This window comes from Enterococcus sp. DIV1444a, assembly GCF_051712125.1.
GTDB classification, from domain to species: Bacteria; Bacillota; Bacilli; order Lactobacillales; family Enterococcaceae; genus Enterococcus; species Enterococcus faecalis.
This window is the reverse complement of sequence record NZ_JBIOOG010000001.1, coordinates 2,638,187-2,695,857: the sequence shown is the minus strand read 5'-3', so window position 1 is coordinate 2,695,857 and position 57,671 is coordinate 2,638,187. Positions and strand designations below refer to the sequence as shown.

Annotated in this window: 58 protein-coding genes (2 of these 58 running past the window's edge); 40 read left to right on the top strand and 18 right to left on the bottom strand. The window is 39.3% G+C overall.

Annotation, left to right across the window (positions count from 1 at the left end):
* The 5 genes from IGI87_RS12990 to IGI87_RS12970 all read right to left on the bottom strand — a co-directional run.
* Positions 1-553 carry the beginning of a sigma 54-interacting transcriptional regulator gene (locus IGI87_RS12990; RefSeq protein ID WP_438737306.1) on the bottom strand. The gene continues 1,967 nt to the left of window position 1, outside the view, so 553 of the gene's 2,520 nt are visible here — the first part of the coding sequence; it begins with the start codon at positions 551-553; its stop codon lies beyond the left edge, outside the window.
* A gap of 147 nt (positions 554-700) precedes the next feature.
* A complete protein-coding gene (locus IGI87_RS12985) occupies positions 701-1,528 on the bottom strand; it encodes a PTS system mannose/fructose/sorbose family transporter subunit IID (protein WP_002360964.1) in 828 nt (275 codons plus the stop codon).
* Positions 1,525-2,340: a PTS mannose/fructose/sorbose/N-acetylgalactosamine transporter subunit IIC gene (locus IGI87_RS12980; protein ID WP_002365419.1), complete on the bottom strand. Its 816-nt coding sequence runs from the start codon at positions 2,338-2,340 to the stop codon at positions 1,525-1,527. The genes IGI87_RS12985 and IGI87_RS12980 overlap by 4 nt, the downstream gene beginning before the upstream one ends.
* A 16-nt stretch (positions 2,341-2,356) precedes the next feature.
* Entirely contained in the window at positions 2,357-2,848 is a 492-nt protein-coding gene (locus IGI87_RS12975) for a PTS system mannose/fructose/N-acetylgalactosamine-transporter subunit IIB (protein ID WP_002354800.1), read from the bottom strand.
* 12 nt (positions 2,849-2,860) lie between these two features.
* Entirely contained in the window at positions 2,861-3,280 is a 420-nt protein-coding gene (locus IGI87_RS12970) for a PTS sugar transporter subunit IIA (RefSeq protein ID WP_002354802.1), read from the bottom strand.
* 257 nt (positions 3,281-3,537) lie between these two features.
* Between IGI87_RS12970 and IGI87_RS12965 the strand changes: the two genes are divergently transcribed.
* The 3 genes from IGI87_RS12965 to IGI87_RS12955 all read left to right on the top strand — a co-directional run bounded on the left by IGI87_RS12965 (position 3,538) and on the right by IGI87_RS12955 (position 6,402).
* Positions 3,538-4,473, top strand: a complete 936-nt coding sequence (locus IGI87_RS12965; RefSeq protein ID WP_002354809.1) for an ABC transporter ATP-binding protein — start codon at positions 3,538-3,540, stop codon at positions 4,471-4,473.
* A complete protein-coding gene (locus IGI87_RS12960) occupies positions 4,466-5,236 on the top strand; it encodes an ABC transporter permease (protein WP_421503209.1) in 771 nt (256 codons plus the stop codon). The genes IGI87_RS12965 and IGI87_RS12960 overlap by 8 nt, the downstream gene beginning before the upstream one ends.
* Positions 5,237-5,427: 191 nt before the next feature.
* Complete coding sequence (locus tag IGI87_RS12955; RefSeq protein ID WP_010710860.1) at positions 5,428-6,402, top strand: tRNA dihydrouridine synthase; 975 nt, start codon at positions 5,428-5,430, stop codon at positions 6,400-6,402.
* 55 nt (positions 6,403-6,457) lie between these two features.
* Here IGI87_RS12955 and IGI87_RS12950 read toward each other — a convergent pair whose 3' ends face one another.
* From IGI87_RS12950 to rpsN, 5 genes are all read right to left on the bottom strand, one after another.
* Complete coding sequence (locus tag IGI87_RS12950; RefSeq protein ID WP_368553020.1) at positions 6,458-7,993, bottom strand: metal ABC transporter solute-binding protein, Zn/Mn family; 1,536 nt, start codon at positions 7,991-7,993, stop codon at positions 6,458-6,460.
* A gap of 20 nt (positions 7,994-8,013) precedes the next feature.
* Entirely contained in the window at positions 8,014-8,136 is a 123-nt protein-coding gene (locus IGI87_RS12945; protein ID WP_002383181.1) for a putative metal homeostasis protein, read from the bottom strand.
* Between the two features lie 34 nt (positions 8,137-8,170).
* The gene (locus tag IGI87_RS12940) at positions 8,171-9,145 is read right to left on the bottom strand and encodes a CobW family GTP-binding protein (protein ID WP_252671890.1); all 975 of its coding nucleotides are present in this window, start codon (positions 9,143-9,145) and stop codon (positions 8,171-8,173) included.
* 15 nt (positions 9,146-9,160) lie between these two features.
* The gene (gene rpmG / locus IGI87_RS12935; RefSeq protein WP_002354818.1) at positions 9,161-9,310 is read right to left on the bottom strand and encodes a 50S ribosomal protein L33; all 150 of its coding nucleotides are present in this window, start codon (positions 9,308-9,310) and stop codon (positions 9,161-9,163) included.
* A gap of 110 nt (positions 9,311-9,420) precedes the next feature.
* Positions 9,421-9,690, bottom strand: a complete 270-nt coding sequence (gene rpsN, locus IGI87_RS12930) for a 30S ribosomal protein S14 (protein ID WP_002354822.1) — start codon at positions 9,688-9,690, stop codon at positions 9,421-9,423.
* Positions 9,691-9,889: 199 nt separating this feature from the next.
* Here rpsN and IGI87_RS12925 point away from each other — a divergent pair, with 199 nt between their 5' ends.
* From IGI87_RS12925 to lrgB, 8 genes are all read left to right on the top strand, one after another.
* Positions 9,890-10,288, top strand: a complete 399-nt coding sequence (locus IGI87_RS12925; protein ID WP_431448597.1) for an OsmC family protein — start codon at positions 9,890-9,892, stop codon at positions 10,286-10,288.
* A 361-nt stretch (positions 10,289-10,649) separates the two neighbouring features.
* Positions 10,650-11,372 (top strand): ATP-binding cassette domain-containing protein, encoded by a 723-nt coding sequence (locus IGI87_RS12920; protein WP_438737302.1) that lies wholly within the window; start codon positions 10,650-10,652, stop codon positions 11,370-11,372.
* On the top strand, positions 11,369-12,040 hold the full coding sequence (locus tag IGI87_RS12915) for a methionine ABC transporter permease (RefSeq protein ID WP_002368484.1): 672 nt from the start codon (positions 11,369-11,371) through the stop codon (positions 12,038-12,040). The genes IGI87_RS12920 and IGI87_RS12915 overlap by 4 nt, the downstream gene beginning before the upstream one ends.
* Positions 12,041-12,052: 12 nt before the next feature.
* Complete coding sequence (locus tag IGI87_RS12910; RefSeq protein WP_431448600.1) at positions 12,053-12,871, top strand: MetQ/NlpA family ABC transporter substrate-binding protein; 819 nt, start codon at positions 12,053-12,055, stop codon at positions 12,869-12,871.
* Between the two features lie 91 nt (positions 12,872-12,962).
* Complete coding sequence (locus tag IGI87_RS12905; RefSeq protein WP_438737300.1) at positions 12,963-14,732, top strand: LytS/YhcK type 5TM receptor domain-containing protein; 1,770 nt, start codon at positions 12,963-12,965, stop codon at positions 14,730-14,732.
* A complete protein-coding gene (locus tag IGI87_RS12900) occupies positions 14,713-15,441 on the top strand; it encodes a LytR/AlgR family response regulator transcription factor (protein ID WP_002367483.1) in 729 nt (242 codons plus the stop codon). Before IGI87_RS12905 ends, IGI87_RS12900 begins: the two co-directional genes overlap by 20 nt.
* Before the next feature lie 151 nt (positions 15,442-15,592).
* On the top strand, positions 15,593-16,012 hold the full coding sequence (gene lrgA / locus IGI87_RS12895) for an antiholin-like murein hydrolase modulator LrgA (RefSeq protein ID WP_002354829.1): 420 nt from the start codon (positions 15,593-15,595) through the stop codon (positions 16,010-16,012).
* A complete protein-coding gene (gene lrgB / locus IGI87_RS12890) occupies positions 16,009-16,692 on the top strand; it encodes an antiholin-like protein LrgB (protein ID WP_002354830.1) in 684 nt (227 codons plus the stop codon). Before lrgA ends, lrgB begins: the two co-directional genes overlap by 4 nt.
* A 211-nt stretch (positions 16,693-16,903) precedes the next feature.
* Here lrgB and IGI87_RS12885 read toward each other — a convergent pair whose 3' ends face one another.
* Positions 16,904-17,449 (bottom strand): cysteine hydrolase family protein, encoded by a 546-nt coding sequence (locus IGI87_RS12885; RefSeq protein ID WP_438737298.1) that lies wholly within the window; start codon positions 17,447-17,449, stop codon positions 16,904-16,906.
* A gap of 165 nt (positions 17,450-17,614) precedes the next feature.
* Between IGI87_RS12885 and IGI87_RS12880 the strand changes: the two genes are divergently transcribed.
* From IGI87_RS12880 to IGI87_RS12825, 12 genes are all read left to right on the top strand, one after another.
* Positions 17,615-18,628, top strand: a complete 1,014-nt coding sequence (locus tag IGI87_RS12880) for an alpha/beta hydrolase (RefSeq protein ID WP_113794688.1) — start codon at positions 17,615-17,617, stop codon at positions 18,626-18,628.
* Positions 18,629-18,994: 366 nt separating this feature from the next.
* Complete coding sequence (locus tag IGI87_RS12875) at positions 18,995-23,854, top strand: hypothetical protein (protein WP_438737295.1); 4,860 nt, start codon at positions 18,995-18,997, stop codon at positions 23,852-23,854.
* Positions 23,855-23,873: 19 nt separating this feature from the next.
* Positions 23,874-24,263, top strand: a complete 390-nt coding sequence (locus IGI87_RS12870) for an LPXTG cell wall anchor domain-containing protein (protein ID WP_104854393.1) — start codon at positions 23,874-23,876, stop codon at positions 24,261-24,263.
* Entirely contained in the window at positions 24,220-24,954 is a 735-nt protein-coding gene (locus IGI87_RS12865) for a WxL domain-containing protein (RefSeq protein ID WP_438737293.1), read from the top strand. The genes IGI87_RS12870 and IGI87_RS12865 overlap by 44 nt, the downstream gene beginning before the upstream one ends.
* Positions 24,955-24,958: 4 nt before the next feature.
* On the top strand, positions 24,959-25,759 hold the full coding sequence (locus tag IGI87_RS12860; protein ID WP_438737291.1) for a WxL domain-containing protein: 801 nt from the start codon (positions 24,959-24,961) through the stop codon (positions 25,757-25,759).
* The gene (locus tag IGI87_RS12855; RefSeq protein ID WP_002383195.1) at positions 25,760-26,518 is read left to right on the top strand and encodes a WxL domain-containing protein; all 759 of its coding nucleotides are present in this window, start codon (positions 25,760-25,762) and stop codon (positions 26,516-26,518) included.
* Positions 26,519-26,624: 106 nt separating this feature from the next.
* A complete protein-coding gene (locus IGI87_RS12850; protein WP_164982931.1) occupies positions 26,625-27,707 on the top strand; it encodes a DUF916 and DUF3324 domain-containing protein in 1,083 nt (360 codons plus the stop codon).
* A 101-nt stretch (positions 27,708-27,808) separates the two neighbouring features.
* Positions 27,809-28,294 (top strand): hypothetical protein, encoded by a 486-nt coding sequence (locus IGI87_RS12845; RefSeq protein WP_438737289.1) that lies wholly within the window; start codon positions 27,809-27,811, stop codon positions 28,292-28,294.
* A complete protein-coding gene (locus tag IGI87_RS12840) occupies positions 28,269-29,729 on the top strand; it encodes a helix-turn-helix domain-containing protein (protein ID WP_438737286.1) in 1,461 nt (486 codons plus the stop codon). The genes IGI87_RS12845 and IGI87_RS12840 overlap by 26 nt, the downstream gene beginning before the upstream one ends.
* A gap of 120 nt (positions 29,730-29,849) precedes the next feature.
* Positions 29,850-30,347, top strand: a complete 498-nt coding sequence (locus IGI87_RS12835; RefSeq protein ID WP_104854398.1) for an RNA polymerase sigma factor — start codon at positions 29,850-29,852, stop codon at positions 30,345-30,347.
* A gap of 24 nt (positions 30,348-30,371) precedes the next feature.
* Positions 30,372-31,256, top strand: coding sequence for an RsiV family protein (locus IGI87_RS12830; RefSeq protein ID WP_104858167.1), 885 nt, complete (start codon positions 30,372-30,374; stop codon positions 31,254-31,256).
* Positions 31,257-31,385: 129 nt separating this feature from the next.
* Positions 31,386-32,522, top strand: coding sequence for an ArgE/DapE family deacylase (locus IGI87_RS12825; protein ID WP_104854475.1), 1,137 nt, complete (start codon positions 31,386-31,388; stop codon positions 32,520-32,522).
* Between the two features lie 54 nt (positions 32,523-32,576).
* On the opposite strand, the gene IGI87_RS12820 is transcribed toward IGI87_RS12825, so the two are convergent.
* Complete coding sequence (locus tag IGI87_RS12820; RefSeq protein WP_002367471.1) at positions 32,577-33,368, bottom strand: hypothetical protein; 792 nt, start codon at positions 33,366-33,368, stop codon at positions 32,577-32,579.
* Between the two features lie 163 nt (positions 33,369-33,531).
* Here IGI87_RS12820 and IGI87_RS12815 point away from each other — a divergent pair, with 163 nt between their 5' ends.
* From IGI87_RS12815 to IGI87_RS12805, 3 genes are all read left to right on the top strand, one after another.
* Entirely contained in the window at positions 33,532-33,915 is a 384-nt protein-coding gene (locus IGI87_RS12815) for a YccF domain-containing protein (protein WP_438737284.1), read from the top strand.
* 88 nt (positions 33,916-34,003) lie between these two features.
* Complete coding sequence (locus tag IGI87_RS12810) at positions 34,004-34,429, top strand: Rrf2 family transcriptional regulator (protein WP_002383201.1); 426 nt, start codon at positions 34,004-34,006, stop codon at positions 34,427-34,429.
* A 58-nt stretch (positions 34,430-34,487) separates the two neighbouring features.
* Complete coding sequence (locus IGI87_RS12805) at positions 34,488-35,117, top strand: NAD(P)-dependent oxidoreductase (RefSeq protein ID WP_317095753.1); 630 nt, start codon at positions 34,488-34,490, stop codon at positions 35,115-35,117.
* Positions 35,118-35,196: 79 nt separating this feature from the next.
* Here the strand turns inward: IGI87_RS12805 and IGI87_RS12800 are convergent, their stop codons facing one another.
* Positions 35,197-36,402 carry a sunset domain-containing protein gene (locus tag IGI87_RS12800; protein ID WP_438737282.1) on the bottom strand — a complete coding sequence of 402 codons (1,206 nt, stop codon included), beginning with the start codon at positions 36,400-36,402 and terminating at the stop codon, positions 35,197-35,199.
* A 190-nt stretch (positions 36,403-36,592) separates the two neighbouring features.
* Here IGI87_RS12800 and IGI87_RS12795 point away from each other — a divergent pair, with 190 nt between their 5' ends.
* The 10 genes from IGI87_RS12795 to IGI87_RS12750 all read left to right on the top strand — a co-directional run bounded on the left by IGI87_RS12795 (position 36,593) and on the right by IGI87_RS12750 (position 49,403).
* Positions 36,593-37,837, top strand: coding sequence for a competence/damage-inducible protein A (locus tag IGI87_RS12795; RefSeq protein WP_104854403.1), 1,245 nt, complete (start codon positions 36,593-36,595; stop codon positions 37,835-37,837).
* A 113-nt stretch (positions 37,838-37,950) separates the two neighbouring features.
* Entirely contained in the window at positions 37,951-38,997 is a 1,047-nt protein-coding gene (gene recA, locus IGI87_RS12790; RefSeq protein WP_104854404.1) for a recombinase RecA, read from the top strand.
* Between the two features lie 396 nt (positions 38,998-39,393).
* Positions 39,394-40,950 (top strand): ribonuclease Y, encoded by a 1,557-nt coding sequence (gene rny, locus IGI87_RS12785; RefSeq protein WP_002354863.1) that lies wholly within the window; start codon positions 39,394-39,396, stop codon positions 40,948-40,950.
* 159 nt (positions 40,951-41,109) lie between these two features.
* Positions 41,110-41,907 carry a TIGR00282 family metallophosphoesterase gene (locus IGI87_RS12780; protein WP_104854406.1) on the top strand — a complete coding sequence of 266 codons (798 nt, stop codon included), beginning with the start codon at positions 41,110-41,112 and terminating at the stop codon, positions 41,905-41,907.
* 73 nt (positions 41,908-41,980) lie between these two features.
* A complete protein-coding gene (locus tag IGI87_RS12775; protein ID WP_002359008.1) occupies positions 41,981-42,367 on the top strand; it encodes a RicAFT regulatory complex protein RicA family protein in 387 nt (128 codons plus the stop codon).
* A complete protein-coding gene (gene mutS / locus IGI87_RS12770; protein ID WP_113794678.1) occupies positions 42,368-44,944 on the top strand; it encodes a DNA mismatch repair protein MutS in 2,577 nt (858 codons plus the stop codon).
* Positions 44,945-44,975: 31 nt separating this feature from the next.
* On the top strand, positions 44,976-47,108 hold the full coding sequence (gene mutL, locus IGI87_RS12765) for a DNA mismatch repair endonuclease MutL (RefSeq protein ID WP_113794677.1): 2,133 nt from the start codon (positions 44,976-44,978) through the stop codon (positions 47,106-47,108).
* Positions 47,109-47,132: 24 nt separating this feature from the next.
* Positions 47,133-47,687: a Maf family protein gene (locus tag IGI87_RS12760; RefSeq protein ID WP_002378827.1), complete on the top strand. Its 555-nt coding sequence runs from the start codon at positions 47,133-47,135 to the stop codon at positions 47,685-47,687.
* A 132-nt stretch (positions 47,688-47,819) separates the two neighbouring features.
* Positions 47,820-48,257: a peptide-methionine (R)-S-oxide reductase MsrB gene (gene msrB / locus IGI87_RS12755; RefSeq protein WP_438737279.1), complete on the top strand. Its 438-nt coding sequence runs from the start codon at positions 47,820-47,822 to the stop codon at positions 48,255-48,257.
* A 174-nt stretch (positions 48,258-48,431) separates the two neighbouring features.
* Complete coding sequence (locus tag IGI87_RS12750; RefSeq protein WP_002381060.1) at positions 48,432-49,403, top strand: ribose-phosphate diphosphokinase; 972 nt, start codon at positions 48,432-48,434, stop codon at positions 49,401-49,403.
* Between the two features lie 51 nt (positions 49,404-49,454).
* On the opposite strand, the gene IGI87_RS12745 is transcribed toward IGI87_RS12750, so the two are convergent.
* The 3 genes from IGI87_RS12745 to IGI87_RS12735 form a co-directional block, all read right to left on the bottom strand.
* Positions 49,455-50,081 (bottom strand): CPBP family intramembrane glutamic endopeptidase, encoded by a 627-nt coding sequence (locus IGI87_RS12745; RefSeq protein WP_240185133.1) that lies wholly within the window; start codon positions 50,079-50,081, stop codon positions 49,455-49,457.
* A 165-nt stretch (positions 50,082-50,246) separates the two neighbouring features.
* Positions 50,247-50,390, bottom strand: a complete 144-nt coding sequence (locus IGI87_RS12740) for a bacteriocin (RefSeq protein ID WP_162782554.1) — start codon at positions 50,388-50,390, stop codon at positions 50,247-50,249.
* 38 nt (positions 50,391-50,428) lie between these two features.
* Positions 50,429-50,584, bottom strand: a complete 156-nt coding sequence (locus IGI87_RS12735) for a hypothetical protein (RefSeq protein ID WP_162782553.1) — start codon at positions 50,582-50,584, stop codon at positions 50,429-50,431.
* A 192-nt stretch (positions 50,585-50,776) separates the two neighbouring features.
* Between IGI87_RS12735 and IGI87_RS12730 the strand changes: the two genes are divergently transcribed.
* From IGI87_RS12730 to IGI87_RS12715, 4 genes are all read left to right on the top strand, one after another.
* On the top strand, positions 50,777-52,927 hold the full coding sequence (locus IGI87_RS12730; RefSeq protein WP_113794674.1) for a peptide cleavage/export ABC transporter: 2,151 nt from the start codon (positions 50,777-50,779) through the stop codon (positions 52,925-52,927).
* Between the two features lie 18 nt (positions 52,928-52,945).
* Positions 52,946-53,218: a hypothetical protein gene (locus IGI87_RS12725; RefSeq protein WP_438737276.1), complete on the top strand. Its 273-nt coding sequence runs from the start codon at positions 52,946-52,948 to the stop codon at positions 53,216-53,218.
* Complete coding sequence (locus IGI87_RS12720; RefSeq protein ID WP_438737274.1) at positions 53,205-54,314, top strand: bacteriocin secretion accessory protein; 1,110 nt, start codon at positions 53,205-53,207, stop codon at positions 54,312-54,314. Before IGI87_RS12725 ends, IGI87_RS12720 begins: the two co-directional genes overlap by 14 nt.
* 136 nt (positions 54,315-54,450) lie before the next feature.
* Positions 54,451-54,576 (top strand): hypothetical protein, encoded by a 126-nt coding sequence (locus tag IGI87_RS12715; protein WP_002383214.1) that lies wholly within the window; start codon positions 54,451-54,453, stop codon positions 54,574-54,576.
* 283 nt (positions 54,577-54,859) lie between these two features.
* Here the strand turns inward: IGI87_RS12715 and pgmB are convergent, their stop codons facing one another.
* Complete coding sequence (gene pgmB / locus IGI87_RS12710; protein WP_113794672.1) at positions 54,860-55,510, bottom strand: beta-phosphoglucomutase; 651 nt, start codon at positions 55,508-55,510, stop codon at positions 54,860-54,862.
* 14 nt (positions 55,511-55,524) lie between these two features.
* On the bottom strand, positions 55,525-57,671 hold the 3' portion of the coding sequence (locus IGI87_RS12705; protein WP_113794671.1) for a glycoside hydrolase family 65 protein. The gene runs 598 nt beyond the window's last position; only the last 2,147 of its 2,745 coding nucleotides appear in the window; its start codon lies off the right edge, out of view — the gene reads right to left on this strand; its stop codon occupies positions 55,525-55,527.

Sequence of the window (57,671 nt, the reverse complement as noted above, 5' to 3'; positions counted from 1 at the left end):
CTTCATCTAAAAAGAGTACGGAATTATTAGCTTGGGCTAAGAGTCCTTGCTTTTCTGATTCAGCCCCAGTAAATGCGCCTTTGGTATGGCCGAAGAGAATGGATGACAGTAATTCGGGATTGTTGGCATAATCGGCACAGTTAAAGGTGTAGAATTTTTCCAGGCCAATGATTTGTTCATTTTTCAGATACTCATAAATCAGTTTTGCCAAAAAGCTTTTGCCGACGCCACTGGCTCCATGGATTAATAAAGGCATACCCAATGGGGGATACAACATAGCGGCTTTGCATTGTTCGATGGCTTTTTTGGCGCTGCCTTGGCTACCGATGTATTGTCGAAACACATCGGTCGTGGGGGTTGTTGCACGGGTTAATTGCCAATAAACGGGTTTTTTTCCCGTTTGTTGGACTTCACCTTTTTCCAATAATTTATTTAAGTATAAGCTGGTTACCGAGCGGCTTAATTGAATTTTTGTGGCAATTTCTTGTGTGCTCATCGGGGTGTTGCTGGTTTCTAAAATATCAACTAAGTGTTGGTAGGTCTCCAAGCGCATGATTCATCGTCCTTCCAAAAGAGAGGTCGGGACAGGGGTTGCTTCTGTTCCCGCCGTTTATCAGCTTTTAAGCCTGAGATAAAAATCACTTTGGATTTTTGTCTCAGGCTCTAAGTGTTTAATAATTAAATGTTTATTGTTTCAATTTTAACAGATGCCTAGTAATCCTAGCAAGATGCCTAAGAACATGATACCAAACATCACCACGTTAACATTGACTTTTTTGCGTAATAGCCAGAAAGCAAGTAACGTCACGGCTAATGGTACGATACCGACGAATAGTTGATCCAAATAGTCTTGGATTTTAACTACGTCTTCGCTTCCTTTAACGGAAACTTCAAGAATCGTTTTGAATTTTACATTCGAAGCAGTCATACTGCCCATCATCATTAAGCCTAGCATACTTGATACTTTTGTGAGTATCTTCATTCCGCCTGATTCGTACATTTTTTGGATAAAACTTTCACCGATTGAGTAGCCGCTATACAACGCATAATAGTGAATCAGGAACGCAGGAACGTTGTATAAAAGTAAGAAGACAATCGCCCCTAATGGCGAACCAGTGCTGGCTAATGAAATCCCAATACCAGCAGCAATAACACGTAAGATGCCCCAGAAGAAGGAGTCACCGATACCTGAAAGCGGCCCCATTAGTGAGGCTTTAACCGCTGTAATAGAGCTAGCATCAAAGTTTTCGTCTTCACTGTTTTGTTTTTCCATCGAAGCAACGAGCCCCATGATGAAGTTATTGATATGCATGGTTGCATTGAACCAAGTGGTGTGACGCACCAATGCCTCGGCCCGTTCTTCCTTGGTTTTATAAAAACGATTGATAACTGGGAGTAAAGTGTACATGACACCCACTGCGTGGTATTGTGTAGCTCCTGTCCGGCTAGCGTTCATCGTCCAAGAACGCCAGAAAACAGAACGCATCATTTTTTTCTCTTCTTTAGATAAATTCTCTTTTAACTTCATGCGAAAAAGTCCTCCTCTTCGATTTCTTTCGCGCTGCCTTCAACCGCAGAAGACGCCGCAGGTTTTCTTTTTAGAATGTCGCGAAATTCTACATCCCGTTGGGCACTCACGACACAAATTACTGTCCCGATGACCGCTACCGCAACGGCTGGTAATTGTAGGTACGCGGTTAAAACAAAGCCTAAAATGTAAAAGACGGCTAATTTATTATCCCATAACAGTTTCATTAACATAGCAAACCCAACGGCAGGTAAAAGTCCGCCAGCTGCGCTTAAGCCGTTCATCAAATTTTGTGGAATACTTTCAACAAACAGATTTACTGGCCCACTTCCTGCTAAAATTCCGATAAATGAAATCGAAGCGATGATTAAATAATAAATGATCCACGTTCCGTAATGCAGTGTTACAACCATTTTTTGGTTGCCTTCACGTGCTGCTTTGTCAAGAGAAGGAGCAAAGATATTCATAAAGACATTTTTTAAAAACATCACCACGAAAGCGGCTAACATCCCAATTGGTACGGCTAACGTCATGGCGGCTTTTTGTTCGACATTTGAAATAATTGCAAACGTTGTGGCTAAAGTAGTCGCAGTTACAGGTTCCGCTGCGATAACACCACCGATATTAACATTTCCTAAGAAAATTGCTTCTAAAGAGGCCCCCATTAAGACCCCTGTTTTCATGTCGCCCATTAAAATTCCTGTGACTAATCCAACGACTAAGGGACGTTCCATCATACTTTGACCAGTTAAATAATTCCCAGCAAAACAGATAAATACAGCTAAGGCTGCCATTGTTGCATGCATAAGCATTGTTCATTTCCTCCTTTTAATTGACGGCTTGTTTTAGACTTAATTTTGAGTTGGTTGGCAGTACTTGGTTATAGCTTTCCACGTGAGTCAAACTGGCTAATTCTTTGGCAGCTTCTAACTCTTCAGGGTTTAATTGGACACTTGGGAAAACCATTGTTTTGGTGGCTGGATCTGATTTATCAAAGCGGCCAGCGTTGGCAACATTCACACTTTCAATATCTGTCACGTTTTTCGCAATTTTAGTAGCATCCGCTACACTGTTAACAATTACGAAAATTCGTTTGTCTTTACCACGAGGATCATTAAAGACATCAATCGCATCATCAACTGAGCGAATTAATAGTTTCATGCCATTGGGGACAGCCATTTTTAACGTCATTTGCATTACTTCGTTTTTGGCTGCTTCATCATTCGCTACAACTAATAAGGGGGCATTCAATTCTTTGGTCCAAACTACGGCTACTTGGCCGTGAATTAATCTGTCGTCTACTCGTACTTGTGTAATCATTTTAATTTCCTCCTAAAAAAAGTTTTCTTCTTCATTTGATGGGTTTAATTCAACGAATTGAATTTGTGCTTCAGCAATTGCTGCTTGAATATCTTCTTTGGTTAGCTTTTCGCCTTCTTTTAAGAAAATCAGCGACAAGGCAATGGCTAAGTTGGCATTGGAAATGATAAAAACATTGTCTGGTTTTGTCGTCATGACTTCTTGAACAATTTTTTGATTGACACTACCACCATATAAATCTGTTAAAATAATAGCTTGTTCTTCTGCGCCTAGGGACTGAAGAAACGTTTGAATAATTGGCGTGTAGTCCTCAGGAGTCACATAGGCATTGATGACCGCTAGCTCTTTTCCTTTGTCTGCGAGAATATCCAAGGAACTTTGGAAGCCTTTCGCTAAGTTTCCATGACTAGCAATTAAAAATTTTCTTTTCATTCTTTTCACCTCACTTTTATATAAAGCAAGTTCTGTGCCAAAAAAAGAGAACTCTAAATCCTTGATTTGAAAAGGTTTTGACGCTCTCGAAACTGTTTAAACAGTTTCGGGTCAAAATAAACACGTTAATCGTTGGCTAGTTTGTTGTTGAAAAATAGCTAAGCAAAACTGTGAAAATTGATCAAAATAACCCCCGTTTTTATCGAGAAGTGTTACAATAATACTCATGAATATTTATACATTAAGGAGAGTTACGAATGACTGATGCTCTTGTGATACAAGATTTACGCAAAGTGTACGCTTCAGGTGTTGAAGCGTTGCGGGGGATTGATTTAACAGTCGAAGAAGGCGATTTTTATGCTCTTTTGGGACCGAATGGCGCAGGAAAATCAACGACGATTGGGATTGTGACCTCGTTAGTTAATAAGACTTCGGGGAAAGTCAAAATTTTTGGGTATGATTTAGATACGGAGATGGTGCGGGCGAAGCAACAGATTGGGTTAGTGCCGCAGGAGTTTAACTTCAATCCGTTTGAAACGGTCCAGCAGATTGTGGTCAATCAAGCGGGCTATTATGGGGTGTCTCGTAAAGAAGCCATGAAACGGAGTGAAAAGTATTTAAAACAATCCAATTTATGGGAAAAACGGAACGAACGGGCTCGAATGCTTTCTGGCGGAATGAAACGTCGTTTAATGATTGCTCGCGCGCTGATGCATGAGCCGAAGTTATTGATTTTAGATGAACCAACTGCAGGTGTCGATATTGAATTGCGCCGTGAAATGTGGGCCTTTTTACAAGAGTTAAATGCGCAGGGAACCACGATTATTTTGACGACCCATTACTTAGAAGAAGCTGAGATGTTGTGTCGCAACATTGGGATTATTCAGTCTGGTGAATTGATTGAAAACACCAGCATGAAGCACTTGTTAGCAAAATTACAATTTGAAACGTTTATTTTTGATTTAGCACCTTATACGCAGGCGCCAGTTATTGAAGGCTATCAAAGCGTATTTGAGGACGAGTTAACGTTAGCGGTGGAAGTGGAACGAAACCAAGGAGTCAATCACTTGTTTGAACAGCTAAGTCAACAAGGAATCAAAGTATTGTCAATGCGGAATAAGTCCAACCGTTTGGAAGAGCTCTTCTTGAAGATTACCGAGGATACGTACCAAAGGGAGGATCAACATGTTTAATCTGTATTTTACTGCTTTAAAAAGTTTAGCTGTGAAGGAAACCAACCGTTATTTACGGATTTGGGTCCAAACACTGGTACCGCCAGTGATTACGACGTCCTTATATTTTGTGATTTTTGGGAAAATGATTGGCGGGCGAATTGGCGACATGGGCGGTTTTTCTTATATGGAATTTATCGTGCCAGGTTTAATTATGATGTCAGCCATTACAAGCTCGTACGCCAATGTTTCATCTTCCTTTTTCTCACAAAAATTCCAGAAAAATATCGAAGAAATTCTCGTGGCGCCAGTTCCAACTCATGTGATTATTTGGGGATTTGTGATTGGTGGCGTTGGTCGTAGTATTTTGGTCGGTGCGTTAGTCACCATCATTTCTCTATTTTTTGTCCCATTGCACGTTGTTTCTTGGCTGATGGTCATCATGACTTTATTGATGACAGCGATTCTTTTTTCTTTAGCTGGTTTGTTAAATGGTATTTTTGCGCAATCCTATGATGATGTATCGATTGTGCCGACCTTTGTATTACAGCCTTTAACCTATTTAGGTGGGGTTTTCTATGCCATTTCCATGTTGCCGCCATTTTGGCAAGCTGTCTCAAAAGTTAATCCTATTGTTTACATGATTTCTGGGTTCCGCTACGGTTTCCTAGGGGTTCAAGATGTGCCAATTGGTATTTCTATGACTATTTTAATCTTATTTATTGTCGTTTTATATGGCATTTGTTGGTACCTTGTAGAAACAGGGCGTGGCTTACGTAGTTAAACCTTGCGTAAAAAGATTAAACTGTCTGAATCACTCATTCTAGCGAGCAGATTCAGACAGTTTTCTTGTTTCTAAGTATGCCTTTTTTGATTCTTCGTGCATTTCCCTGTATAATAGCAATGTTTCGCACCAGAATATGTCGACAATTGTCATTGAAAATAAAGAAAAAATCAGAAACGGAGTATATGAAGATGAGCAAGAATTTTTGGGCAACATTGCCAAAGCCCTTTTTTGTTTTAGCACCGATGGAAGATGTCACTGATGTGGTCTTTCGTCATGTCGTGAAAGAAGCTGGAGCACCAGATGTGTTTTTTACAGAGTTTACTAATTCAGATAGTTATTGTCATCCTGAAGGGAAAGACAGTGTGCGCGGGCGCCTCGTTTTTACAGAAGATGAACAGCCGATGGTGGCACATATTTGGGGGGATAAACCGGAATTTTTCCGTGAAATGAGTATCGGCGTAGCGGAGATGGGCTTTCAAGGATTAGACATAAATATGGGTTGTCCTGTGCCTAACGTGGCTGAGCGTGGGAAAGGCAGCGGGCTGATTTTACGCCCGGAAGTTGCGGCTGAATTGATTGACGCCGCCAAAGCAGGTGGCTTACCTGTTAGTGTCAAAACACGCATTGGGTTTACTGAAATGGCGGAAATGGATGCGTGGATCACGCATTTATTAGAACAAGACATTGCGAATCTATCCATTCATTTACGAACACGAAAAGAGATGAGCAAAGTGGATGCCCATTGGGAGGTCATCCCGCAAATTATGGCTATTCGGGACCGTGTCGCACCGCAAACGACAATTACGATTAATGGGGATATTCCCGATCGTCAAAAGGGCCTAGAATTAGCAGAACAATATGGTGTAGATGGGATCATGATTGGCCGGGGGATTTTTAAAAATCCTTATGCCTTTGAAAAAGAACCCAAAACACATACGCCACAAGAATTGCTGGGCTTGCTACGTTTACAATTGGATTTGCAAGACAAATATGCGGAATTGGTGCCTCGCTCCATTGTTGGATTGCATCGCTTCTTCAAAATTTATGTCAAAGGCTTTCCAGGTGCCAGTGATTTAAGAGCACAATTAATGAATACAAAATCAACGGATGAAGTGCGCCAGTTGCTAGCGACGTTTGAAGCAGAACATGGTGTGCTTGACTAAATAAAAAAAGAGAGGAGGCAGCATTAGCTAATGCTGCCTCCTCTCTTTTGAATGCTTAATGCGCAATCATTTCTTGAGCAATTTCTTGTTTGCTTAAGTCGTTTGGATAATATGTTGGCCAGTTGTCCATTTCGTTGAATAGACTTTCTTGGCTATCGCCGCCGAAGAAGATGTGGAAATGAGCGGCTTTCGTTGGTGCGATGTTGTGGTCGCTAAATTGGACGTATTTAAACCGCCCAGCATTGGCATCGTCTGTTTCAAAAAGGAAACGGACGCCACGGTTGCCTTTTGCATAGTTTAAAATTTTATAACCGGCTGCTTTATAGGTGAATTTTTGTGGTTTGCCATCGACCAGAAACTCGATGGTGGAATCAGTGATGTTGATATGGTCGACATCGGTTTGATAGCCGGCATCATAGTAGGTTTTGTATTCGGCTGGTGTTTTATCTTTTTTCAGTTTCGCTTTGTAATCGAAGACTTGGTCTAATGTGCCATCTTTTAATAAAGGATAGACGGATTGCCAATTTCCAGCGTAATCTGCCAGTGTTCTCTCAGCTACCTCACTGTCTTTGAAATAGCCGTTAGCCACGGTTTTTTCTGTTTTTTCAGAGGTTTCTGGCTGAACCTCTTTCCCGGCTGTATCTGTTGTTTTTTTCAAAGCGGTTAAGTTTTCTTTCATTACAGAAAGATAATCTTCGCCATTGTCCATTTGTTTTTGTGTCAAACTTTCTAGCGGGTTTAGGACCTCCAATTGAACATTTGCTTCGTCAGCTAATGTTTTAGCAATTTTATCGTTGGCATTTTTTTCAAAATAAATATAGCGAATTTGATTGTCTGTGACATATTTTTTTAACTCTGCCAAGCGCCCTGCTGTTGGCTCTTGTTCAGGTGTTAAACCAGCTATTGGCACTTGTTTTAAGCCGTAATCTAAGGCAAGATAACCAAATGCAGCATGTTGGGTAACAAAACTTTTTTGCTTAGCGTCTTTCAAAGCTGTTTGGAACTCTTTGTCTAAGGCTGTTAATTTTGTTAAGTATTTTTCTGCGTTTGTTTCAAATATTTTGGCTTTTTTAGGGTAAAGTTTGACTAATTGTTCTTTGATGTTTGTAACTTCTTGGATGGCACGATGGGGCGAAACCCAAGTATGCGGGTCTAATTCATGGTGGTGGCCTTCTTCGCCATGTTCGTGGTCATGGTCGTGTCCGTCTTCGTCACTGCCAGGAAGTAAGACCATGTTTTCGGTACCTTTAATGACGTTCGGGGCTCCTTTTTTCCAGCCTTTAGCAGCTTTTGGTACCCAAGATTCCATATTTTCATTGTGGTAAACGAAAACATCCGCATCATGGATGGTAGCCATATCTTTGGCGGATGGTTCATAATCGTGTGGTTCAGAACCAGCAGGGATTAACAATTTGACGTCTCCTTCAGCGCCTACAATATTTTTAGTGAAATCGTACATAGGATAAAAAGTCGTGACAATGGATAGTTTTTCTTTACCGTCAGCGGTTTTATCAGAGGTGTTTGTTTTGCCGCAAGCGCCGAAAAGGATTAGCGATAAGACGGCTAACAGGGGAAGAGTAAATTTTTTCATAGGTGTGCTCCTTTAGTGAATTACGCAATTTTCTTTTGTTTATTGCGCTTATGTTCTTTAATGATTTTAAGTGCGCGTTTTCGTGTTTTAATGTTGGGACTTTTCAGTCGACGATAAGCGCTAGATAAGTCAGTTTTTTCCATTATATATAGGACCTCCATTTCGTAAAAAAATAATTTACGGAGTAGCTATTTTGTTGAGGGTTTGAAAGGTTTCTTGAATTTTTTTTGTTTCTAATTCTTTGCCAATCAGAACAATTGTCGTTTCTTGAGGGGGTTGATTCGTCATTTGAAAGGCCACTTGCTGGTTGACGCCTTGCATGGCAATGGCCAAGTCATGCTCCTGTAAGGCGAGAATCCCTTTGAAACGGTATAACTTTTCCTGATGTGTATACATTAACCAATCAAGCCAACGAGTGAAAAGAGGTTCGTTGATGGCTGAGGACGCCGTTAGCGTGAGGGAGTGAAAGGTATGGTGATGATGCTCATGGGCGTGCTCATGCGGGGAATGAGTCATTTCGTGTTCTGTAAGAGTTGCCGTAAACTTATTTAATTGAAAAAAGTCACTAGCCAAAAGAGGCTCGTTGGCTTGGAAGGATAAAATATCAGCAAAAGGATTAATGGTACGAAGGGTTTCTTGGAACGTTGGTAGCTGAGTGATGTCTGCTGGTTCCTTGACAGAAAAAAAGAGGCGATCTGCTAAGGCCAGTTGTTTGATGGCTTCGGCTTCTTGAAGCTGCTGTTGCCAATGATGCCCATCAACGACCGTTAAGAGACTGTCTATATAGAAATGATTTTTGATGTGCGGGGTCGTTAAAATTGTTTGAATGATTGGTTGCGGATCAGCAATGCCTGTTGTTTCTAAAATGACTTGGGCAACGGTTTGTTGTTCTTCTTGGTACACTTCTAAGATTGCTGATAAAGAGGCAAGAAGATCTCCTCGTAAGCTGCAACACATGCAACCGTTATTTAATTGAATAATTCGTTCCTTGGTTTGTAAAAGTAATGCGTGGTCAACGCCTGTTTGACCAAATTCATTTTCAATAATAATAATTTCTTCTTTAGGAAACGGTGATTGCGCAAGCGCATGGTTAATTAAGGTTGTTTTTCCTGCGCCTAAAAAGCCAGAAACAATGGTGATTGGAATGCCCATCAAGTTTTCCTCCTGTTATTTGACTTCAGTGAAAAGTGCGCGGCGCCGTAATTTTGGTGAATATTTTTTCAGCTGTAATTTTTCTGGTGTATTTCGTTTGTTTTTACTTGTTAAGTAAAGGCGCTCGCCAGTTTCAGCGCAAGCTAACGTAATGGTTTGGCGCATAGTACCGTCCTCCAATTTGATTTTTTTAATTGCATATAAAAGATAAAGGGGGCTGCGAGGTCAGCCCAAATGCGACTGTCCTCGCTGGTTGTCTTTATCGAAATAATGAGTTACCAGCTTGCTTTTTTGACGCCAGGAATCAAGCCTTGGTGAGCCAATTCACGGAAACGAATCCGAGACATGCCAAATTTACGCATGTAGCCACGTGGGCGCCCATCTGTTTGATCGCGGAGTTTTAAGCGACTTGGATGAGCATCTTTTGGCAATTTGCTAAGACCTTCATAATCGCCAGCTTCTTTTAAGGCTTGGCGAATAGGCGCATATTTTGCAATCATTGCTTGTTGTTTTTTTGCTTTAGCAATTTTTGATTTTTTAGCCATAAGGCACTTCCTTTCTTTTTGGATTTATAAAATCTAAATCGTAACGTTTACGATTTGAACGGAAGTATATTATCAGGTGTTGCGTTGTTTGTCAAGTGAGAATTTCGTTTTTTTAGGACTGGCTAAGTTGAGAAGTTGGAAATGTTTGTTTTAACGCTGTTTTGTAGTATCTTTTAAGAAAGAGTAAAAAGGAGTGAAGATGGCGATGGTAGAACGTTTGACGATTATTCATGGTGTGGAAAAATTTGAATTACAAACGAAAACGGCGCGCTGGGTGTTAGCAAAAGAAGAGGGATATTCGCCAGTTCAAATGCTCGTTTCGGCAATTGGCGCTTGTGGGGGATACGTATATCAATCCGTTTTGGAAAATTCGCACATTCCCTTTGAGTTTGAAAAAATAGAAGTCACGTATTCAAGAGAAGTAGAGAGACGCGCACAACCATTAAAACAGGTGACGATTCTCTTTTATGTGGCTGTTCCAGAAGCCTTTCAAGCACGGGCGACACGGTGTTTGAAGCTTGTCTCCCCAAACTGTCCAGTGATTCAATCATTGGCTGAAAGAATTACTGTCGAAGAAACAGTTGTATTTAAAAAGTAAACCATTAGAGACATTATCGTTATGAGCGCTTTTCCCTTTTTGGATGCCTCGTTTCTGAGAATGTCTTTTTTTAGAGGAGCGTGGGGAAATAGCTGTAGAAACAGGAAATTTTTAATTCATTTGTACAAAATAATACAGATAAAAAACAGATAGTGTTTTTTTCACAAATAAAAAGGTTGCTTTTTTTTCTGTTTTAGTAGATGATGTAAGTAGTTACATCTCTGATATAACGCTGTTTTGTGAAACGTGTGTTATTTTTTAATTCGTAATAGTTTTTTTAAATCGTTTCACAGAATTACTTTGATTGTTATACAGTTTTTTTAGTTGTTATAGTTTGTTTGTCGGCCTTTAGGAGGTAATCATGATTGAGTTAGTGAATGTGTCGAAAGTCTATCAAGAGACACACGCGTTAAAAAATATTCACTTTTCTGTCCAACCAGGAGAAATCGTTGGGATTGTTGGGAAAAGTGGCTCTGGCAAGTCCACGTTGTTACGTTTGTTGAATTTAATGGAACAACCGAGTGAAGGGGAAATTCGCATTGATGGCAGAAATGTTCAAACCTTCTCTAAAAAAGAAGTTCGCCAGCAGCAACAACAAATGGGGATGGTGTTTCAGCATTACAATTTGTTAGAAAATTTGAAAATTTATGATAATGTTGCGTTGCCTTTGAAACTTTTAAAAGAGAAACAGCCTGAAAAAATTGAACGTTTATTAACGTTTGTTGATATGGCCCATAAGGCAGAAGCGTATCTTGCTCAGCTTTCTGGTGGGGAAAAACAGCGTGTCTCTATTGCTCGAGCGTTGAGCCGTAATCCCAAATGGTTATTATGTGACGAGGCAACGAGTTCATTAGATGAAGAAAATACAGAAAGTGTCGTTCGACTATTACATAAGACGCATCAGGAATTCCGACCGACTATTTTCTTTGTTAGTCACGAATTAGAAACCGTGAAGCGCTTATGTAATCGTATCTTAGTGATGGAAAAAGGTCAGTTAATTGGCGAATTTCTGAATAATCCTCAGCAATATGAGGAAGAACCGCTTTCCTATTTAGAAAAAGTGGAAAGGAGTTTGCGCCCATGACTTTTTCAGAAACCTTTGCCGAATATTGGCCATCTATGCTGGTCGGTTTAAAAGAAACAGGGATTATGATGTCGATTTCGATGGCTATCTGTTTGCTTGTCGGCTTGCCTTTAGGCTTAGGACTATTTTTAGCTAATCCGAAAGTCAAAGGGCATCAACCTTGGCTGTACTGGGTTTTAAATTTCATTGTAACTGTTATTCGTTCGTTTCCTTATTTATTATTTGTGATTGCGTTGATTCCAGTTACTCGTTCTGTTTTAGGAAAGGCGTTTGGCCCAATTCCTTCATCTGTGCCATTGAGTATTGTTGCGATCGCGATTTTTGCTCGCTTGGTTGAACAAGTGCTGTTGGATGTTCCAGAAGAAATTTATTTTTTAGCTAATTCGTTAGGTACCTCGAAAGTCCAATACATTTGGCACTTTTTATTGGTGGAAGCACGTAGCGGATTAGTCCTTGCTTACACAACCACGACAGTGAGTATGGTTTCATATTCCACGGTGATGGGTGTTGTTGGTGGCGGCGGGATTGGCGATTTTGCAGTTCGTGTCGGGTATCAACGGTATGAATACGGTATTATGTATGTTGCCATTGTAATTATGATTGCACTGGTCTTCATTTTACAAATGCTTGGGAACTTCATTGCCCAAAAACTAGATAAAAGAAAGTAGGAGGACAAAAAGATGAAGAAGTTTTATTTAGCAACATTCGCTGTTATTGCAACAGTCATTTTAGCTGCCTGTGGGGGAAATAAACAAGCAGATCAGAAAGAAGACAAGGAGATTACCGTTGCCGTGCAATTGGAATCTTCAAAAGATATCTTGGAGATTGCCAAGAAAGAAGCTGAGAAAAAAGGGTACAAAATTAACATTATGGAAGTGAGCGACAATGTTGCCTACAACGATGCCGTGCAACATGACGAAGCGGATGCTAATTTTGCGCAACATCAACCCTTCATGGAAATGTTTAACAAAGAGAAAAAAGCTGATTTAGTGGCTGTGCAACCGATTTATTATTTTGCTGGTGGTTTCTATTCAAAAGAATACCAAGATGCGAAAGATTTACCTGAAAATGCCAAAGTGGGGATTCCTAGCGATCCAACCAATGAAGGTCGTGCTTTAGCAATTTTAAATGCAAACGGCGTGATTAAATTAAAAGAAGGTATCGGCTTTAACGGTACGGTGGCAGATGTCGTGGAAAATCCTAAAAACATCACTTTTGAAAGCATTGATTTACTGAATTTAGCTAAAGCCTATGATGAAAAAGACATTGCTATGGTGTTCTGCTACCCAGCCTACTTAGAACCTGCTGGTTTAACAACGAAAGATGCGATCTTGTTAGAAGATGAAGAAGCAAGTAAACATTACGCATTGCAAGTTGTGACACGTAAAGGCGAAAAAGATAGCGAAAAGATCAAGGTTTTAAAAGAAGCGATGACAACAAAAGAAGTTGCTGAATACATCAAGAAAAATTCTAAAGGCGCTAATATTCCTGCGTTTTAATGAATAGAAAAAATGAAGCCTCTTTTTTGAGAAGCTTCATTTTTTTCTTTTCCTTGATTTATAGTATAGTTAATAGGAAGGAGGTGCCGGTGTGATCGAATTATTTATTTTAATGATGGAACGGGTGGGCTTAATTATTTTACTGGCCTTTCTTTTAGTGAATGTGCCTTATTTTAAGCGTGTTTTATTAAGTCGTGAAAAAATGTCTTCAAAAGTTCAATTGATTTTGATTTTTGGTTTATTTGCTATTATTTCTAATTTTACAGGTATCGAAATCGCTAAGAATCAGATTGTTCCCAATAATTTACTAACCTATTTAAGCAGCAATGCTTCCATTGCGAATACGCGTACGTTAGTAATTGGCGTTTCTGGATTAGTGGGTGGCCCGATTGTCGGCAGTACGGTTGGTTTAATTGCTGGCTTTCATCGGGTTATTCAAGGCGGGGGCCATAGTTTCTTTTATGTGCCTGCTTCTTTAATTGTTGGTTTAATTGCTGGTTTTTTAGGGAGCCGCATGGCAAAGCAAACCGTTTTTCCGTCTGCGGGCTTTTCTGCCATTGTCGGAGCGTGTATGGAAATGATTCAGATGATTTTTATTTTCTTTTTTAGCGGTGATCTAGCGGACGGGGCCACGTTGGTTCGTTTTATTGCGCTGCCGATGATTTTGTTAAATAGCGTAGGAACGTTTATTTTTATGTCGATTCTAACGACAACATTGAAACAAGAAGAGCAGGCCAAAGCGGTTCAGACGCATGATGTTTTAGAATTAGCAGCGGAAACACTGCCTTATTTTCGAGAAGGCCTCAATAAAAATTCCAGCAAAAAAGTCGCGGAGATTATTAAGCATTATACAAAAGTCAGTGCGATTAGCATGACAAACAGTCATCAAATTTTAGCTCATGTTGGCGCAGGAAGCGATCATCATATTCCAGAGCTAGAAGTCATCACGGAGCTTTCTCGAGAAGTGTTACGGACGGGCCAAATGACTATCGCGCATGCCAAAGAAGAAGTCGGTTGTTCGGACCCTAATTGTCCGTTGCAAGCGGCGATTGTGATTCCATTATTTTCCCATCAGCAAATTGTTGGCACCTTAAAAATGTACTTTACGGATCCAGCGCAGTTAACGCATGTTGAGGAACAGTTAGCAGAAGGTCTTGGGACAATATTTTCTTCACAAATTGAATTAGGTGAAGCGGAAGTACAATCAAAATTACTTAAAGAAGCTGAAATTAAATCCTTACAAGCGCAAGTGAACCCGCATTTCTTCTTTAATGCCATCAATACTATTTCCGCATTAATGCGGAAAGACAGCGAAAAAGCGCGGAAACTATTGCTCCAATTAAGTAAATACTTTCGAGGCAACTTGCAGGGAGCCGTGCAAACTACGATTCCAGTTTCACAAGAACTAGAACAAGTAAAAGCCTATTTATCATTAGAGCAAGCACGGTTTCCGAATCGTTATCAAGTAACATTTGACGTTGAAGAAGCGGTTGCTTCAGAAAAAGTACCGCCGTATGCGATTCAGGTGTTAGTGGAAAATACCATCAAGCATGCATTCGGCAGTCGGAAGGAGAACAATCAAGTCCGGGTAGTGGTCAAAGCAAAACAACACAAATTACATGTGGATGTGTATGACAATGGGCAAGGAATTCCCGAAGAACGCCGCTTGCTATTAGGAAAGACGACAGTGACTTCGGAAAAAGGAACCGGTACGGCACTGGAAAATCTGTCCCGCAGAATGGCGAACCTTTATGGATCGGAAGGTTGTTTTTTAATTGAAAATTTAGAGACAGGCGGGAGCCATGTTCATTTAGAAATCCCGATGGAACAGGAGGAGTTAGATGCACGTATTAATCGTTGATGATGAACCTTTAGCACGAGAAGAATTGAGCTATCTTGTTTCCCAACATCCTCAAGTGACTAGCGTTGCAGAGGCGGATTCTGTGGCGGAGGCAATGGAAGAGATGATGGATCAAAAGCCAGATTTGTTATTTTTAGATATTCATTTGACCGATGAAAGCGGGTTTGATTTAGCGGAAAAACTAACCCATCTTAAAAAAGCGCCCTATTTGGTCTTTGCAACCGCCTATGATCAATATGCGTTAAAGGCGTTTCAAGTGAATGCAAAAGATTATATTTTGAAACCTTTTGAGGAAGAAAAAATAACACAAGTCATTGAAAAAGCATCGAAAGAAATGGGTCAAGCTGTCCCAGAAAACACTGCCGAAAAAGGACCAAAGTCTGAAGCAATACCTATTCAAGGGGAAGACCGCATTTATCTTGTTGCGCCAGAAGATATTTACCTCGTTTCTGTCGAAGAACGGCAACTGAGCATTTTTGTGGATCAACAAGTTTATAAGATGACAGGGACACTCAATAGTATCGAACAAAAACTACCTGCCACGCTCTTTATTAAAACGCATCGAAGTTTCATCTTGAATCGAACAAAAATTCAAGAAATCCAGCCGTGGTTTAATAACACGTTGCAAGTAATTTTAACCAACGGCTCAAAAGTACCTGTTAGCCGTTCATACGTCAAAGAATTTAAAGAAAAACTTGGCTTAAGTTAAAAAATCATCACTTGAAATGTCGAATGCATTTCAAGTGGTGATTTTTGCATTTGGTGAAGAAATTCTGGCATTTCATGAAAAAAAGCCCTTAAAAAAACGTTTTCTTTATATACTTAACCCATAGAAAACAGACAAAAGGGAGCGAAGAAGAATGGAAAAGAAAGTATATTCATTTTTACAACAAGCAGCAGTTTTTGCCATTATTATGTTAATCGCCAACGGTTTGGCGTTCATTTCCCCAATACCAATGCCTGCTTCAGTAATTGGCATGGTGTTATTGTTCATTGGTTTATGTACAAAAGTTGTTAAATTGGAGCAAGTGGAAGGGCTGGGTAATAGCTTATCGACGGTTATTACATTTTTATTTGTTCCTTCAGGGATTTCCTTAGTTAATTCTTTAGGGATTATGCAACAATTTGGCGTTCAAATTGTTTTTGTTATTTTAGTAGCAACACTAGCATTACTAGCAACAACTGGTTGGACGGGCGCCTTTTTATTGCATATGAAAGATGCTCGAAAAGAAAAAGAACCCGCAGCAACGAAGAAAGCGAAAGGAGAGGTTCGCGCATGAATCCGTATGTTGGCATTATTATTTCATTAGCTGTATTTGGCATAGGTACTTGGTTGTTTAAAAAAAGCAAAGGTTTCTTCTTATTTACGCCATTATTCGTTGCGATGATTTTAGGCGTTGTCGTTTTAAAAGTGACAGGAATTAGTTACGAGCAATACAATGAAGGCGGCAAATATATCAGCTTCTTTCTAGAACCTGCGACAGTGGCGTTTGCGATTCCTTTATATAAAAAGAGAGACGTATTGAAAAAATATTGGTTAGAAATTTTAACGGCGTTAACAATTGGTTCTTTTGGTTCGCTAGTGGCTGTTTATTTTGCAGGAAAAGTGATTGGCATGGATAATCATTTAGTGGCCTCAATCTTACCACAAGCTGCTACAACAGCGATTGCCGTACCTATTTCTCAAACTGTTGGCGGCATTGCTTCTATTACGGCGTTTACCGTAATCTTCAATGGTGTACTAACCTATGCCTTGGGTCGAATTGCATTGAAATGGTTTAAGATTAACAATCCAATCGCCAAAGGTTTAGCTTTAGGTGCGGCCGGACATGCCCTAGGTGTGGCAGTTGGCATGGAAATGGGTGAAACAGAGGCTGCTATGGCTAGTATTTCTGTCGTAGTGGTTGGTGTAGTTACTGTTTTAGTGGTTCCTTTCTTTGCAACGGTCATTGGTCTATAAAAAGTGGGCTTCCCCACTTTTTATGAGTAGCTAATTTCTATCAACTAACAGTCTCTGCTTATTCTGTGAATGCTAGTTATCACTAATCCGCAGGCTCGGAGTTAAAATGAGTGTAAAAAAGCCAACCTTATCCATAGTAAGGTTGGCTTTTGTGTTGTTTACAGGATTTTTTGAATATAGATAGGGCGCATGGAAGGATTGACTAGTCTTTTTATAGAATGGTTGCGCCTAAAGTTTGTTTAAAGTGGCGTAACGCCCATTCGTGTCCTTGTTCATCAAAACTAGCAACGGCATGCTCGGGAATCATTAATTGATAGCCTAAATTATAGGCATCGACAGCCGTATGCAACACACAAATATCTGTACAAACACCAGTTAAACAAAGCTCTGTAATTCCTCGTTCTCGTAACCGAATGTCCAAATCTGTGCCGCTAAAAGCAGAATAGTGCCGTTTGTCCATCCAATAAACGGTTGGCTCATTTTCGTGGGCTTGATAAAAATCAGCTAGCGAGCCAAACAGATTGCGTCCATCAGTTCCTAAAACATTGTGCGGCGGGAAAAGTTTATTTTCAGGATGATAGTGATCCATGGGGTCATGCCCATCAATGGCAAAAACCACAAAATCGCCATTGTCAAAATAGTGCTTTGTTTGTTGCACAAGGGCTGTTTCAATGGCTTGCCCAGCGGCACCAGTGGTTAGTTTTCCGTCTGTAGCGACAAAATCATTCGTATAATCAATAGAAATCAGAGCTTTCATTTGGCAACCTCCTAAAGGTTAAAGTCATTTTGTTCATTTTACAGCTTTTAAGAGGGCATTTCAAATGATAAAAGTGCATCAAATTCTAAAAAAACTGTTTCAAAATAAACGCTTTGGCTGAAAAACATGCTATAATTTTGCTACAAATTAAAGCAGGTGAATAGAGTGAAAAGAAAATTCGTACGTTTTGTCCTTTGGTTGTTAGGAATCATTGTGGTTATTTGCTTAGGTGTGTTTCTCGCCTTTCAATTATCCCCTAAGCCTGGTGCTTGGGTCATCAATCAGTTATTCGCAGGAGAAGTTGAAATAAAAGATTCAGCTTCCTATGATAAAGCATTACCCAATGTCCAATTGCAAGAAAATCAAACATACCCGTCTTCAAGAAAAAAGAATACGTTTGATTTGTATTATCCCCAAGCATCAAAACAAGCGGTGCCAGTCGTCTTATGGGTCCATGGGGGCGGCTATGTGGGAGGAGATAAGTCTGGGATGAAAGAGTTTGCGACACGTTTAGTGGCTGATTCTGCAGTTGCCTTTATTTCAATGAATTATGAATTAGCGCCAGATGCACCTTATCCAAGCCAGCTCCAGCAGGTCAATGAACTTGTTCAATTTTTATTAGAAAAGAAACAAGCGTATCCCATGTTAGATTTATCTAAACTCTTTATTGGCGGTGATAGTGCGGGCGCGCAGATTGCTCTACAATATGCAACAGTTCAAACCAATGCCAACTACGCGAAAGAACTAGGCATGACTGCAGCATTGCCGGCTAACCATTTAAAAGGCACGCTCTCGTATTGTGGTCCAGTGGATTTGAAACAAATGGCCAACCAACAAAGTGATGATCGTTTCATGAAATTTTTCGTCAAAACAGTGGCTTGGTCCTTGCTCGGCACTAAAGACTGGCAAACGAGCGCAGAGCTACAAGAAGTGAGTTTAGTGGATAAAGTCACCAAAGAATTTCCCCCGACTTATCTAACAGATGGCAATAGTTTTTCATTCCAAGATCAAGGACTAGCCTTGGTTCAGCGGTTAAAAACTTTAAATGTTCCAGTTTCAGCTCTCTTTTTCAAAGATAAGAAAGCAACAATCACCCATGAATATCAATTCGACTATCAAACAAAAGAAGCTAAACAATGTTACCAAGAAACAGCCCAGTTTGTGAACACGTATAAATAAACAGCGGCCTTAGAAATATTTCTAAGGCCGCTGTTTATTTGTTTTGTCATTTTTTTAGCAGAAAAACAATTATAAATTAAACAAAAATGTTTATTTAATGATGTTTACATGAGAAAAAATCCGTGCTATACTACGAACTCGTTTGTTAATTTTAATGTTAAAAAACAGCATTTTTGTTATTTTTGTGAATAAATTAACATTTTATCTTGCGAAAAACAGCAAGAAATTCGTTTAGTTAACAAAAAGAAAATTAAAAAATAAATTTTTTTTTTGAAATTAAGAAAATATCTTTAAAAAAATCAGAAGAAAACTTCGTATACTTGAGCCATAGGTTGGTTGTGGAAAGTTTACTTCGAGGGAGGAGTGATGAAGTTAATGAAAAAGAAAATCGCTGTTTTATTGGCAACTTGTTTACTTGTACAACCATTTTTATCTGTTTCGGCGTGGGCGATTGAAGGGGAGCAACAAACGGAACGTACGCAGACACAGCCAAAAACAGCAGAAAGCAGTACAAGTGAAGCAACAAAAGAAAGCAGCACACATTCTATAGAACAACCATCAATGACGGCATCTAGTGCTATCACAGAAAAAGTAACCACCTCTTCCACAGAAACAAAACCAAGCGAAGAGCAGAAGCAAATCACGTTGACCTTTGAAACAACGGATCAAGCATTGTTTTTAAATGATGCCAAAAGTTATCAAGTGGTAAAAGAAAAAAATCAGCCACTTCGGGCAGAAGAACTACCAAAGTGGGCGAATCGTGAGGAAAACTCCACTTTCGTTGGTTGGTCTTACCAAGGGAAAACATATACAAACGAAGAACTTCTTCAACTAGAGTTTTCAGAAGATACACAACTTACGGCTGTCTTTAAACAGAAATTGACTCGTATGGCCCGAGCCGTCTCAGTTGATCAATCAATTGCGGACACAATTGCCACTGCGGATAAAACAAAAGTGATTGTTGTGCCAAGTCCAGTAGGAGACGGAGCAGCGTACAGAGAATATGCATCGACAGAGGCTGGCTTGAAAGAAGCCTTGTTTGATTTATATCAACAGGGGAACAACGACGATTTCACTCTTTATATAGGAACCAATATCACGACGAGTGCGGCGACCACCGCTAAAGTGATTCCTGACACCGTTACGGCAAGTAATATGACTTTTTACGCCTTGCAAGGCAAGGTCAATCATTTAGTGATTACTGGAAATAGTGCGGATCCGATTAGTATGGATCAAACAGCACCAACTGGTTCTAAGACTTTAGGGTTTAATCAAAATATCTTTTTTGGCTCAAACATCACTTTGAGAAATCTAAGCTATACAGGTACGAATATGTATTTAAATGGTTACAGTTTGAACTTGAATGGCGGTTCTAGTGGAAACGGTCTGACCGTATACGGTGGAACGGATACAGGAGATGTTTCAGGAAACCCAACTTTAACAGTAAATAGTACAGGTACAGGGACATGGAATTTCTATGGTGGAAACCAAAATGGTGGTAATTTAGCTGGAAATCCTACGATTGTTATTAACAATACACGGAGCGGACTAAATACATTAAGTGGGGGCGCCAATATTGGGACAGTGACTGGGAATACTTCATTGGTGGTCAATGATTCTGGTGGCAGAATTGCTTCAATTTATGGGGGCGGTTATGGGACCAACGCGACTAACACAGCGAATGTTACTGGTAACGTCTCAACAAAGGTTGCAATTACGAATGCTGCTACAGGTTTCCAACTAAGTACGTATTATGGCGGTGTTCAATACGGAAATATTGGTGGAAAAGTAACAAACGATATTTCAGGATATGGCCGTTGGTACACAGCTGGTCAACGTTTTATTGGTGGCTCTTCCCGTGGCGATATAGGAACGAATCGTGCGACTGATGGAATTACTACAAATTTAAATACACAGTTATATAGTGCGGGTCGTGCAGATTTTGAAGGAGGCAACCAATATTCTGGAACGATTATCGGAGATATTACGAATGTAGTTACAGCAGGAACGAATACCGCTGGTGGTATTAATGATTTTAACGGCGGTGCTGGTAACAATGTTTCGAAATTTAACAAGAGTCAAATTGGAGCCTCAAATGAAGCAACGTATGATGCTTATACACCACAACAAAGAGCAGAATTAGCCAAATCAGCAGCAGCTTTTAAAGTTTTCGGAAATATTTCTTCTAAATTAGTCAGCGGTTCGTTTAATAATGGTGCAATTTACTCAACTGCAGCTGGCCGCGGCGGTTATATCGAAGGAAACACAACAATTGAAGTGGGAACAGCGAATAGTGACGGGTCTTTAGGTGGCGATGGTATGGCTTACTCAGGTGCAAAACCGACAAGCTTAGATTATTCAACGACCAATAAAAGTCGTGGGTATAGTTCAGGTTGGGATATTGTTGGTGGCGGCGGCTATCCTGCTAGTAATGATACTTGGGATATCTATATAAAAGGAGATACTAAAACTGTTTTAAATAATACCATTGCTCGCTGGACATATGGTGGCTCTTTTTCAGGTGTCGTTGAAGGCAACACTTCTAACACATTGAATGGCGGGATTGCTGATACATTAGAAGGAACAGGCTATCAAGCAGCTCGAGTTTATGGAAACGGTCAAACAATCGTTAATAATGGTCAAGTCGATTGGTTTCTTTCAGGCGGTGGCTGGAATGATGCCAAAAACGTTGGGAATGTCGGCGTAACAGTTTATGAAGGAGTAATTAATGCTTCGATGGGTGCTTCTTATGGAGCAAGCGGTGGCCATACAATTACTGGTAATTCAGATAACCGCATCTACGGAGGGGATTTCTCAGGAACTCCTCGGACAGGCGCAAACGGCTTTTCAGGTGGGATTACCAATGCTGGTTCACTTCTTGGAAATGCTAGCCTCTTAATTGATTTAAGAAACTACAACGGAGAGTTTAAGTTGCCTGGTAATACCTACATTACTGGTGGTCGGCCCTATGGTCAAAATACGACATTAGGAACGGATGAGTCAAATACAATTACTTTAAATATTTTCACTAAAACAGGTGTGGAATCTCTAAATGGGGCCAGCATTTACGGTGATGGTGGAACCAATGCTGCGTATACCAAGAACGGTAAGATTACAATGGATATTCAAGCAACAGGTTCTAGTATTGGAAATTTATATGCGACGCAGTATTCCAATATCAGTGGCGGAAAAATCTTACGTGATGTTACTGCAAATGTTCAAGGAGCAGTTAGTATTAATGGTTTATCCGGTGGCTCATCAACAGATAATTTTACTAATGCAATTGTGAATGCTAGTTCAAACAAAGTGGTCTTTAACTTTGGGGCCAACGTTGATGGCACCAATAATTATCAAACAGAACCACTAAATGCGACAGGCTTAGGCGTTGTCAACTTTACGGAATTAAATGTCACCAATGGCATTAAATTAATGGCTAATGGTGGGAACATCAAAAATGGCGTTTCTGCTACTGCCGCGAATCATAGTACGACTTACAATGAATTCGGTTCAATTCATCTATCTAAAAATGCTGGAATTGGGATTACCAACACGGCCAATTTAATTTCAGCTAGCAAACTAACGGTTCAGGATCATGCAACATTAGAAACAATTCCTGGTATAGGTAAGGTAAACATTGCGGATTTTGAAGCTGTCGATCCAACAAAAGATGAACTTTTATGGATTAAACCAACGACAGATACAACTGCTTTGGTGGATAGCACAGGGACTTGGTTTGGAAATGTCAAAGCCTATCAGGTCTTAACGATTAATCCAACGGTCAATAATGCCACAAAACTTACGCCAACAACGTTCCGTGGGATTGAAAAAGCGACTGGAAAAACATTTATTGGCGATAACGATGTGACCAAGGGCGCCAATGGCTATGGGATAGCAATTCCTGGCTCTATCATCGATTATGAAGTGGAAACGCCTGGAATTGTGGCAGGTGCAGGAACTATTTCTCATGATGTAAAAGAGGTCAAAGCCGGCAATGCGCCGTTAACCTTACAAGCGTGGGGCACCGAAGTAGCTGGACAAAAAGTTCAAAAAGGGCGTTTGATGATTCCGACCTCAAGTACTTTAACACCAACCCTAAGCTTCCTTCCTGACGAAGTAACAGGTTCTTGGTTGCACCAAGGAACGGTTAAGTCTAGTGAAGTTGGGAGCGCGATAGAACAAATTCCAGAGCAGAAAGATACTACCCCGCTTTCATGGAAAGCGACGAATACGAACTACAGTTATCAGGTGAAAGTTCAATTTTCAAATAAAGTGGAACTTTCAGGGCAATCGGTGATTGTCACAGAGGACGAAGCAGCGCAACTAACGACTGTCGATAAAGTAATAGAAATGCTTGGCGCAAAAGGTCGGCCGTTTTTCAAGACTTCATTAAAAGAGACGGATTTACCACAAATTCAAGCGCCGTTAGCAGAAAAAAACCTATCGCGGACACATGATATTCAATTAGAAGCAGGGACGTCAGGGGAAAATTTGCAAAACAAAACGGTTCATTTAGTCGTTGTGAAAAATGAAAGTGTGCTTGCCAAAGATCGTTCGTTTGCCTTGTATGCGACAAGTGCGCATTTGAAGTTAAAAGAAGCAAATGGCTTAACGAATTCAGATGAGTTGGCACAATGGACACAAGCAACGGTGATTTTCGCAGATGGTCGGGCCAATCAAACACCAAGTCTTGATGCCGCAACCTTCCAAGCTATTCAGCAAGCGAAACCAGAAGAATTAGCCAAAACGGTGCCAGCCAATTATCAATTTACAGAAGCTGGTGAAACGTTAAGTAAAAAAGTCAATGTGTCTATTTCAGGTGAATTAACGTTAGAAAAAGTACCTAAAACAATTGATTTTGGCAAACAAAAAATTTCTGCCAAGCCAGAAGTTTACTGGCCAACTCTTTCAGATGATTTAGTCGTTCAAGACACACGCGGGACAGAAAGTACGCCTTGGAAACTGAATGTTCAGGTAACGAATCCCTTAACGAACGGCACAGATCAATTGGAAGATTTGTCATTGGTTACAGACAAAGGAGAATTTTTACTCAATAAAGGAGATACGGTTGTTACAGAAAATGAAGGCTCCGGTTCAGGTAGTTATACAATTAACCAAGGTTGGGGTGCGGCAAACCAACGCGGACTTAAACTATCTGTGCCAGTCGAGAAACAAAAAGTTGGCGAATTCAAAGGGACATTGTCATGGTCATTAGTCATGGCACCATAACAAGGAGGAGAGAAGTGAGATGAAAAAATACCTTTTGCTTAGTTGTTTTTTAGGTCTTTTCAGCTTCTGTCATTCAGACACTGCGTTTGGGGAAGCAGCTTATGAAAATAGTGGTGTTGTCTCCTTTTATGGAACGTATGAATATCCCACAGAAGAGTCGACAACAGCGACAAGTAATTCTTCTACAACGACCGAACCCACCAAGCCAACTGACGGAGGTACTTCATCCGTCCATTCTTCTGGCGTGTATGGGTCGCGACAAGGAAGATTACCGGCGACAGGTACCACCAATCAAGGACCATTTATTTATTTAGGAATCAGCCTTATTACTATAGGCATATTATTTATTAAAAGGAGAAGAGAAGATGAAAAAAACAGTATTAGCAGTAGTAGGGATTGTGGGATTTAGCGGTGTCCTAGCGACACAACAAGCATTTGCGGAAGATATTAATGTGAACTATACAAGTAATGGAGCCATTACATTTGAACCAGATACAGATCCAACGAAGCCAGTGAACCCAACTAATCCAGATGAAAAAGTTGAACCAGAAGATCCAACTGACCCAACTGGACCAAAACCAGGGACTGCAGGCCCCTTATCAATTGACTATGCTTCAAGCTTTCAATTTGGCGCCCAAAAAATCACTTCCGATACGAAAGATTATTACGCACAAATTCAAACATTTAAAGATGGGACAACAGGTCCGAACTATGTTCAGGTAACGGATAAACGTGGGACACAAGAAGGCTGGACATTAAGCGCTGTACAAAATGCGCAATTCAAAACAGCACAAAATGAAGAATTAGTTGGGGCCGCTTTATCGATTGCCAATGCAAGTGTGACATCGATTGTTGATGCCGCATACGCACCAACACCAACAGCAGCACATACCTTTGTTCCTGGAACAGAAGTAGAATTAGTCAAAGCAGAAGAGGGCAAAGGAATGGGAACTTGGGTCTATCGTTTCGGGCAAGATGCGACAGAAGGTGCTACTGCCGTGAAATTAAATGTCCCAGGTAAAGCGATTAAATTAGCAAAAGAATATCGTACGACATTAACGTGGACATTGAAATCTGTGCCAACGAATGTTGGAGGCTAAGTAAATGAAAAAAACAGTCGTCTACTCCTTGTTATTCGGAACAATGTTGCTTGGCGCCACTGTTCCTGCTGAAGCGGCGACGGTCGTTTTTGATAGCGAACAGTCGATTGTTTTTACCCCAAGCACAGATGGGACGGATCCAGTGAATCCAGAAAATCCCGATCCAGAAAAACCAGTTCGACCAGTCGATCCAACGAATCCTGATGGACCTAATCCAGGTACCCCTGGGCCACTTTCCATCGATTATGCCTCAAGTTTGGATTTTGGGAGTAATGAGATATCAAATAAAGATCAAACGTATTTTGCCAGAGCGCAAACCTATAAAAATCCAGATGGTTCAGCAAGTGAATTGGCAACAGCTAATTATGTACAAGTAAGTGATTTACGGGGAACCAATGCTGGCTGGGTTTTAAAAGTGAAACAAAATGGTCAATTTCGTAATGCAGAAACATTACACAAAGAATTAACAGGCGCCACCGTCTCCTTTACTGAGCCCAGTGTTCGCTCAAATGCGACGGACGTATTGCCGCCAACTGCTACCGCAAACATTCAATTAGATGCTGCGGGCGCAGAATCTGTTGTCATGCAAGCCCCAGAAAAGACAGGCGCCGGAACGTGGATCACACTGTGGGGGCAAGCAGAAAAAGTGACCGAAAAAAATCAACAAGGACAGCAAGTAAATGCCACAATCACACGGGCAATCTCACTAACTGTTCCCGGGAAAACCCCTAAGGATGCAGTACAATATAAAACAACATTGACTTGGCTACTTTCAGATGTACCAGTAAATAATGGAGGGAAATAAATGAAAAAGACAAAAGTAATGACATTGATGGCAACCACAACTTTAGGCGCATTGGCACTTGTACCAATGAGTGCATTAGCGGTCGACGGTGGTGAATACCAAACAAACGGAGCGATTCAATTTGCACCAAATACGAACCCAACGAATCCAGTTGATCCGACGAATCCAGACCCAGATAAACCAATTACGCCAGTTGATCCAACTGATCCAACAGGGCCTAAGCCAGGGACAGCAGGTCCGTTATCCATTGACTATGCATCTAGTTTATCTTTTGGGGAACAAACGATTACCTCAAAAAATATGACCTACTATGCAGAAACACAAAAATATAAAGATAACGCTGGTGCCGATCAAGAAGGCCCAAACTTTGTTCAAGTCTCAGATAATCGTGGAACTGAAACAGGTTGGACGTTAAAAGTAAAGCAAAATGGTCAATTCAAAACCGAAGCCAACCAAGAACTAACAGCGGCCAAAGTAACTTTAAGCAACGGACGCGTTGTTTCAGCTTCACAATCGGCAAAACCAACGACAGCGCCAGCTACGATTGAATTAAACCCAACTGGTGCTGAATCCGTGGTCATGGCTGCTGGCGATAAAGAAGGTGCGGGTACGTACTTAATGAGCTGGGGCGATAGCGTAGATGCCGCTAAAACAAGTATTTCATTAGAAGTACCTGGTTCAACCACAAAATATGCGAAAAAATACACGACAACATTTACTTGGACTTTGACAGATACACCTGCTAACACAGGAAACTAAGAACGACATCATACACGCAAGATCGGGATATAAGTCAAAATTTTTTTGGCTTATCTTTCGGTCTTTTGGTGCTTATAATACAACAAAGAATGAAAGACATAGGAGAATGAATATGAACAGATGGAAAGTATATGCAACGGTGATTGCTTGTATGTTATTTGGCTGGATTGGCGTGGAGGCGCACGCTTCTGAATTTAATTTTGCGGTCACACCAACAATTCCCGAAAATCAAGTGGATAAATCAAAAACCTACTTTGACTTAAAAATGGCGCCAGGCGCTAAACAAACCGTAGAAATTCAGTTACGCAATGATACAGATGAAGACATTACCATTGAAAACACGGTGAACTCAGCGACAACGAATTTAAATGGCGTAGTAGAATATGGCCAAAACGGGATCAAACCCGACAAAACATTACGTTTTAACTTAAAAGATTATGTGGAAGCACCGAAAGAAATCATCTTGCCGAAGCATTCCCAAAAGACTTTACCTTTAACTATCACGATGCCCAAAGATTCTTTTGATGGCGTGATGGCTGGCGGCATAACACTCAAAGAGAAAAAGAAAGAAACAACGACTTCTGCGGACCAATCAAAAGGGTTAGCTATTAATAATGAATACTCCTATGTTGTGGCCATTATTCTTCAACAAAATGAGACAAAGGTTCAACCAGATTTAAAATTACTGGGGGTTAAACCAGGTCAAGTCAACGCTCGCAATGTCATCAATGTTTCTTTACAAAACCCACAAGCAGCCTATTTAAACCAATTACATTTAATCAACACTGTTTCAAAAGGAGGCGAAACGCTTTACCAATCCGATACTGAGGATATGCAAGTGGCGCCAAACTCTAACTTTAGTTATCCAATTTCTTTAAAAGGAGAACGATTAACACCAGGGAAATATGTCTTGAAATCAACGGCCTATGCTGTAAAAGATGACAAGGGCACCTATCAAGTCAAAGGTGCCAATGGTGAAGAGCGGTATCTGTACAAATGGGAATTCACAAAAGAATTTACCATCTCTGGTGACGTAGCTAAAGAATTAAATGAAAAAGACGTAACCATTAAAGGAACCAATTGGTGGTTGTATCTGCTGATTGCATTAATCATTCTAGCTCTGCTATTATTAATTTTCTTCTTGTATCGTAAAAAGAAAAAAGAGGAAGAACAACAATCTGAGCAATAAAAAGGGCTATCTATTGACAAAAGAGGGGTTCCTTGTAAAAGTAAAGGTACTTTTACAAGGAATTGCTTCCTGTAAAGTAGAGATAGAGAGAGTGAGAAGCCATGAGAAAAAAGTATCTTTTTTTATTTAGTTCTTTGCTAATTTTTACGGCTGTCGAAATAGAACCAATTCAAACATTGGCGACACCTATTTATAATCCCTTAGAACCAACGGAAGAAATTCAACCAAAACCAGAATCAATCACCCCTCAGGAAAAGTCAGAACAGGAACAACTTGCGCCAACCCCACCGGAAGATCAAAAAAATACGGTTCCTTCTGAAGAAAAAAAGCCTTCACCCAAGAAAAAAGACAAACCTGTGGAGAAACCGGCAATGTCAAAAGAAAAAAAGAAACAAACAAAAGAAACAACGGCTCATCCCCTACAAGTGAATAAAGATTTTGTCTTTCCTAATGGACTTGGTGCAGGCGGCGATGAAGAATCTGAAAGCTATTTAGCAGCGGTTGGGTACTTTCTTTCAGGAAATGGATTATACGGGAAAAAAATGGATGTGAGAGAAGTCTATGATATTGATGATGTTTTTAAATAAAGTGGATAAAAGAAAAATCGCCTTATTTCAGTTACTGGAAAATGCGCCGATGTTAACAGAGTCAAAAGAAACCGTAATGCAGGAGTTAGAATTATCTGAATTTATCGTGAACAAAACGGTCGCTGAATTAAATGCCGATTTTATTGAATTTGGTTTATCAGAGGATTTTCAAATTGTGAGCGATGGTATTTTCTTAACTCTTAATGAATCAGGAACGGAAACTTCCGCTACTTTGATTGATTGCTATATTAAAGAGTCGTTACGTTTTGCTATGTTTCAAGATTTCTTTTTTCAGCGTTTTGATTCTGTAAATGAGTTTGCTTTAGAACACTTTGTTAGTCACACATTGGCTTATAAGGAGTTCAAGGAATTAAAGAAAATGCTGGAAAATTATCAAATTACAATTAATAAAGAATTTCACTTGGTGGGAAATGAAACCAATTTACGCGAAGTAACAACACTGGTTTTTTTACAATTATACCAACGTGATTTTTCATTGTACGGTAAAAAAGTTTTAGAGCAGATTCGGAACTTTGAGCTATTTTTTTCTGAGAAGGTACATCTTAATCAGCGTGCGGGCTATGCACAAGCTAAATGTTTTCATTTTTTGGCGGTTTCTTTAGTACGAACGCAGCAACAGTTTTATGTAGAGAAAAAAGTAGATTCGCAAGTGTTAAAACAATTAGCCGGTGACAATCAGCAGAATGTTTTCAACTGGTTAGAGAGTCTTCAAATCCCAGAACCACAACGAACAAACGAAGGCAATTATTTACTCGTATTTTTAATTGCTGAAGAGTGGCTGCAAGTAGCTTCAGCAGCACTTTGCCAAAGATTTGCAGAAATTCAACAATTGAATCGTGACTTGTTAAGTTATTTAAAAATACAATTTCAGCTTTCCGAGGAAGTCCTGCAAGGCTTTGAACAAAAAGTAACAATCGTTCATTTTAAACTGTTACATTTTCCAATAGAAGCAAACTATAGTTATCGCAAAATGGATGTAACCTACTTTGCAGAAACGTATACAGAGTATTTTTCTGCTAGTCGACAATTTATTCAAGAACAAAAAACGAAGCCCCTTGTTTGGGATGCCAGACAGTTTTTATTTTATCGGTATCTGTTGTTAATGGTGGATGCGTTACCATTGAAAAAAGTTTTGGCTCCGATTACACTGTGTGTCGATTTTTCCTTTGGTGAAGCCTACAACCGTATGATACAAAAAAATATTGAAAAAATTACAGAATGGAATATCATTTTTAAATCACATGTAGATGAAAGTGTACAATTAATTTTATCGGATATTCATTTTGTCGATTGGCCTGAGATAACCCAAATCATTTGGCTAGCGCCACCACGTCCTGTTGATTGGTCGCATTTTATTAAAACGCTGAGCGCACTAAGACCGCACTCGGGAGAAGAGAAAAAGAAATCATCGTAGGCTAGACGGTGATTTCTTTTTCTTTTAGAATATAAAAATTAAAAATAATAAAAATGTTGAAACTTTTTATGCTTGTGATTCGTCTATATAAGTGTACAGGAAAGGAGGTTCCAGAAATCGATGGTTTTTGATGGTTGGAAAAGAAAAAAACAAATTCGCGCATTAGAAATGCTTATAGATACCAAATATGAAAAAATGTATCGCATCGCCTTTAGCTATACGCATTCAAAAGAGGATGCCTTAGATGTGATTCAAGAAAGTTTTGAAAAGGCACTGAAGGCCATCCAAAAAGGACCAGATATTAAGGAGTTTGATGCATGGTTCTTTCGAATTCTGATTTCTGTAGCGACAGATTATTGGCGCAAAAAGAAACGAGAAGCTGTTCATATTGAAAAAGGTGAACACGTTTTAGACTTATTGAATAATCCACAACGCAGTTTTTTAGAGATTGAAGAAATTATTAATCAATTAGATAGTCCCAATCGTGAAATTATTCTGTTGAAATTTTTTGAAGGCTTTACGTTAAAAGAAATCGCATTGATTCTGGATATTAACGAAAACACGATTAAAACGAAGATGTATCGAAGTTTGAATGAACTCCGAAGTCTGCTGAATTAGTAAAAGAAAGGAAGCGAAAAAATAATGGAAGATTTTGTAAAAAGTGTTGTTAAAAACTTTTCAAAAGAATACCGCCAACAACCGTTACCAACTGACTTGCAAACGGAAGTTAAAGCACGTTTTTATAAAGAGAAGAAGCGTTATACCTGGCTTCGTTTTAGAAACCGCACACTGCAAAGTAGTCTAGTGGTGGCCTGCGGCTTTGTTTTATCAGTCAATTTGTTTCCAGGTTTTAGTGAAGCGGCCCGCAACATTCCTGTGTTAGATAAAATTGTTCAATTAGTGACCTTCAAAACGTTGACAGCGAAAAAGCAGGAAAGTGAAGTGAAAATCGATGTTCCTAAAATCCAAACATCCCAAGAATCTTCAGTAGCCGACATGCTTAACAAAAAATACTTGAAAGAAGCGCAAACAGAATTCCAACAAGTCAAAGGACAATTGTTTGATGGCTCTCGTGTTTCAGTCACCGGAGATTATGAAAAAGTCGTGGACGACCGTCGCTTCCTAGTAGTCAAACGAACTTTTACAGAAATTAAAGGCAGCTCTGCGACAACAACGAAATATGACACCATTGACAAACGAGCCAATGTTGTCGTCTCACTACCCCTAATTTTTAAAAATGATTTTTACATTGATGTCATTAGTAGTGAAATTAAACAACAAATCGCAGACCAAATGAAGAACGATAGCAATAAAATATACTGGTCCGAAAAAGAGGATGCCCGCAGCGATGTTCAACCCTTCAAAAAAATTAAAAAGGACCAACCTTTCTATATCAATGAAAAACACCAATTAGTGATTGTGTTCCCTCAAGGAGAGATTGCGCCTTATTATATGGGTACCCCCGAATTTGTGATTCCTAATCAAGTCATTGAGAATGAATTGGCAGCGCCTAATTATTTTAAATAAACTTAGCAAAAAACACGCGATATTTCTTAAAACTGTCGCGTGTTTTTTGCTGGTCTAACCAAGTCAGTTGCTGTTTTACTAAGAGAGGCGTACACTAGAATTAAGCATAATAAGAAAGGGCGAATGGCAATGGAAAAATCAGAAAAAATTAGTATTTTACAAGATGTTGTGAAAATTAACTCTGTAAACGGAAACGAAGAAGAAGTGGCAATCTATTTACAAAATCTTTTGAAAAAATATGAGATCCCTTCTGAACTCGTTTCTTATGCACCAAATCGTAGTAGTTTGGTTGCTTACTTAGGTGAAAACCGAGAAAAAGTCTTAGGGTTTAGTGGTCACATGGACGTGGTTTCTGAGGGAGACGAAAGTCAATGGACTTTCCCACCATTTGCGGCCCACATTGAAGGAAATAAATTGTATGGACGTGGTGCAACGGACATGAAAAGCGGCTTAGTCGCAATGGTTTTAGCAATGATTGAATTAAAAGAAAAGAAAGTCCCATTAAATGGAGCGGTTAAATTTTTAGGTACAGTTGGCGAAGAAGTTGGTGAGCTAGGTGCTGGCCAATTAACTGAAAAAGGCTATGCTGACGATTTAAGTGCCTTAGTGATTGGAGAACCAACTAATTATAACTTGATGTACGCGCACATGGGTTCAATTAACTATTCTGTTGTTTCACACGGAAAAGAAGCCCACAGTTCCATGCCAGAAGAAGGCATTAATGCGATTAATAATTTGAACGAATTTATTACAGAAGCGAACCAACAAATGGCGGAAGTCACAACAAACTATGAAAATCCTGAATTGGGTCGAACGATTCACAATGTAACCGTCATTAAAGGTGGCACACAAGTGAACAGTATTCCAGGTCAAGCAGCCTTGCAAGGGAATATCCGTTCAATTCCAGAATTCAGCAACGACCAAGTCATTGCATTGTTACAAAAAATTGTCGATGAATTGAACAAAAAAGAAAAACATCAGTTAGAATTAACGATTGATTACAATAAAATTCCTGTAAAAGCTGAGAAAGATTCTGCGTTAATTCAAGCCATTCAAGCTCAATTTGATCAACCGTTGCCATTGATAACAGCAGCAGGAACAACAGATTTAGCGGAATTCACTAAATCAAAAAATAAATTTGATTGCGTTGTCTTTGGTCCAGGCGTTCCAACTTTGCCACACCAAGTCGACGAATATGTCGAAATTGATAATTACTTAGATATGATTGATAAGTATCAAGCGATAGCAAAAAGTTATTTAAATTAAAAAAATGTCGCGCCTGAATCATAAAAAATCAGGCGTGACATTTTTTTATAAGGGTTATTCCACCACAGTCCATTCATTTAAGGTTTTGCCGTTCTCATCAACTAGTTCTAACCAGCTGTTTGTCCCAGCAAAATAGAGAAACAAGCCGACTTCATTAACGCTTTTTAAGACGATATCTTCCGTTGTGACAAAGTCTTTAAATTGGCCCTTGCGTTCATCACGAAGTTTTTCACCAAATCTGGCGGAGAAACCGACAGACCCGTCTTTATTTAAAGGGGCTTCTGGCATCATTGTCGCGCCAGCTTTAATAAGCATTTCATTGCGCTTTTGCCAAAAAACTGTTGCTTTGCTTTGTCGAGTATCAATATAAAAAGGAATTTGGCTGACTTCTTTTGTCCATTTGTGGCGTGCTTTGGCTGGTCTGGCTTTCTTCGGCGCCGGTTTTTTAAACAGAGAGTAGCCAAACCGTTCCAAGATAAAGGTGACTGTTTCTTTATAGTTAGTCACTGTCGCTACCGCACTTTTCGGAATTTTGACTGTCGTTGGGGTCGCTTCCAATGTTAAACCACTTTCTTTCGCATCATCCAGGAAAGCTTGCGCTAAGTAGGCAAGTTCTGTGTCCCAAGTCGGTTTCAATAAAATCGAGTGATCAAATGAAACTTCTTTATATGTAGCTTTTTCTTCAGCAAGTCCTAAAGCAACTAGTTGGTTATCTCTTAGCAAGAAAAGAATCGCTGCCTCTTTTTTCGGTAATTTAGTTGTTTGTTCAATGATTAAGTGGGCCTGATCGGCTAAATCAATGAGTGTCTTTGTTTTTTTTAGATCAACGGTTAAATGTAAGTCCATGAAGTCTGCTCCTTTATTGTTAGTTTCTTCATTGTATCATGAAACAAAGTCTTCGTCTTTTAACGAGTCAGCAACCTTACAATATTGTTTGAAACAAAAAGAAGCTTTCATGGTATACTTACTCACATACATAATTTTTAATGAGGAAAGTAGAGGAATAAGAATGAAAACACTTGGCAATATTTTATGGTTCATCTTTGGCGGCTTTTTTGGTGGCTTATCTTGGCTATTCGCAGGCGCGATATGGTGCATTACAATTATTGGGATTCCGATTGGTTTACAATGTTTTAAATTAGCGGGGTTGAGTTTTTGGCCGTTTAAAAAGCGAGTTGTGTATAGCGATAGCGGCGTATCTTTGGTGGTAAACATTATTTGGCTGATTATCAGTGGACTACCATTAGCAATTGGACACTGTATTAGTGGTTTGTTGCTTTGTCTGACAATCATCGGCATTCCGTTTGGGCAACAATCCTTTAAATTGGCAAAACTAGCGTTAATGCCGTTTGGGGCACGTGTTGTTTCAACAACTGATTTTTATTTTGAATAGTCAGAGGTTTCTCATTGACAAATAAAACGAAACAGCGTATTCTGTAAATGTAACAAATAACGTTACATTTAGTTTGGAGTGATTAGACATGGCCATGTCAACGAAATTAAGTGTTGCGATTCATATTTTAAGTTTGATTGAAACAGGTCCTCAAGAACAAGTGACTTCTGAATACATTGCTTCGAGCGTGAATACGAATCCAGTCGTTGTTCGACGACTAATGAGCCAGTTAAAAAAAGCCGGCTTGATTCATTCCATGCGTGGAGCCAATAAAAATACCTTATTAAAGAAACCAGAAGAAATCTCACTGTATGAAATTTATACAGCGGTTGAATTGGAACGAGAGATTTTCAATATTCATCAAAATCCTAATCCAAACTGTTCCGTTGGGGCAAATATCCAATCGGTACTAGAAACTGAATTTACTAAAGTGCAACAAAAAATGGAAGAAGAATTGAAAAGCATCACCTTAGCAGATGTGATTCATGAAATAGAAGTTAAGAGAGATAAGTAATCTCTCTACTTTTAAAGTATTAAATGTAACTATTTTAGTTCTATTTTAAAATGAAAGGATGATTTACATGAAAGTAGCAGTATTAGGAGCAACCGGAAAAGAAGGACAATTACTTTTAGCAGAAGCGAAACGTCGCGGGATGGACGTGACAGCCATCGTTCGTAATGCCTCAAAAATAACAGATGGCACACCGACCATTGAAAAAGATGTTTATCAATTAACAAAAGAAGATATTCAAGCGTTTGATGTATTAATTAGCGCTTTAGGATTCCCTGATGTGCAAGATTTCCCTAAATCTACCCAACATTTGATTGAGATTTTAACCAACCAAAAAACGCGTTTGTTTGTCGTTGGAGGCGCTGGAACCTTGTATGTGGACCCAGAACATACAACTCAATTAAAAGATACACCATCATTCCCAGCAGAAATTCAGCCATTAGCTTCAGCGATGGGAGAAGCTTTAAACTTATTGAAAGAAGCTCAAGACATCCACTGGACCTATATTAGTCCCGCAGCCATGTTTGATGCTGAAGGTCCTGCGACAGGCCATTATGAAGTCGCTGGCGAAGAATTAACAACCAATAGTCAAGGTGACAGCTACATTAGTTACGCAGACTACGCCGTTGCCATGTTAGATGAAGTGGAAAGTAATGCACACCCAAATCAACGAATCAGTGTGTATCAATAAAAGAAACAAGAAAAATGGGGCATCCGTTGTTTTAACGGATGCCCCATTTTTCTTGTTTGATTAATTATTGCTAATGTATTTACTGTTTGGGTGCTCGGTATCCTGCTGCTTCTGCTTCTTCAACAGTAGAGAACCAAGCTACTGGATTCGTAGTTCTATTATAATATCTACTTCCAGGCACATGATAAATTCCATTACGTGACCCTTTAATTAAAGCGTTACCGCTTGGTGCTTCTGCAGCAGCCGTCTCGACTGCCGCCGGCGCCTGTGCGGCTTGTTGCGCCTCTGCTTCAGCTTGCGCTTTTGCTGCCGCTTCGGCTTGTTCTTTTTGCGCTTTTTCAGCGGCTAGTTTCTGAGCTTCTGCTTCTTTCCGTTGTTTTTCTTTGTGGGCATCTAATTGAGTTTTAACAACGGCTACCCGTTTTGTTAACGATTGGTTTGGGGAATTTAAAGCGTCAATTTGTTTGATCGCTTCATTATAGTAAGCTTCATTAGTTGGTTCTTGTTCAGCTTTTTCAACAGCGGCTGTCGCACTGGCGACTAATTGTTCATTTTTTTCTTTTTCAGCGATAGCGGTTTGAACAGTCGTTAAACGTTGTTGAAAACCTTCTTTGCCAACTGGCGCAGCAGCTACTAGTTTTTCAGCTGCTTGATAATCGCTTTTGTTTTTGGATTTTTCTGCGGTTGTAACTGCTTTATCAACAGGTACTGCCTCTTTGATTTTTTCAAGGCGATTATTGTATTCCTCGTATTCTTGACTTAATGAAGAAACTAAGGTTGCGGCTTCATCATAGTTTTTCTGAGAAGGTTGCTTTTCAGCGTAAGCTAAGGCTTTTTCTGTTTTGGCCAATTCTTGCTCAGAATCTGTGATGCTCGCAATAAATTCTTTTGATGGTGTGACTTCGACTGATTTTTCAACTTTGGTATCTTTCTTCTCAGCAACAAAGGTAATTTTTTGCGTTTTTTCATCTGACAGTTTTACTTTGTAAGAGAATGTCTTGTCTTTCGTCTTTACTTCCTTACCATCGGCCGTTAATTTGCTGTTGCCATCATATTCTCCTTTGATGATGGCTGAGCCATTGGCATCGGTTTCAACACTCTCTGCATCAAGTGAAAGCGTTGGGGAAGAATCTGTCGTGGCAACTCCACCAATAAATAGAGCGGCACTTGCTAATGCGGCATAGCCATATTGTTTTTTCGGTTGTTTCTTAATTAATGCTTTGATAGTCAGTCCCCCGCTGACAAGTAAACCTAATAGACCCAAAAGTACTAATACTACACTCATTCATTTCTCTCCTTTCGATATAACATTATTATACAATGGATTGTGAGAAAATGAACATTTTTTTCGTAATAATTAATAAATTTCCTGATAAAAAAATTATTTCCTGAAGCTCAAATTCTTTTGTAAAAATTTTGTTGTGATAAAATGAAAGTGAGTTTAACTACGTATGTTATTAGAGAAGGGGAAATCAATGAAAGCAGAAATCATTGCAGTCGGAACAGAGTTATTACTGGGACAAGTAGTGAATACCAACGCCACTTTTTTATCAGAAGAGTTAGCTGCATTAGGTATCGATGTTTACTATCAGACCGTTGTTGGCGATAACGGCGGCCGCTTAGAAACGTTATTAACAGAAGCAGAACAAAGAAGTGATTTAATTGTCCTTTGTGGAGGATTAGGACCTACAGAAGATGATTTAACCAAGCAAGTGGTCGCACAACATCTCCATAAATCATTAATAGAAGATCAAGAAGGATTGAATCGCTTACACCAATTTTTCCAACAGTCTAAGCGACCAATGACGGAAAATAATCTGCGACAAGTGTTGGCCATTGAAGGTGGGCAAGTTCTTCAAAACCCGACAGGATTAGCTGTTGGTTCTTTCGTGACAGAAGGCACAACGAGCTATTTGCTCTTACCAGGGCCGCCCAATGAATTAATTCCGATGTTCCAACAAGCGGCACGACCTTTATTGATTGGTGCGTTTCCGCAAGAAGAACAATTGATTTCGAGAGTCTTGCGCTTTTATGGCATTGGTGAATCCCAACTGGTGACCGAGATTCAAGAGTTAATTGCGCACCAAACGAACCCAACCATTGCGCCTTATGCTAAGCCTCACGAAGTGACGCTTCGTTTAACGGTTAAAACCAAAGACTTAGTAGCTGGCGAGGAATTATTAACAGCAACGGAAGAAAAGATTTTAGCTAAAGTGGGGGGCTATTTTTATGGTTATGGTGATGACAATAATTTAGCCAAGGTAACAGTGGATTTGTTATTACAAAACGGCCAAACCGTCACGGCCGCTGAAAGCCTCACCGCTGGCCTATTCCAAAGTACACTGGGGGAAATTGCGGGTGCTTCGAAGATCTTTAAAGGAGGCTTTGTGACTTATTCGCAAGAAACAAAAGAGAACTTTTTAGGAATTTCTCATGAACTTTTAGAAGAACATGGCACGGTAAGTGAAGCATGTGCCAAAGAAATGGCAGAGAAAGCACGTCAGTTAGCTAAATCTAATTATGGCGTATCATTTACTGGGGTCGCTGGTGACCCAATTGAAGGTCAACCGACAGGCACTGTTTGGATTGGGCTGGCGGAAGAAGGCCAACCAACCGTTGCCGAATGTTTCCATTTTAACCGTGACCGAAATTCTATTAGACAGAGTGCTATGATGCGAGGATTAGATCTTTTGCGGCGCCGAATCATTAATAAAAAATAAATATGCGAATGTTTGTTCGGTTTTTTCTTGCTTTTTTGATACAAAAGAGATATGATAGACCTACTAACAGGAAATGAAAAATAAGTTTATATAAATTAAAGGAGGATTATCCATTGGCAGATGATCGTAAAGTGGCTTTAGATGCCGCACTGAAAAAAATTGAAAAGAACTTTGGGAAAGGCTCTATTATGAAATTAGGCGAAAAAGCTGATCAAAAAATTTCAACTATCCCTAGTGGTTCTTTAGCGTTAGATGTTGCATTGGGCGTAGGTGGGTATCCACGTGGCCGAATTATTGAAGTATATGGTCCTGAAAGTTCTGGTAAAACAACTGTTTCTTTACACGCAATTGCAGAAGTGCAACGAAATGGTGGAACAGCCGCTTTTATCGATGCTGAGCATGCATTGGATCCTCAATATGCGGAGAAACTAGGCGTTAACATTGATGAATTACTTTTATCTCAACCAGATACGGGTGAGCAAGGCTTAGAGATTGCCGATGCCTTAGTTTCAAGTGGTGCGATTGACATCGTTGTCATCGACTCGGTTGCTGCGTTAGTTCCTCGTGCAGAGATTGATGGTGAGATGGGGGCGAGTCATGTCGGCTTACAAGCTCGACTAATGTCTCAAGCACTACGTAAATTATCAGGCTCAATTAATAAGACAAAAACAATTGCTATTTTCATTAACCAAATTCGTGAAAAAGTTGGCGTGATGTTCGGAAATCCTGAAACAACTCCTGGCGGACGTGCATTGAAATTCTACGCAACGGTTCGTTTAGAAGTCCGTCGTGCAGAACAGTTAAAACAAGGGACAGACATCGTTGGTAACCGCACAAAAATTAAAGTCGTTAAAAATAAAGTGGCGCCACCATTTAAAGTGGCAGAAGTTGATATCATGTATGGCCAAGGGATTTCCCAAGAAGGCGAATTACTAGATATGGCTGTGGAAAAAGACCTTATCAGCAAAAGTGGTGCTTGGTATGGCTACAAAGAAGAACGAATTGGCCAAGGGCGTGAAAATGCCAAACAATACATGGCGGATCATCCTGAAATGATGGCAGAAGTGTCTAAATTGGTTCGTGATGCATATGGCATCGGTGATGGTTCTACCATTACAGAAGAAGCAGAAGCTCAAGAAGAACTACCCTTAGATGAATAAATAACGAGTGAATACGACTCGTTAAGAAAAAAGACAACACTTACTGAACAGGACAGGTGTTGTCTTTTTTGATTTAGAACTAAATTGTTAAGTAGGCTGTTGTCTATGTCCGAACCCATCCACATCAAGCGGCTTAGTCAAACAGCAGACTATGCGGCGTTTGTTCTAAAATTTAAACAATTCGTGACGGCAGAAACCTAAAAATGTGACGTTGTCTAATATTTGCTGCCCTTTCCAAAAGAAAGGGCTTTTTTAAGTTGACACCTTTCGCGACAAACATTAGAATAAAATTGTGTGTATGCACAAATATGCAAGTAGGCATATTGATAATTGATTTTAGTTTATCAAAAAACTACAAGATATGAATTAACAAAAAGATAGTATGGAGGTGGAAATATGGTTTTAAATATTCTCCTCGCTATCGTCGGTTTGATTGTCGGTCTTGGTTTAGGATTTGTTATTGCAAAGTCACGTCATGATAAAGCAATAAATGGTGCAAAAATTTCAGCGTCGAGTATTCTCGAGAACGCTCGGAAAGAATCAGAAACACTGAAAAAAGAAGCATTGCTAGAAGCTAAGGAAGAGAACCAGAAGTATCGTTCAGAAATTGAAAGTGAGTTGAAAGAAAGCAGATTAGAACTTAAATCTCAAGAAAATCGTTTAATTCAACGGGAACAAACGTTGGATCGTAAAGATGACTCTCTTGAAAAACGTGAAGGCTCACTGGAAGAAAAAGAAGAGAAACTTGGTGCTAGACAGCAATTAATTGATGAGCGAGAAAAAGAAGTAGAAAACTTAATTAATCAGCAACATCAAGAATTAGAACGAATTGCTTCCCTTTCAAAAGAAGAAGCAAAATCGATTATTATGAAGTCAACAGAAGAAGAGTTGAATCATGAACTAACCTTGATGGTCAAGGAGTCAGAACAACGTGCCAAAGAAGAATCTGATCGCAAAGCGAAGAACTTGCTTTCCCTAGCAATTCAACGTTGCGCCGCCGATTCTGTTTCTGAAACAACTGTTTCCGTGGTCACTTTACCAAATGATGAGATGAAAGGTCGCATTATTGGTCGTGAAGGACGTAATATTCGTACATTGGAAACTTTAACAGGGATTGACTTAATCATTGATGATACGCCAGAAGCGGTTGTGTTATCAGGATTTGATCCAATCAGACGAGAAATTGCTCGAATGACCTTGGAAAAATTAATCCAAGATGGTCGGATTCATCCAGCTCGTATCGAAGAAATGGTAGAAAAATCACGTAAAGAAATGGATGAACGGATTCGTGAATACGGAGAACAAGCAGCCTTTGAAGTAGGTGCTCATACGTTACATCCTGATTTAATTAAAATTTTAGGCCGTTTACGTTTCAGAACAAGTTATGGTCAAAATGTCTTGAACCACTCAATCGAAGTAGCAAAACTGGCTGGCGTTTTAGCCGCCGAATTGGGCGAAGATGTTCAATTAGCCAAACGGGCAGGTTTACTACACGATATTGGGAAAGCATTAGATCATGAAATTGAAGGTTCTCACGTTGAGATTGGCGCAGAATTAGCTGCGAAATATAAAGAAAATTCAGTAGTTATTAATGCCATTGCCTCGCATCATGGTGATGTGGAAGCAACCTCAGTTATTTCTGTTTTAGTGGCAGCCGCAGATGCGTTATCTGCAGCCCGTCCAGGTGCACGTAGTGAATCGTTAGAAAACTACATTCGCCGCTTAGAAAACTTAGAAAATATTTCTAATAGTTTTGAAGGCGTGGATTCAAGTTTTGCTGTTCAAGCAGGACGTGAAGTTCGTGTCATGGTGAAACCAGAAGAAATTTCTGATTTAGAATCTGTTCGTTTAGTTCGAGACATTCGGAAGAAAATTGAAGATGACTTGGATTATCCAGGACATATCAAAGTAACGGTTATCCGTGAAACACGTGCCGTTGACTATGCGAAATAAAATAAAAAGCGAATAAGTATCGCGTGTAGTGTCTCAACGAACAATTGCAAGGATTGTTCGTTGAGACACTTTTTTTAATCTTTTAAAACCAAAACTTTCTTTTCAAAGCGAAAACAACTATAATAAACAAGAGATGTTAAAAAGAGAAGAGGAACCTTTTTGCGTATATTATTTATAGGAGATGTTGTCGGTTCTTTAGGAAGAGAAGCCCTAGCAACGTATGTCCCTAAATTAAAGAAGAAATATCGTCCACAAGTGACCATTGCCAATGGTGAAAATGCGGCATCTGGTCGGGGAATTACTGGCAAGATTTATAAGAAATTTTTGCAAGATGGTGTCGATGTTGTTACGATGGGCAACCATACGTGGGACAACAAGGATATCTTTGAATTCATTGATGATGCCAAGAAAATGGTTCGTCCAGCGAACTTTCCAGAAGATGTGCCTGGTCAAGGAATGGTTTTTGTGAAAGTCAATCAATTGGAACTAGCGGTGATTAATTTACAGGCCCGCACATTTATGGTGCCATTGGAAGATCCTTTCAAGAAAGCCGCCGAGCTAGTGACTATCGCTCGCAAACGAACACCGCTCATTTTTGTGGATTTTCATGGCGAAACGACAAGTGAAAAACAAGCCATGAGCTGGTTTTTAGATGGCCAAGTTTCAGCCGTTGTTGGAACACATACGCATGTTCAAACAAATGACGCCCGAATTTTACCGAAAGGGACAGCCTTCTTAAGTGATGTCGGTATGACCGGACCTTATGATGGGATTCTAGGAATGAAGCGTGAACCGATTATTGAGAAGTTTATGACAGCATTGCCGAAGCGCTTTGAGGTAGTCGAAACAGGGCGGACAATTTTATCTGCCTGTATTTTAGAGATTGATGACCAAACGGGCCAAGCGAAGATGATTGAGCCGATTCAGATTAGTGAAGATCGCCCGTTTCAAGAATAATAGAAGAAAAGTTAATCTCGGATCATTAAGAGGTTAACTTTTTCTGCTCTTATAGAAAAAGTGCCGGTGAAAGATGAAGGTGAAAAAAATGGAGCCGTTGAATTTAGATGCACAAAGCAATAAAGAATTAGAAAAATTGTTACATTTAATTGGGCAAGATGAAGTCATTCAGCGCTACCAAGCGATTGAAGAAAAGGTAAAGAAAAACAAAAAGCTGACAGAATTAGTGGAAGAAATTAAAGCTGCGCAAAAAGATGCGGTTCAATTTGCTCACTATGGCAAACCAACTGCTGAAAAAGAAGCCATTCAACGAGCCGATGCGAAAACAAAAGAATTTGATGAGCACCCACTCGTTGTAGCCTACCGCGAACAACTGATCGAAGCCAATGACTTAGTCCAACATGTCACGGCGCTCATTCAATACCGCGTGAACGAAGAGCTAGAGAAGGAAGGGAATTAAATGCCACAAAAAACAAAAAATACACCCATGATGGAACAATATTTATCCATTAAGGCCCAATACAAGGATGCGTTTTTATTTTATCGCTTAGGTGATTTTTATGAATTATTTTATGAAGATGCTATCAAGGCTGCGCAAATCTTAGAATTGACGTTAACCAGTCGTAACCGCAATGCAGATGATCCGATTCCTATGTGTGGCGTTCCTTATCATGCCGCGCAAGGGTACATTGATACGTTGATCGAGCAAGGTTATAAAGTAGCGATTTGTGAGCAAGTGGAAGATCCAAAGACCACCAAGGGCATGGTCAAACGAGAAGTGGTCCAGTTGGTAACGCCAGGAACGGTGATGAATAGTAAAGGCTTGGAAGCCAAAGACAATAATTACTTAACCGCTGTGCTAACAGATGGTAATCAGTTTGGTTTTGCCTATGTGGATTTGAGTACAGGCGAATTAAAAACAGCAGTCTTGGCTGATGAAGAGGGCGTTTTAAACGAAGCTTCTGCGTTGCAAACAAAAGAAATGGTCCTAGGTTCAGGGATTCCTGAAGCGTTAAAAGAGAACTTAAGTTTACGTTTAAATATCATCTTTTCGACACAAGAAACGGTGGAAGAAAATGCCGAGTTTAGTTTTTTAACCAATGAACTGATTAATCCATTAGAAATTGAAATTACAGGCAAATTATTATCTTATTTATCCGTTACCCAAAAGCGGAGCTTGTCCCATATTCAGAAAGCTGTGGAATATCAGCCAGATCATTTCTTGAAAATGGATCATTATTCTAAATTCAATTTAGAATTGAGTCAGTCAATCCGAACAGGGCAGAAAAAAGGAACTCTTTTGTGGCTATTAGATGAAACGAAAACAGCTATGGGCGGCCGTTTATTAAAACAATGGTTGGATCGTCCGCTGATTCAGGAACGTCAAATTAAGGCGCGTCAAGAAATGGTGCAATCCTTATTAAATGCCTATTTTGAACGCTTGGATTTGCAAGCAGCATTGACGAACGTTTATGATTTAGAGCGGTTAGCAGGACGCGTGGCATTCGGCAGTGTGAATGGGCGTGATTTAATTCAATTACGGACCTCTTTAGAACAAGTACCAACGATTCGACAATTAATTGTCGGGATCAATCAAGGGGAATGGGATGATTTGTTAGTCGACTTAAACCCTGTCGAAGATTTAGTGGCATTGATTGCAACGGCGATTAATGAAGAAGCCCCTTTACAAATTACTGAAGGAAATGTTATTAAGGACGGCTATAACGACCAATTAGATGAATACCGTGATGCCATGCGCAATGGCAAGCAATGGTTAGCGGAGTTAGAAGCGAAAGAACGCCATGAAACAGGGATTAAAAACTTGAAGATTGGCTACAATCGTGTCTTTGGTTATTTCATTGAAATCACTAAGTCAAATTTAGCGAATTTAGAAGAAGGAAAATACGAGCGGAAACAAACATTAGCCAATGCGGAGCGCTTTATTACGCCCGAACTAAAAGAACTAGAACGTTTAATCTTAGAAGCCGAAGAAAAATCAGTTGAACTAGAATATCAATTGTTCTTGGCCGTGAGAGAACAAGTGAAAACGAATATTGATCGGTTGCAAACATTGGCTAAAACCATTAGTGCGGTTGATGTTTTACAATCTTTTGCAACAATTAGTGAACGGTATCAATACGTTCGACCAACGTTAAGAAGTAACACGAAAAATTTAGCGATTGTCGAAGGACGACACCCAGTCGTGGAAAAAGTTTTAGGGCATCAAGAATACATTCCAAACAGTATCCGTATGAACCCAGAAACAGATATTCTCTTGATCACTGGACCAAACATGTCAGGGAAAAGTACCTACATGCGTCAATTGGCTTTGACGGTGGTCATGGCACAAATTGGCTGTTTTGTACCAGCGGAAAGTGCTGAAATGCCGATTTTCGATCAAATTTTTACACGGATTGGGGCCTCTGATGATCTAATTGCAGGGCAAAGTACCTTTATGGTAGAAATGATGGAGGCTAACCAAGCACTGCGGCATGCCACGCCTAACAGCCTAATTTTATTTGATGAATTAGGACGCGGCACGGCAACCTATGATGGGATGGCGCTAGCGCAAGCCATCATTGAATATATCCATCGTGAAGTACAAGCCAAAACGCTATTCTCTACACATTATCATGAACTAACTGTTCTAGATGAAACCTTAAAAGGCTTGAAGAATATTCACGTAGGCGCTGTCGAAAAAGATGGCGAAGTGGTCTTTCTTCATAAAATGATGGAAGGACCTGCTGATAAGAGCTATGGGATACATGTTGCTAAAATTGCTGGTTTACCAAGCCCGCTTTTAGAACGAGCAGCCACCATTTTATCAGCTTTAGAAGCGGAAGAAACAACGATTCCAAGTTCAGTTCATCATGAAGAAGTTTCAGAAGTCCATGAAGAAACCGAGCAACTTTCATTATTTAAAGAAGTTTCAACAGAAGAATTAAGTGTCATTGACACATTGAAGAAAATGAATCTATTAGAAATGACACCACTAGATGCGTTAAACATGCTTCATCAATTGCAAAAACGTATCTAATTAGGAACCGAACCGGTTAGGAGGTCGTGAAATGGGGAAAATTCAAGAACTATCCGAACAACTAGCCAACCAGATTGCTGCTGGTGAAGTTGTTGAACGTCCCGCTTCTGTCGTCAAAGAATTGGTGGAAAATGCACTGGATGCAGGAAGCACTCAAATTGATATTTTTATTGAAGAAGCTGGCTTGAAAACCATTCAAATTATTGATAATGGTGAAGGAATTGCCAAAGAAGATGTACTGAATGCCTTCAAACGCCATGCCACAAGCAAAATTCATACAAGAGATGACTTGTTCCGAATTCGCAGCTTGGGGTTCCGAGGCGAAGCCTTACCAAGTATTGCTTCAGTTTCTGAAATGATCGTCGAAACTGCCACAGCTGAGGAAGAAGAAGGCAGCTATGTGATTCTAAAAGGGGGCAAGGTCGAAGAAAACCGACCAGCAGCCCTCCGTAAAGGCACAAAAATGACCGTTTCTAATTTATTTTATAATACGCCTGCTCGTTTGAAATACGTCAAAACGATCCAAACGGAATTGGCCAATATCGGTGACATTGTCAATCGTCTAGCGTTAAGCCACCCTAAAGTCGCTTTTCGCTTGGTTCATGACGGCCACAAAATGATGAGTACAACAGGCAATGGTGATTTAAAACAAACAATTGCGGGGATTTATGGCATTAGCACCGCAAAGAAAATGTTGAAAATTGAAGGAAAAGACCTTGATTTTACTTTGACAGGTTATGTCTCATTGCCGGAAGTCACACGGGCCAGCCGTAACTACTTATCAACGATTATCAATGGTCGTTATATTAAAAATTTCGCGTTAAATAAAGCGATTGTAGCCGGCTATGGTTCGAAACTAATGGTGGGGCGTTTTCCAATTGCTGTGTTAGAAATTGAAATGGATCCGCTGTTAGTTGATGTCAATGTCCATCCTACTAAGCAAGAAGTTCGTTTAAGTAAAGAAAAAGATTTAATGGCATTAATTGAACAGGCGATTCAAGAAGTGTTGAGCCAAGAACAGTTGATTCCCAATGCGGCCGACAATTTGCGTTTTAAAAAGAAACTACCGCCAGAACCTAAAGCTGAACAAATGGAAATTCCTTTATCGACTGAACAACCTGCGGTAAAACAACGACCGGGCAGCTTAAGCTATAATCCCGCAACGGGTCGCTTCTATGCGGAACATGCGACAGAGGAAACATCAGTCTCAAGCGCGTCTGAAGCTGTCAATCAGACAGAAAGAGCAGTGGACCCAATGGACGATCCATTTGCGCCGCCAGTGCCAGAATCAACGAGTGTAGCGGAAGAAACATCGGCTTACGAGACTTCTTCGGCAGCTGATGTTTCCGAAAATCATTGGGAAACATCTCGTAATGAGCAACAGATAATAGCCGAAGAAACAAAAATAACTGAAGTGCCCGATTCAGAACCTTCTCTGCGTTCGTCAGAGGCTGCTGACGAAGTTTTCCAAGAAGAAATGAAACTTCACCCAGAATTCAATGCCAATAGCGCTGCGAGCCAAAGAGAGCTGAAACAAGCATTGAATAAGTTGGAAGAAGAACGACCGACAGAACGTTTTCCTGAGTTAGAATATTTCGGTCAAATGCACGGAACTTATTTATTCGCACAAAGCAAAGATGGCCTGTTTATTATCGACCAACACGCTGCCCAAGAACGCATTAAATACGAGTACTTCCGTGAAAAAATTGGTGAAGTTAGTGACGATTTACAAGAGCTATTGGTACCAATCGTTATTGATTATCCAAATAGCGATGCCTTGAAAATTAAAGAGCAGAAAGAAACCCTTGCGGAAGTCGGCATCCATTTGGAAGATTTTGGACAAAATAGTTTCATTGTGCGGGCGCATCCAACTTGGTATCCTGCAGGAGAAGAGGAAAACATTGTTCGCGAGATGATTGACATGTTACTAACAACTGGCTCGGTCAGCGTGAAAAAATTCCGTGAAGCAACTGCCATTATGATGAGCTGTAAGCGATCCATCAAAGCCAATCATTACCTCAATGAGCAACAAGCACGTGTGCTATTAAAAGATTTAGCCTTGTGCGAAAATCCATTTAATTGTCCACATGGACGTCCGGTGCTGATTCATTTTACGAATTCAGATATGGAACGAATGTTTAAACGCATTCAAGACCCCCATTAAAAAGAAACGAGGCGTCATCAATTTATGCAAATTATTTTAGCATCCCAATCTCCTCGCCGTCAGGAGTTATTAAAGCGTGTGGTCCCAGCTTTTACGATTGCACCAGCCGATATCGATGAAACTGTTGGTAAAGACGGCTTACCAGCAGAATATGTGGCGCAAATGGCTGCCCAAAAAGCAGCGGCTATAGCAGAACAATCCCCCGAAGCACTAGTCATTGGCTGCGATACAATTGTGGCATTGGCGGGAGAAATCCTCGGCAAACCCACTTCTCGGGAAGACGGTTATCGCATGTTGCGCCTCCTAAGTGGCAAAACACATGACGTGTATACAAGTGTGACGTTGAAACAAGGGGAAAAAGAGCGCTCCGCGACAGTTCATTCAACCGTGACGTTTTATCCACTGACAGACACGGAAATCCATGCGTACTTAGATACCGCAGAATATGCCGACAAAGCAGGCGCTTATGGTATCCAAGGACAAGGGGCATTACTAATTGAAGCAATCGCCGGCGATTATTACGCCATTATGGGCTTACCAATTGCCAAAGTAGCCCGACTACTAAAAGAATTTAACTAATAAAAGACAGTCCTTTTCATTCGTCAAAAAGAGAAAGGACTGTCTTTTACTATGCAAACTATTAGGTGCCGGTTTGCCAAACGTGGTATCATTGAACCCAATAAATTGAACAGAAGAAAAGGAGTGGACAGAATGACAAAACCAACAGATGAAGAATTAAAACAAACCTTGACGGATCTTCAATATGCCGTCACACAAGAAAACGCAACAGAACGCCCTTTTTCAGGAGAATATGATGACTTTTACCAAGACGGAATCTATGTAGACATTGTTAGTGGCGAACCGTTGTTTAGCTCTCTAGACAAATACGATGCTGGTTGCGGCTGGCCATCCTTTACAAAACCAATTGAAAAACGTGGCGTCAAAGAAAAAGCTGATTTTAGTCATGGTATGCACCGCGTAGAAGTTCGCAGTCAAGAAGCGGATTCACACTTAGGGCATGTTTTCACTGATGGTCCGCTCCAAGAAGGCGGCTTACGTTATTGCATTAATGCGGCAGCTTTGAGATTTGTGCCAGTGGTAGATTTAGAAAAAGAAGGCTATGGCGAGTACCTTTCTTTATTCAAATAATCCTCTTTTTTTAGACAAATACGATAAAATAGTTAAAAGAAAGCGACTTTTGATGAATATCTTGTATGAAATACAGAAAATCTCTTGATTTATTTGGCTAGGACTACTATTATTTTAGAAGGAAAGTATTGTTCAGTTTTAACGAATTGGCTGAAATAGAAAGTGGAGGTTCTAATGTCGAAACATTATTTTGATCCAAGATTGAAAATCTTTTCTTTGAACTCTAATCGTCCCTTAGCAGAAAAAATTGCGGATGCTGTGGGTGTGGAGCTAGGAAAGTGCTCTGTAACACAATTTAGTGATGGCGAAATTCAAGTGAATATTGAAGAAAGTATTCGTGGTGCACATGTTTATGTCATTCAATCAACAAGTAGCCCTGTTAACGATAATTTAATGGAACTATTAATCATGATTGATGCGTTAAAACGTGCGAGTGCTAAAACAATTAACGTGGTTATGCCTTATTATGGATATGCACGTCAAGACCGTAAAGCACGTGCCCGGGAACCAATCACTGCTAAACTTGTTGCAAACATGATTGAAAAAGCTGGCGCAACAAGAATGTTGACATTGGACTTACATGCGGTCCAAATTCAAGGCTTCTTTGATATTCCAGTGGATCATTTGATGGGTGCACCATTAATTGCCGATTACTTCATCGAACACGGCATTCAAGGCGATGACGTCGTTGTTGTTTCCCCTGACCACGGTGGTGTAACGCGTGCGCGTAAATTGGCAGAATTCTTAAAAGCACCAATTGCGATTATTGACAAACGTCGTCCAAAAGCGAACGTAGCAGAAGTAATGAATATCATTGGTCATGTGGAAGGCAAAACCTGTGTCTTAATTGATGACATGATTGACACAGCGGGGACAATTTCTCTTGCCGCAAACGCATTGAAAGAAGCCGGAGCAAAAGACGTTTACGCTTCTTGTACACATCCCGTTTTATCAGGACCAGCCTTACAACGTATTGAAGATTCAGCAATTGAACGCTTAGTTGTAACAGACTCTATTTACCTATCTGATGATCGTAAAATTGCTAAAATTGACGAAGTCAGCGTTGGTGAATTAATCGGAGATGCGATTAAACGTATCCACGAAAACAAACCAGTTAGTCCGTTATTTGAAACAAAAAATAAATAATTATAAAAACCGCCTACATCATTTTTCTGATGTGGGCGGGTTTTTTGTGTATTATAAATTATTTAATAGCAAATGAATAGCAAGAGGATACGTGAGATTGTTATTACAGAAATAATAGGTAGAGGCTAAAACCCAGCCCATTCCACAATAAAAAAGCATGGAAATTGATGGTAATAGTCCATGGCTAAGACCAAAAAAAAGACCAGAAAAAAATATTTTACATAAGACACTTCGAGAGGTGTTTTTTAAAAAAAATAAATTCATAAAAATGCCACGAGTCAGGAGTTCTTCTATTATAGGTGAAAAGAGTCTAGTATGAAGGGCCATTAAAACAGGTGCTACATTTCGGACTTTATTAATATAATGTTGATTTTCTGGAGTAGACATGCGTGAGAAAAGTAAATTTAGAATAATAGAAAATAAGAACATGCCAATAGCTAGTAATAGACTTTTAAAGATAGCTTGCTTTTTTTTCTTTACTATTTTTTTATAGAAAACTGACAGCACGATAATAATAATTAAAGATAGTACACTATCAAAGATAATCAAGGTTTTTTCGTTATTTTTTATAGCTATTAAGCTCATTCCAGTTAATGCTTCTATGCTGGGGAGGGCTGTCAAAAAAGTGAACAGGAGATAAAGAAGTGTTTTTTTCTTTGTAGATAATTTTGTTTTCATAATAAAACTCCAAGTTAATTGATTTTAATAAATATGTAGGGTATTAAAACATAACATATCTCTAGTTCTTTTTAATATTTTTTATTTTGTAATATGTTTAAGTTGATAATGTGGAATAAAAACTAGAATACTTTTTTATTCCACACTATCAATTATTAAGAAATCTTAATAATGTTTACCATGACCAAATAAAGCATCGCCAAATCCTTTAAGCGTATCTCTAACTTGTGACCAAGTTGCATTGATATTAAGATTTAAGCCGCCGCCATAGATTTTTTTTAGTTCTTTGTCAGATAAAGTTTTTTTCAATGTAACCATATCCCTTCTGTTAAAAAATTGTGTCTTAATCAGTATGCTGGGACAAATGCGACTGTGTTATTCCACAGCCATATTGCGCCATTACGAATAGTTTTCCCAACGTTATAACCAAAATCGTAATCTTTCTTTCCACCACCAACAATGTTTTGTAAATCTGAATTACCTAGAGTTTTGTATTTTTCCATAGGTATCCCTCCTTTATATATTATAACGATACGAATTTTAAAATAGGTATCGTTATAATAATTAAATCTTATCGCAATCTTTTTGTCAACGTTTTTTAATCAAAATGATTATATTTTTTAATAAATGTATTTTAAAAAAAGGAATATTGTAGTAACATAGAATTATGAAAAATAAAAAAAGATAGGGAAAAAATGAAAAAGATTATATATCAACAAGATGAAAAAGATTGTGGTGTTGCTTGTTTAGCCATGATTTTAAAACACTATAAATCAGAAATTCCTATTCATAGGTTACGAGAAATATCTGGGACAGATTTAGAAGGAACTTCTGCTTTTGGATTAAAAAAGACATTAGAACAATTTGGATTTGAATCACCTGTTATTCAAGCAGATAACGACGTGTGGAAAGAAAAAGAATTGACGTTACCTTTAATTGCTCACGTATTAATTGATAATAAATATATGCATTATGTTGTTGTTTATGAAATAAAAGGGGAAACGTTATTGATTGCGGATCCAGACTCAATGAAAGGAAGAGTGAGAAAAACAATTGAAGACTTTTCAAAAGTATGGACGGGTATTTTACTTTTGCCTATTCCCAAAGAATCGTATACACCTAGTAAAGAAAAAATTGCTAGTTTAAGCTCATTTTTCCCAATCATCTGGCATCAAAAAGGACTTGTTTTACATATTTTTTTAGCTTCATTGTTTATTACTTTTTTTAGTATTGGAAGTTCTTATTATTTTCAAGGGCTATTAGATTATTTTATTCCGAATCAAGCAAGTTCCACGTTAAATGTTGTATCTTTTGGATTGATTGTAGTTTACTTGTTCAGAGTGGTATTTGAGTATAGTCGGAATTATCTATTAGTTGTACTTGGTCAGCGCATGAGTATGGCAGTGATGCTTCGATACTTCAGACACGTACTTACTTTGCCTATGAATTTTTTTGCTACTCGCAAATCAGGCGAAATTATTTCTCGTTTTTTAGATGCAAGTAAAATTATTGATGCACTTGCTAGTGCTGCACTATCTGTTTTTTTAGATATTGGTATGGTTTTATTAGTCGGGATTACCTTAGCAATTCAAAATAGTACATTATTCTTAATTACATTAGTCTCACTGCCTTGTTATCTCGCTACTATTTTAACCTTTGTGAAAAGCTATGAAAAAGCTAATCAGGAAGAAATGGCTGCGGGAGCTAGTTTAAATTCAAGTATTATTGAAAGTTTAAGAGGAATTGAAACGATTAAGGCTTATTGTGGTGAAGAAAAAGTATATGACAGAGTAGATCGGGAATTTGTCAAGATGATGAAAAAATCCTTTCGAACGGTTACATTAGACAACGTACAACAAGGAATTAAACATACTATTCAATTAATTAGCAGTGCACTTATTTTGTGGTTAGGTTCTTTTTACGTTATGGAAGGAAAAATTAGCCTTGGTCAACTTATTACTTACAATGCGTTATTGGTTTTCTTCACGGATCCTTTACAGAATATTATCAATTTACAAGTTAAAATGCAGACAGCGCAAGTAGCTAATAAGCGCTTAAACGAAATATTTGCAATTGAGCCAGAGAGAACAAATGATTCTTCATTAGGTGAAATTTCCAATCAAATATTTCGAGAAGGAATTACTTTAGAGAACGTATCCTTTTCTTATAACATGAAAGCACAAACGTTAAACAATATTTCTTGCACGATACCACCTAAAAGTAAAATTGCTTTGGTAGGAGTCAGTGGTTCGGGGAAATCAACTTTGGCCAAATTACTGGTCAATTTTTATGCTCCTTCAGAGGGAGTTATTCGTTATGGGAAGATGAATCATTTAGATATTCCGTTTCAGCAATTGCGAAAGCATGTTACCTATGTTCCTCAAGAATCCTTTTTCTTTAGTGGAACGATTATTGAAAATTTAACTTTCGGCTTACAAATAATTCCAAGTTTTGAAAAAGTAATTGAAGTTTGTGAAGCTGTCCAGTTAAAGACATTTATTGAACAGCAGCCATTGCGATATGATACGGTTTTAGAAGAAGGGGGAGCTAATCTTTCTGGGGGACAACGTCAAAGGTTAGCGATTGCACGTGCTCTTTTAAAGAATGCTGATATTTTAATATTAGATGAAGCGACAAGCAGCTTAGATACATTACTAGAACATAAGATTCTTGAACATTTATTGGGGTTAGAAAATAAAACATTGCTATTTATTGTACACCATTTACCCATAGCTAAAGCTTGTGAACAAATTTTAGTTATGCACGAAGGACAACTGGTAGAGCAAGGAACTCATGAAGAATTACGTTATAATCATGGTATTTACCAAAAACTATGGGATATCTAAGAAAGGATAGAGAACTCTATGCAACAAAAGAACTGGTTAGAACACTCAAGTATTTATAGACAAAAACATAACACATTTTATCGCTGGGTACTATATCCTATAATTTTTTTCTTGTGTTTGGCTGGATTGTTTTTGGTATTTGCAAAAAAAGAAATAGTTATTCGAACGTCTGCACAATTAACTGCTGAAAAAATAGAAAAGCTGCAAGTTCCTATAGAGGGAAAGATTAAACTGAATAACTTAAAAGAAAATCAAATAGTAAAAAAAAGGGGAAGTATTGGTAACGTTTGAAACAGTCACTTTACAAAATGAAAAAATACAATTAGAACAAGAAAATATATCAATAGAAAAACAAAAAAAAGCGATACAAATGTTTATTGATAGTTTAATAATCGAACAAAACTTATTTGAAACAGAAGATGTCTTCGGATACAGTAATCAAGTAAATAGTTTTCTTGCTGAAAAAAGAGCTGCTTTTTATGCAGCACAGCATAGTGAAGCAATCGTACAAAAAGAGCAAGATTCTTACAATAAAGTAAAAGAACAGTTAGAGAAACAAATAACTATGTATAAAGAAGCACAACTAGAATGGGAACAAGTACGCCTAGCGTGGAACAAAGAACAGTATTTGGAAGGCTTTTCTGATGAAGTTATGTCAAAGTATCAATCTTGGGTAACACAATTAACTGACGTACCTAAAGAAGAGAAAACAAAACTTAAAGAAACGATTTTAGTCACTATAGATGAACAAATTACTCAGCAAAAAAGACAAATTGAACAGTTACAGGCAGAATTATCTAAACTAGTAGCTCCTAATACAGCTGAAAATGAAATAAATATTCAAAAAGAAAAAGAAAAACAAAACAAAGAACTGACATTGGCCACAGCAAAACAAAAATTGATGGAATTAATTGAAACACAAAAGAAAAATGGATTAGCATTGAAAACAATAAAAGAACAGATTATAAAAAGTACGTTAAAAGCACCAATTTCGGGTACAATTCATTTAAATGAAGAAGCTAAAGGACAAAAAGAATTACCGAAAGGAACGACATTAGCAGAAGTCTATCCGCAACAAGGAGACGTAGAACGTACATTTGTAGCGTTTATTCCTTCTAGGGGAAGTATGAGAATTAAATTAGGAATGCCTGTTCATTTTAGATTAGATAAAAAAGGTGTAGCTATGAAAACCATTAATGGTGTATTAACTGAAATTTCAGAAAATAGTACAACTACCGAGGAGGGAACATTTTATCAAGTAAAAGGTATATTAAAAATATCAAGAGAATTTACTAGTCGTTATGGTCTTTCAGGGGAGTTGCTTCTTGTCATTGGAAAGAAAACTTATTGGCAAGAAGTAAAGGATATCGTTTTATTGAATGATTAATATTTTTTAAAGAAATTATATAGATTTTTTGTTTTTTTATAATAAGGGACAATGTAAAGCTATTGAATCATCTAGGATGAGCTTTTCTATAATAAAATTTTTATTATAGAAAAACTACATCAAAAGGAGTATACAAATGAAAAAGATAACTGAACGACCAATTGTCAAAATCTTAATTAAGATTTTGATGTTTGCCCTATGTTTTTATGCGGGGATAAAATTCGTTGATTTCATTTTTCCGTTAGTAGGATTTAAACAATAAGCAAAAGAAATGAACGTGGAGACAAGCACAAAGGACCGTGAACTTCGTTGCTAATAGTAAAGTATTGGTCCTTGGAAACTAAAAAGCTGTTAAAAATGACAATAAAAAATAACCGTTTACTTTGACCGAGTATGGTTATTTTTTGTAACTAAAAAGGTCACCGTCATAAACGGCTCTACATCAGAGAGGTATGTTGAAGCCTCTCTCTCTTTTCATCTACATTCTAGCATAGATACAATGTAGATGAAAAGAGGTGCCTGCTACTAATGGTTCTTGTCATTCTTTAGCGATTGAGCAGTGCATCAACGCTTAGTTCAGTCATTTCAGAAACTTGCATGTCGGCTCCGATTAAGGGTTGGCTGGCCGACAAGCCGACGGCATAGATGCCCGCGGCTTTCAAGCCGTCAATACCTGATTGTGCATCTTCAAAGCCAATGGCGTTTTGCGGTAGCACGCCAATACTGTCAGCGGCGGCTAAAAAGATTTCAGGATCAGGTTTGCCTTTGCTTAACGAGTCGGGATCGACAATTGTGGCGAAGTACGCGCGCACGCCTAATTTTTCCAAAATCAGGGGCGCGTTTTTTGACGCCGAAGCCACGGCACAGGGAATGTGACGTGCTTGGGCTTGCTGTAGCAATGGCACGACACCAGGTAAAACATCTTCTGTTGTTAAATGTTCTAATAATTGAACGTAGTGGTCATTTTTTTGCTGAGCTAAGGCTTCTTTTTCTGCTGGAGTAAACGCATTTTCACGGTGGCCATGGGCTAAAATGCGGTCCAAGGAATTCATCCGACTAATGCCTTTTAATGTTTCGTTGAAGGTTTCGTCAATGGGGATACCTAGCGAATCGGCCAACGCTTTCCAAGCTTGATAATGAAATTTGGCGGTGTCTGTAATGACACCATCCAAATCAAAAATAAATCCAATCGTCATTGTGGTTCGCTCCTTTATTGATAATGTACTTCTTTTGGTCGTTCGGCGGTTAACGGAATCAACGCGCCCTGAACCAATAATTGTGTCTCTTTATCTGCTGTAATCGTGACACTGGTTTGTGTTAATAAAAATTGATACGTCACGCCTTGATGAATAAACTGGAACGCCAGCGATTGCCAATGTTCAGGTAAGTTTGGACAAATTGATAACTCGTTTTGGCGCGTGTCAACGCCTGCATATGTCGCTAAAGTAACGTGAATCGTCGCAGCCATAACCCCTGTATGAATCCCTTCAGCGGTCGTGCCACCTTGAATGTCACGATAATCGGAATACAACGCTTCTTGATAAAGTTGCCAAGATAGCTCATGGAATTGCGCCATTTCTGCCAATTGGGCATGAACAATTCGTGACAAAGTCGAACCATGAGACGTCCGTTTTAGATAATACAAAAGATTTTTTTCCAGATAATCCGCAGGCAATTGATACCCCAAATCTTCTAAAATTTGATCCACCCGAGTTTTGTCTAAGTTGTAGAACAACATTAACGTGTCGGCTTGTTTCGCCACTTTGTAATCATCAGGGGATTCTCCTTCAGCTTTTAAAATCCGATCCATGCGGTAAATATTGCCGTATTTCTCTTTCATCGCTGGCCAGTCAATCTCTTTTAAACCGAAATACCCTTCATATTGCGCAATAATGCCGTCAGAATTAACTTCAATTTCCAGTGAATTTTGAATTTGTTGCATGCGGGCTAGATCAGCGGAAGTGGTCTGAGTTTTGGCAAAAAGTTGTGCCTGTTCTTCCTCAGAGAAAAGTGCCAAGATGTTGGTTAATTCTTCGAATAGCCAAACCACCATCAAATTCGTATAGGCGTTGTTTTTCAAGCCGCTTTCCGCTTGGTCTGGATAGCCCTCGTGAAACTCATCAGGTCCCATCACTTTATCAATAAAGAACCGTCCTGTTGCTTCATCTAACGTAGCGGCGCTGTTCCAAAATTGAGCAATCTCTAACAACATTTCGCCGCCATATTTTTTCATAAATTCATGATCCTGTGTACTATGCCAATACAACCAAGCATTGTAAGCAATCGCTAGGGACACATGGCGTTGCAAAATACTATGATCCTCGCCCCAATGTCCATTCAACGGATTTAAGTGAAGTTTTTGCGTGGTTTCACGCCCGTCACGTCCTGATTGCCACGGATACATTGCGCCACGATACTGGCTGGCCGCCGCATTTTCCTTCGCCTTCTCTAATCGATGGTAGCGATACAACAACAACTGTTTCGCCGTGTCGGGATAATGTTGAATATAAAAAGGTAAAATAAAAATTTCATCCCAGAAAATATGTCCACGATACGCTTCACCATGCAAGCCTCGGGCGGTAATCGAGACGTCCAATGCTTGCGCTTGGTTACTAAAAGGCGAAGCTGAAGCCAGCAAGTGATAACTGTGAATCCGTAAAAGTTTTTGAGACATCAAATCGCCTGTCACGGTAATGTTGGCTTGTTGCCAAAGGGTTTGCCAAGCGCGGGCGCTTTCCTGAGCGGCGGCCGCAAAAGAGCCCTTTGGCGTAAACGGTACCTGCCAACTTTGTTCGGCATGGCTGGCTTGCACATAGACTTGTTTTTCTAGCGTATAGCGCGTTCCTTGATGCGCCATCACTGTCACCACTTGGGCGATTTTTTCTGTTTCTTCTTGAATCGTAATGGCTTCTTTTTCAAAAAAATCACCGGTTATTAAAGCCGTTTCTCGGACGGTCAAGTTGGATTGCTTGGTACAAACCTCAATCACGGTTTTGTTTTCCTGAGCGCTTAATTCTGTCACTTGAAAATGTTTCGCCGTTAAGTTGCGATATCGCGCCACGTTATAGTTGTAGACACTGCCATCAGTGACGGTTTTCAAAGTAATCGGGGCTGAAAAGTTTAACGGCTCAAATGTATATTGCAGATGATAGTCATTCGGTTGCGCCATATTGGCAATTTTTTTCGTCGTTAATTTAATTTGCTGATTGTCCGCATCTTTCAAAATCATTTCTGCGACAAACAATCCCGTTTTCAAGTTCAATTGACGATGTAATTGCTGTAGCGTGTCTGGAGAAATCGTTAACCAGTCAGTGGCATCGCCAATTTTTAAAGCGATGTGTTGGTTGTCAGGAGCAT

Coding starts and splice junctions, on each gene's coding strand:
- IGI87_RS12925 (WP_431448597.1), top strand. CDS start 9,890: ATGGCGATGGTAGAACGTTTGACGATTATTCATGGTGTGGAAAAATTT.
- IGI87_RS12965 (WP_002354809.1), top strand. CDS start 3,538: ATGACTGATGCTCTTGTGATACAAGATTTACGCAAAGTGTACGCTTCA.
- IGI87_RS12870 (WP_104854393.1), top strand. CDS start 23,874: ATGAAAAAATACCTTTTGCTTAGTTGTTTTTTAGGTCTTTTCAGCTTC.
- IGI87_RS12725 (WP_438737276.1), top strand. CDS start 52,946: ATGCAACAAAAGAACTGGTTAGAACACTCAAGTATTTATAGACAAAAA.
- IGI87_RS12820 (WP_002367471.1), bottom strand. CDS start 33,368: ATGGACTTACATTTAACCGTTGATCTAAAAAAAACAAAGACACTCATT.
- IGI87_RS12950 (WP_368553020.1), bottom strand. CDS start 7,993: ATGAAAAAATTTACTCTTCCCCTGTTAGCCGTCTTATCGCTAATCCTT.
- IGI87_RS12885 (WP_438737298.1), bottom strand. CDS start 17,449: ATGAAAGCTCTGATTTCTATTGATTATACGAATGATTTTGTCGCTACA.
- mutL (WP_113794677.1), top strand. CDS start 44,976: ATGGGGAAAATTCAAGAACTATCCGAACAACTAGCCAACCAGATTGCT.
- IGI87_RS12850 (WP_164982931.1), top strand. CDS start 26,625: ATGAATATGAACAGATGGAAAGTATATGCAACGGTGATTGCTTGTATG.
- IGI87_RS12855 (WP_002383195.1), top strand. CDS start 25,760: ATGAAAAAGACAAAAGTAATGACATTGATGGCAACCACAACTTTAGGC.
- IGI87_RS12910 (WP_431448600.1), top strand. CDS start 12,053: ATGAAGAAGTTTTATTTAGCAACATTCGCTGTTATTGCAACAGTCATT.
- IGI87_RS12730 (WP_113794674.1), top strand. CDS start 50,777: ATGAAAAAGATTATATATCAACAAGATGAAAAAGATTGTGGTGTTGCT.
- IGI87_RS12760 (WP_002378827.1), top strand. CDS start 47,133: ATGCAAATTATTTTAGCATCCCAATCTCCTCGCCGTCAGGAGTTATTA.
- IGI87_RS12975 (WP_002354800.1), bottom strand. CDS start 2,848: ATGATTACACAAGTACGAGTAGACGACAGATTAATTCACGGCCAAGTA.
- rpsN (WP_002354822.1), bottom strand. CDS start 9,690: ATGGCTAAAAAATCAAAAATTGCTAAAGCAAAAAAACAACAAGCAATG.
- mutS (WP_113794678.1), top strand. CDS start 42,368: ATGCCACAAAAAACAAAAAATACACCCATGATGGAACAATATTTATCC.
- IGI87_RS12840 (WP_438737286.1), top strand. CDS start 28,269: ATGATATTGATGATGTTTTTAAATAAAGTGGATAAAAGAAAAATCGCC.
- IGI87_RS12795 (WP_104854403.1), top strand. CDS start 36,593: ATGAAAGCAGAAATCATTGCAGTCGGAACAGAGTTATTACTGGGACAA.
- IGI87_RS12940 (WP_252671890.1), bottom strand. CDS start 9,145: ATGGGCATTCCAATCACCATTGTTTCTGGCTTTTTAGGCGCAGGAAAA.
- IGI87_RS12825 (WP_104854475.1), top strand. CDS start 31,386: ATGGAAAAATCAGAAAAAATTAGTATTTTACAAGATGTTGTGAAAATT.
- IGI87_RS12920 (WP_438737302.1), top strand. CDS start 10,650: ATGATTGAGTTAGTGAATGTGTCGAAAGTCTATCAAGAGACACACGCG.
- IGI87_RS12845 (WP_438737289.1), top strand. CDS start 27,809: ATGAGAAAAAAGTATCTTTTTTTATTTAGTTCTTTGCTAATTTTTACG.
- IGI87_RS12810 (WP_002383201.1), top strand. CDS start 34,004: ATGGCCATGTCAACGAAATTAAGTGTTGCGATTCATATTTTAAGTTTG.
- IGI87_RS12945 (WP_002383181.1), bottom strand. CDS start 8,136: ATGGAAAAAACTGACTTATCTAGCGCTTATCGTCGACTGAAAAGTCCC.
- rny (WP_002354863.1), top strand. CDS start 39,394: ATGGTTTTAAATATTCTCCTCGCTATCGTCGGTTTGATTGTCGGTCTT.
- IGI87_RS12985 (WP_002360964.1), bottom strand. CDS start 1,528: ATGAAGTTAAAAGAGAATTTATCTAAAGAAGAGAAAAAAATGATGCGT.
- IGI87_RS12900 (WP_002367483.1), top strand. CDS start 14,713: ATGCACGTATTAATCGTTGATGATGAACCTTTAGCACGAGAAGAATTG.
- IGI87_RS12980 (WP_002365419.1), bottom strand. CDS start 2,340: ATGCTTATGCATGCAACAATGGCAGCCTTAGCTGTATTTATCTGTTTT.
- IGI87_RS12970 (WP_002354802.1), bottom strand. CDS start 3,280: ATGAAAAGAAAATTTTTAATTGCTAGTCATGGAAACTTAGCGAAAGGC.
- IGI87_RS12815 (WP_438737284.1), top strand. CDS start 33,532: ATGAAAACACTTGGCAATATTTTATGGTTCATCTTTGGCGGCTTTTTT.
- IGI87_RS12745 (WP_240185133.1), bottom strand. CDS start 50,081: ATGAAAACAAAATTATCTACAAAGAAAAAAACACTTCTTTATCTCCTG.
- rpmG (WP_002354818.1), bottom strand. CDS start 9,310: ATGCGCCAAACCATTACGTTAGCTTGCGCTGAAACTGGCGAGCGCCTT.
- IGI87_RS12800 (WP_438737282.1), bottom strand. CDS start 36,402: ATGAGTGTAGTATTAGTACTTTTGGGTCTATTAGGTTTACTTGTCAGC.
- IGI87_RS12835 (WP_104854398.1), top strand. CDS start 29,850: ATGGTTTTTGATGGTTGGAAAAGAAAAAAACAAATTCGCGCATTAGAA.
- IGI87_RS12865 (WP_438737293.1), top strand. CDS start 24,220: ATGAAAAAAACAGTATTAGCAGTAGTAGGGATTGTGGGATTTAGCGGT.
- lrgA (WP_002354829.1), top strand. CDS start 15,593: ATGGAAAAGAAAGTATATTCATTTTTACAACAAGCAGCAGTTTTTGCC.
- IGI87_RS12775 (WP_002359008.1), top strand. CDS start 41,981: ATGAAGGTGAAAAAAATGGAGCCGTTGAATTTAGATGCACAAAGCAAT.
- IGI87_RS12735 (WP_162782553.1), bottom strand. CDS start 50,584: ATGGAAAAATACAAAACTCTAGGTAATTCAGATTTACAAAACATTGTT.
- lrgB (WP_002354830.1), top strand. CDS start 16,009: ATGAATCCGTATGTTGGCATTATTATTTCATTAGCTGTATTTGGCATA.
- IGI87_RS12960 (WP_421503209.1), top strand. CDS start 4,466: ATGTTTAATCTGTATTTTACTGCTTTAAAAAGTTTAGCTGTGAAGGAA.
- msrB (WP_438737279.1), top strand. CDS start 47,820: ATGACAAAACCAACAGATGAAGAATTAAAACAAACCTTGACGGATCTT.
- IGI87_RS12875 (WP_438737295.1), top strand. CDS start 18,995: ATGAAGTTAATGAAAAAGAAAATCGCTGTTTTATTGGCAACTTGTTTA.
- pgmB (WP_113794672.1), bottom strand. CDS start 55,510: ATGACGATTGGATTTATTTTTGATTTGGATGGTGTCATTACAGACACC.
- IGI87_RS12860 (WP_438737291.1), top strand. CDS start 24,959: ATGAAAAAAACAGTCGTCTACTCCTTGTTATTCGGAACAATGTTGCTT.
- IGI87_RS12750 (WP_002381060.1), top strand. CDS start 48,432: ATGTCGAAACATTATTTTGATCCAAGATTGAAAATCTTTTCTTTGAAC.
- IGI87_RS12805 (WP_317095753.1), top strand. CDS start 34,488: ATGATTTACATGAAAGTAGCAGTATTAGGAGCAACCGGAAAAGAAGGA.
- IGI87_RS12955 (WP_010710860.1), top strand. CDS start 5,428: ATGAGCAAGAATTTTTGGGCAACATTGCCAAAGCCCTTTTTTGTTTTA.
- IGI87_RS12715 (WP_002383214.1), top strand. CDS start 54,451: ATGAAAAAGATAACTGAACGACCAATTGTCAAAATCTTAATTAAGATT.
- IGI87_RS12915 (WP_002368484.1), top strand. CDS start 11,369: ATGACTTTTTCAGAAACCTTTGCCGAATATTGGCCATCTATGCTGGTC.
- IGI87_RS12830 (WP_104858167.1), top strand. CDS start 30,372: ATGGAAGATTTTGTAAAAAGTGTTGTTAAAAACTTTTCAAAAGAATAC.